Genomic DNA, 44441 nt, shown 5'->3' with positions numbered 1-44441 from the left:
GTTATATCCAATTGCAATTCTGACAGGAGTTAGCTGATCAATAACTAAAGAGTGATAAATTGCACTATCCAAGATAGATAAACTATCCTTTTCATCATACCTAGGAGCAATCTTTCCCGTTATTCTCTCAAATGATTTAGCAGCATAAAAAGTAGAAAATGCAGGTGCATCTAATGTTTTACTTCTATAAGAAAAATATATATCATCAATCGTCGTTAATAGATCTATAGAATCCTTCAACTGTTCAGGCAAAAGCTCTTTTTTTACTTCAAATATTGCCACAACATCTTTTACATGGTATCTTTTTTTATTGGTGTGCCTAATTACTTCACCTTCACCATGTACAACCATGCAATCAATTTGTCGCGATTGCCCACCATGTCCATCATGAATAAAACCATTCACAACAGATAGATTTAATTCTGAAGGTATTACTTTTTTTAATATATCCTTTGTCAATCCTTCATACATTTCCCCTATAGTCGGAGCATGGATAATATCGGAATTATTCAATATATCACGTTCTGCTATCATGAAACACCTAAGCATTTCTGAAACATTATTAATTTCCATTTATCCAACCTTCATATTATATCTATGTTACTTAAGTTAACAGCTCTAATTTTATAGAACGTTAGCTACCTATTGAACTTTTCTTTCTTTGTGGCATTTTTAATAAAAACCTACTAAGTGCACAATAAATATTAGAACAAAGTACATACAAAAAATAGTACGACTCACTTGTGAGTTTTGATGGTCATCTTGGTGGTCTTGACATAAGAGACTTTTTAATTATCTTTTATATTAGCCAGTTACTGGCAAAGGCGATCCCAGTCAGAGGAGCCAAATTTGAAAAGCCTGCTTTTAAAGCAGGCTTTTTGCTTTTGTGGGTTACAACACAAACTCGTAATGAGAACCATCGGGCAGTTCTACATCCAGCCGTAGCTTCCCTCCGGCGGCCTCAACGTAGCGTTTCAAAGAAGAAAGCTTAATATCGCGTCCTGCCTTTTCCATGACGGCGACAGTAGGTTGTTTAATACCCAACGCCCTGGCCATATCTACCTGCGTTTTTTGCACTTTTTCACGTAACTCGGCCAGATGGATATTGAGCAAAATATCCGTTGCCATTGCCTGTGCGCTGGCAACAACCTCAGGTTTTTCATCTGCAATAAGCTGCTCCAGGGTTCTGCCCATCGCGTTAATTCCTCTCTTTTAATGTGTTCAGCCAGCGAGTGTATTCCCGATCCGCAACGAAGAGCATCTCATCGTAAAATCGCCTTTCATTACCGACCTTATTGCCCGCACACAGTACAATACCCGTACGGTTCGGATCGAAAGCGAAAAATGCCCTCAGCGGATCACCCTTACTCTGGATACGCAACTCTTTCATGTTGCTGTGGCGGGAGCCCTTCAGCGTATCGGCATACGGTCTGGACAGACCCGGTCCCTTCTCCCGCAAAACAAGTAGCGCAGCCAGTACACTGGCTCTCTCGCTATCGTTTAATGAGGTGAACCAGTCGTCAAACCTGTCCGGAGTTTTAATCGCCCACACGGGACCTCCTTGTGCAATATAGATCAAAAACTATATAGATGCAAAACAATAGTGCCGATTATGCAGACAGATTGGCTGGTATGCAGGTTAAGGATGCAAAATATGGAAGCCGTCTTCAGAAATAAAGGAGAAACAGGGTGAAGGGGGAATACAAGCCCGGAAAGCGCAACCGGGCAGACGCGTAGTTAAATCTGATAATCAATCGCCACTTCTTCCGGTTCCATCACCTGGCGTTTGATCTCATCCACGGACAGACCTGCATTGCACAGCTCGATAAATCGCCACACGTAGTTGCGCTGAAGCTGCCCGCGCTTTAGCCCAAGCCAGACGGTATTCGCGTCGAAAAGATGACGCGTATCCAGGCGCACCAGATTTCCGGCTTCATATTCTCCGCCAGACTGCTCGGCCACCAGGCCAATCCCCAGCCCTAACTCGACGTAGGTTTTGATCACGTCGGAATCCTGCGCGCTCAGCACCACGTCCGGTGTGAGACCTTTACGCTTGAACGCTTCATCAATGCGCGAGCGTCCGGTAATGCCCTGCCGGTAGGTAATCAGCGGCCATTTGACGATCTCTTCCAGCGTCAAGGGCGAAACCTGATTCAGGGGGTGATCGGCGGGTAACAGCAGGCTGTGATGCCAGCGGAACCACGGGAACGCCACCAGCAGCGGGTCGTTGCTCAGCCGTTCACTGGCGATACCAATATCTGCCCCACCGTTATGCAGCAGCACTTCGATTTCCTGCGGCGTGCCCTGGATCAGTTCCAGACGTACGTCCGGGAAGATCTCACGAAATGCTTTGATAACGGTCGGAAGACTGTAGCGCGCCTGCGTATGGGTGGTGGCGATTGTCAGCACACCTGACGCGTCGTTGGTAAAGAGATCTGCCAGCCGACGAACGTTGCTGGCCTCGTTGAGAATGCGCTCAGCGATGGTCAGCAATGCCTTGCCTGGCTCCGTCATGCCCAGCAGGCGCTTGCCGCGACGGATAAAAATCTCAATGCCTAACTCCTCCTCAAGCTCGCGGATATGTCGGCTGACGCCTGACTGGGAGGTGTAAAGCATGTTGGCGACCTCGGTCAGGTTGTAATCCCGCCTGGCCGCCTCACGAATAATTTTAAGTTGCTGGAAATTCACGATTCACTCCGGCGCATCTGACATAAGGCTATTGTTAGAGTCAGCCGGGCTGGAGAACAAATAATAAAAACCAGCATCTTATGCTTATTTGGAATATCAGCTGACCAGTTGCAGCTCGCGATTTTCCAGCGACGGCTTACTGACCAGAGACATCAGGATCTCTTTCACCGCCTGCGCCTGCGGTGACAGGGAGCCGCGCGCGGACATATTCAACGACAGCGGTAAGCTCATGGATGGCGTGGTGATGCGGGCCATCCAGCCATTCGCCGCGCTGCACAGTGAACGTGCGGCAGACTCGGGCAGTACCGTTACCCCCATGCCGCTGGCAATGGCGGCAGTCAGCGTGGAGATGGAATCAATCTCACCGATAATCTTCGCCGTCAGACGGCGCAGCGAGAACGCTTCGTCAACGCGAACGCGCACGGCGCTGTAGTCGCGCGGCAGGAACAGGTTCATCTCTGCCACGGCGGTTAAATCAATGCTCTGGCCGGGGCAATCACGGGTCCCGACCAGATAAAGATCTTCCTTAAGCAGCGGCTGGCTGGTGATCCCGGCAACCGGTGAGCGATCGTACAGCACCGCCATATCCAGCTGACCGTTGAGCAGTTTGTCATTGAGCACGGAACCACTGTTCTCATGCAGATAAACCAGCACTTCCGGTAGCTCCGCGCGCACCGCCTGAAGCAGCGGCATGGTTACCGACGATGCGGCCGTTCCCGGCGCCAGGCCAATGGAGACATTCCCGCTCAGGGTCTGACCTACGTTGTGCACGGCCAGTTGCGCCTGTTCGCACTGACGCAGGATCGTACGGGCATGGGTATATAAAATTTTTCCCGCTTCGGTAGGCGTTACGCCGCGCTTGGTGCGGATCAACAGTTGCTGGTCCATTTCGCCTTCCAGAGTCGCGACCTGCTGGCTCAGCGCAGGCTGCGCGATATGCAGCACTTCAGCCGCCTGGGTCAGGCTGCCGATATCGACGATTTTTACGAAGTATTTCAGTCGTCTTAAGTTCATGTTGCCCCCTGTTCGAAAATAGCGTGCCGGTAACGGCTGTGTTGTTAAACAGGTTTTGCAATATGGATGCCAGGTTTTGGCAGCGAATAAATATCTTTGCTAAGCGGCTGAAAATAAGGAAAGCCAATCGCTGGTGCCTGTTTTCAGACAGTGACAACGGATTCCGATCTGCCCCATTCGGGGTATATCTGCACAATAATGGTGCATTCCGTTGGCAAAAACGTCAGTTTGCTGTTTTTGTCAGCAAACAGTCTAAAGTCGGCGATCCATCCTTTGACAAGGCGTACGCAGGTCGATAATATGCGCCCCGTTCACACGATTCCTCTGTAGTTCAGTCGGTAGAACGGCGGACTGTTAATCCGTATGTCACTGGTTCGAGTCCAGTCAGAGGAGCCAAATTTGAAAAGCCTGCTTTTAAAGCAGGCTTTTTGCTTTTCTGCGTTTGGTAAGTTTGTCGGGTGACGCTCCGCTTATCCGACCTACGGTCCTGTAGGCCCGGAAAGCGCAACGCCACCGGGCATTGCAAGCCTCACCGGCATCCCCGACCGCCGTTCCAGCTCAGCGCCCGCCCCTTCACTTATCAGCTGCGTCCTTTGCGCGGCCGAAATGGGCAGCGGCACTTTTCGGGTTGATTCAAATTCCGCGCGATTGCGTGAAAGCGGCTCGTGAACCTCTACCCAGCGGCTACCATCCGGCTCGGTGGTCACTTTTACGGGCTGATCGATAAGCTGTACCCGCGTCCCCACCGAAACGTTATCGAACAGGTATTTGATATCGTTATTACGCAGGCGAATGCAGCCCTGGCTGACGCGCAGGCCAATGCCGAAATTTGAGTTGGTACCGTGGATCGCGTACAGCCTGCCGATATAAAGGGCATACAGCCCCATCGGGTTATCCGGCCCGGCGGGAACGAACGCGGGCAACGTTTTCCCCTCCTTCGCGTAAGCACGTCGCGTATTTGGCGTGGGTGACCAGGTTGGGCCTTCCTGTTTGCGCTCAACGGCGGTTACCCAGTTACGCGGCGTTTCGCGCCCGGCCTGACCAATGCCAATAGGCAGCACCTCAACCGTGTTGCTGCCGGGTGGATAATAGTAAAGACGCATTTCCGCGACGTTCACCACAATCCCTTCACGCACGGTTGGCGGCAGAATAAGCTGCTGCGGCACCACCAGCGCTGTACCGGCACGTGGTAAAAACGGATCTACCCCCGGGTTAGCTTCCAGCATATTGCTTAACCCTTGCCCGTGCTGCGCTGCAAACGCTTCGAGCGGCAGGGTATTGCCTTCAGGTACGGTGACAGTTATCGGCGCTCCCACCAGGCGGCTCCCCTCGGGAGGGAGTGGGTAGGTTACAGCAGATGCAGCGGGAACCAGTATACAAAGCGTAAAAACGAACGCGGCAAATCGAATCATAGTGTTCTGTACTCGGTCAAAGAGAAAGCCTGCCGGTGGGCAGGCTTAGCCTACTCATTCAGTTATCCTTTCGTCGTGCGCCATCTCCGGGTAAGGACTTTTTCCGCTTCCACAATCATGAACATTGCGAACCCGATCAGGAAGGTAATGATCCAGTAGCGGAACGGCAGCGCTTCGGTACCGAACAACATCTGCATAAATGGCGCATAGACGATCAGAAGCTGAAGGGCCAGAAGTACGCCGCTCACGATCCATATGCCCTTGTTAGCCAGCAGACCTTTACTCAGGGAGAAGCCATCGGTGACGCGGCAGTTGAGCATGTAAAACCACTGGGCAGTGACCAGCGTTTGCAGCAACACGGTGCGGATGAACTCCGCCGAGTAACCGCGCGGTTGCAGCCAGGCCTCCAGCACAAAGGCGCTGATGGCAATCATCAGGCCGACAAACACCACGCGCCAGATGGCGTAACCGTCCATCACGTGCAGGTTAGACTTACGCGGCGGCCGGTTCATGATGTCCTTCTCACCCGCTTCAAACGCCAGACCAAACGACAGCGTTGCCGAGGTTGCCATGTTCATCCACAGGATCAGTACCGGTGTTAACGGGATCAGGTTCCCCGCCAGCAGGGCAATAATGATCAGCAGGGCCTGGGCGATATTGCTCGGGATAACGAACAGAATGGTCTTTTTCAGGTTGTCGTAGACCCGACGCCCTTCATGGACCGCCCGGGCAATGGTGGCAAAGTTATCATCCGTTAACACCATATCGGCGGCTTCTTTGGTGACTTCAGTACCTTTGATCCCCATCGCGATGCCGACATCCGCCCGCTTCAGCGCAGGCGCATCGTTCACGCCGTCCCCGGTCATCCCGACCACTTCCTGCTTACTTTGCAGCGCCTGCACCAGACGGAATTTATCTTCCGGGCTGGTTCGGGCAAAGATATCGTATTTTTGCGCCGCCTCGCTCAGCTGGTGGTCGTCCATCGCCTCCAGTTCGCGCCCGGTAATGGCGCTCGCCGCGTTGCCAATACCCAGCATCTGACCAATGCTCATCGCCGTTTGTGGATGATCCCCGGTAATCATTTTCACGCGAATGCCCGCCTGCAAGCAGTCGGCAATGGCCGATATGGCTTCCGGGCGCGGGGGATCCATCATGCCCGCAATGCCGAGCAGTATGACCCCCTCTTGCAGATCCGCATGCGTCAGCTCGCGCTGCCCGCTGGCGGCCGGTTTCCAGGCCGCAGCCACCATGCGCAATCCTTCGCGCGCATACTCTTCAATCTTCTCTTCCCAATAGTGCAGGTTGAACGGCTCCAGCCCGTTTTGAGTCTGCTGGTGCTGGCAAAGACGGAAAAGGACGTCCGGCGCACCGGTGATTAACATCACCTCTTCGTCGCCCAGGCGATAAAGGGTGGACATGTATTTATATTGCGAATCGAATGGGATTTTACTGCGCAATTCGGCGTCAATTGCCGGAAGCGGGATTTTTGCCGCCAGCACCTTCAGCGCGCCTTCGGTAGGCCCGCCGGTGATTTTCCACAGCCCCTGCTCATCTTTGATCAGCTGGCTGTCATTACAGAGATCGACGGTGCGCAGATAGCGCTCCAGCACAGACCCCTGGGTCACGGTTACCGGTGTTGGATCGTCAACAGGGTGAATATTGCCCACCGGCTCGTAGCTGTCTCCCTCCACGCGGTAGGTGGTGTCCGCGGTAATCACCGCTTTTACCGTCATCTCATTCATGGTCAGGGTGCCGGTTTTATCCGAGCAGATCACCGTCATCGCCCCCAGCGTTTCCACGGTAGGCAGCTTGCGAATAATCGCCTTGCGACGCGCCATCGCCTGCACGCCCAGCGAGAGGATGATAGAGATAATGGCCGGTAAACCTTCCGGCACCGCCGCCACCGCAAGGCTAATCAGCGACAGCACCAACTCTGAAACGGGCATATCACGGAAGATAAGACTGAAAACGAACAGCGCCAGCATCATCACCAGAATGGTGATAAAAATGGTCTTGCCGAGCTTGTCCATTTGCACCATCAACGGGGTACGGTGTTTTTCAATGTCTGACATCATCTGGTTGATATGGCCGAGTTCGGTCTCCCCCCCGGTCGCCACCACCAGCCCTTTTCCCCCGCCGGAGCTGACGGTGGTGCCAGAATAAAGCAGGTTGTAACGGTCGCCTAACGGCAACTCCCCGTGGAGCGCATCGCTGCTTTTCTCCACTACCGTGGATTCGCCGGTAAGAATAGCTTCTTCCACCCGCAGGTTGTGCGCCTCTATTACGCGAAGGTCGGCAGGAATGCGATCCCCGGCGCGTATCACCACGATATCTCCCGGCACCAGCGCTGTCGTCGGGATAGTTTCATGGTTGCCCTGCCGGATGACCACAGCCTCGCTGGAGAGCATATTACGAATGCTTTGCAGCGATTTCTCCGCATTGCTCTCCTGAATATGTCCAATCAGGGCGTTGATGATGGCCACCCCAAGAATGACAAACATATCCACCCAGTGTCCCATTATCAGCTTCAGCAGCGCCGCCGCCAGTAGGACGTAAATAAGGACATCGTTGAAATGGGCCAGAAAGCGCAGCCAGCCAGGTTTACCCGGTTTTTGCGGTAAGGCATTTTCACCGTATTTTTCCAGTCTGGCGGTGGCTTCTGCACTGGTAAGTCCGTCCAGGCTGGATTGGATATTTGTCAGGGTTTCATCAACGGTCTGTTGATAATACGGATGGTGAGGCTTTTCTGTTATCATCGTTCCTTCCTCGGGTTCTTTTCAGAAATCACCTTGCTTTCATGTCATTAACGAATAACGAAAACAGGAACATGTGCATAACGAACGATACTCGCCGCCTCTGACCCTAATAAATGGGTTTGAATATTGGGATTGCGCGACCCCACAATAATCGCGCCGACGTTAAGTTCATCCGCCAGTTTGATTACCTCATCACGTATATTCCCGCTGCGAACATGTAGATGGACATTTGCTTCCGGCAGGCTGATTTTTTTTACCAGCGCGGCCAGTTTTTCTTTAGCATTATTAATCATATATTCATCCATCTTTCTCGCGTCTGCAATAAAACCGCGGGTCAGTTCCGCCGAGAACTTTGGCATAACGTACAGCAGATGGACATTACCCGATGCGCTTTGCGCCAGGAATTGGGCATGCTGTAGCGCTTTATCAGACAACGCTGTTTCGTATACATCTACCGGCACCAGAATCGTTTTATACATATCAAGCGTCCTTTTTATAACCAACACAACAGTGAGTGAATCAGGAGAGATCGCATCAAACCTATGGGTACAGGCGTGAATGCCTTTTACGGAAAAAAGGAATGGATGCTATTAAACGTAGCACAGGAATATCAGGATGTTATTCAAAGGGGATACGCTATCGTATCGCTTGTTTCGCCTGAGTATGTCACGCCACTAATAATGGTTATTTAACATTTATTTATTCACCGACTATGCTCATAGTCAGACATGCAACACGTTCATTCTCATTATCCCGCGCCACCTTCAACCTCATGGAGGAATGCATGTACGGTTTAAGCCTGATTCGCCTTGGTTTGTTTATTGCGCTTGCCATTATCGCCAGCACAGCAATCGGTTTATTTACCTATGTGGTCGTCTCGGCCCTGGCGGAATAGTGCCACCCCAGCATTGATGACGAAATAAATAAAACAATTATTATCAGGGGAATACTGTGAAGCGCTACCTCTCTCTTCTGCCTGCTGTTTTATTGCTGCTGACGGCGTGCGACCCCAAACCCGACCGCGCCGCGCCCCTGCCGAAAATGGTAAAAGTCGCAGAGGTGGTTAAGGCTGGCAACGCGCAGCAGCGCGTATTTCCCGCACGTATCGAATCCGGCGACGCCACCGATCTCGCGTTCAAACGTGCCGGGCAGATTGAGACCCTGGACATTCGCCAGGGTGCCGTTGTCAAACAGGGGCAACGGCTCGCCAGTCTTAACGATCGCGAAGCCCGGCAGCGTCTGAACGACAGGCAAACGGCGGCGACCCTGGCTCAGCGGCAATTCGACCGCTTCCAGACCCTGGCAGGACGCCAGGCCGTGTCGAAGGCCGAGATGGATGTCCAGCGCGCAAACCGCGATTCTGCAAACGCCGCGCTACAGATTGCTCGCGAGGAATTAAGCCAGATGACGCTCGTCGCCCCCTTTAGCGGGACAGCGGCCAGCGTACATGTGCGAAATCATCAGGTCGTCTCAGCCGGCCAGCCCGTCGTCACCCTGACCCGTACCGACCTGCTGGACGTGGTGTTCAGCCTTCCAGAGAACCTGTTTAACACCTTCGATATCCGCAATGCGCAGTACAAACCGGTAGTGAGGATCAACGCCCTGCCCGGTCGCGAGTTTACCGCTGTGTACAAAGAGCACTCAGGCAGTAGCGACAGCAACACATTGACCTGGCAGGTGATTTTAACCATGCCCCGCCCGGATGATTTTCCCGTCGTGGGCGGCGTCAGCGGAACGGTCACCATCAATTTAACCAACCTACCGGCGGGCGTGGGCAGTGAGGCGCTGGTGGTGCCGGTTGAAGCGGTCTTTAACCCGGATAACCGCCCGCGCAATGAGCCACACGTCTGGGTGGTGACGGGCGAAGGCGATACATTGCACCTGGAAGATCGTAAGGTCAGCGTCGGGCAAGTCAGCGCTGAGGGGGTCGTCATCGTCGGTGGGCTTAAGGCGGGTGAACGCGTGGTGGCCGCAGGCGTTGGGGAGTTACATCCCAACCAGCCGGTACGTATCTGGACGCGTGAACGGGGACTGTAATGGATATCTCTCGTCAGTTTATCAGCAACCCGGTTCGCGTCTGGCTGACTATTCTGCTGCTGGGCGTAGGTGGCATTATTGCCCTGTTGAACATCGGCAGACTGGAAGATCCGGCGTTTACCATCAAAACGGCGGTGGTAATCACTCATTATCCGGGCGCGTCGGCGCAGCAGGTTGAGGAAGAGGTCACCCTGCCACTGGAAAACGCGCTTCAGCAGTTACCTTACCTGGATAACGTCAGCTCCATCTCCTCCAGCGGCCTGTCGCAGATCACGGTCAATATAGCCTCGCGCTACCACTCAAATGCGCTGCCGCAAATCTGGGATGAACTGCGTCGCCGGGTGGGAGATGCCGCCCGACAGTTTCCACCGGGGGTAGTGACCCCGTTTGTGAATGACGATTTTGGCGATGTGTTCGGCTTTTTCTTTGCCATTTCCGGCGATGAATTCAGCAATCCGGAACTGGTCCGGTATGCCGAGCAGCTGCGCCGGGAGTTGGTCCTCGTGCCGGGCGTGGGCAAAGTGGCCATCGGCGGAGCCCTCACCCAGCAGATTAACGTGGACATTTCTCTGAGCAAAATGGCCGCGCGCGGGATTACGCTTAACCAGCTTTCTGCCCAGCTCAGCAGGCTGAACGTGGTTTCCAGCGCGGGAGAGATCCCCTCCGGTACTGAGTCAATTCGTCTGCATCCTACCGGTGAATTCGAAAGTATTGACGAGCTGGCCGATCTCATAGTGACCCCGCCCGGCGTTGGGGCGGCTACCCGTTTACGGGATATTGCCACCCTGTCACGTGGGCTGGATGCGTCCCCTGCCAGCATCTACCATGCCAACGGCAGAAAAGCCGTCACCATGGGCGTCTCCTTTATACCCGGCGTTAACGTGATCGACGTGGGACATGCCCTGGAGGCGAAGCTTGAGCAGATGTCAGCCGAGAAACCGGCAGGTATCCATATCGACCTGTTTTACGATCAGGCGGCGGAGGTCGGGCATTCCGTCAACGGATTTATCATTAATTTCCTGATGGCGCTGGCGATTGTCGTCGGTGTGTTGCTGATCTTTATGGGCTTACGCAGCGGGCTCATTATCGCCTTTTCCCTCGCGCTCAACGTGCTGGGCACGCTGCTGATCATGTATCTCTGGGGCATAGAACTACAGCGTATTTCACTGGGGGCGCTGATCATCGCCCTCAGTATGCTGGTCGATAACGCCATTGTGGTTGTCGAAGGGGTACTGATAGCCCGGCAGCAGGGCTCGCCTCTGCTTAACGCCATTAACGCTATTATTCGCCGCTCTGCGCTGCCGCTGCTGGGTGCGACGGTCATCGCCATCCTGGCTTTTGCGCCCGTCGGGCTGTCACAGGACTCCACCGGCGAATACTGTAAGTCGCTGTTTCAGGTGTTGCTGATTTCGCTGATGCTGAGCTGGTTCTCAGCCCTCACCATTACGCCGGTGCTGATTAAATGGTGGCTGTTTAAACATGACGCAGCACCGCCAGACGCCGACGAAACGGATCCCTACGACAAACGCATCTATCGGATCTACCGGGGTTTGCTCAATGCACTGTTACGGCGTAAAGCGCTAACGCTGATGGTGATGGCCGCACTGCTGGCTGCCGCCATCTGGGGCTTTGGCTCGGTGCGGCAGAACTTCTTCCCCTCATCCAGTACGCCAATTTTCTTTGTCGACCTCTGGCTCCCTTACGGGACCGACATTAACTGGACCGAGAAGATGACCGGTGATATCGAGAAAACCATTAACGGCCAGCCTGGCGTGGAAACTACGGTCTCGACGATTGGTCAGGGAAGTATGCGATTTATTTTGACCTACAGCGGACAGCGGCAGTACAGCAACTATGCACAAATCATGGTGAGAATGGACGACCAGCGTAACATCCCCGCCCTGACCCGCCACGTTGATGAGTACATTGCACGGAACTACCCGCAGGTTAACGCCAGCACGAAACGGGTGATGTTTGGCCCCTCCGGTGACAGCGCCATTGAAATACGTATTAAGGGCCCCGATCCGGACAGGCTGCGTCTGATCGCCAGCCAGGTAGACAGTATTCTTACGCGCGATCCGGCGACGGACAGCGTCAGGAACGACTGGCAAAACCGCAGCAAAGTGATCCGCCCGCAGTACGTCACCGCGCTGGGACGTGAGCTTGGCGTGGATAAGCAAGACGTCGATAACGCCCTGGAGATGAATTTCTCCGGCAGCCGGGCGGGACTGTACAGAGAAGGAAGCGACCTGTTACCCGTGGTGGTGCGCCCGCCGGAAAGTGAGCGGCTGGACGCCAATCACCTGAATAACGTCCTGGTCTGGAGCCAGACCCGGCAGCAGTATATTCCGCTGAGCAACGTCGTCAGCGGCTTCGCGCTGGAGTGGGAAGATCCGCTGATCCTGCGTCGCGACCGCTCGCGCGTGCTGACCGTGCAGACCGACCCTGACCCGCTAAGCCAGCAAACGTCCGGCGATATTCTCGCCCGCGTGAAGCCGCAAATAGATGCCCTGCCTCTGCCTCACGGCTACAGCATTGAATGGGGCGGGGACGCGGAGAACTCCAGCGAAGCGCAGCAGGGGCTATTTACCACGCTGCCGCTCGGGTATCTGGTGATGTTTGTGATCACGGTGCTGATGTTCAGTTCGGTGAAAAACGCCGTCGCTATCTGGCTGACCGTGCCGCTGGCGCTGATCGGCGTTACGCCCGGTTTTTTACTTACCGGGATCCCCTTTGGCTTTATGGCACTGATTGGCCTGCTGAGCCTGAGCGGGATGCTGATCCGCAACGGCATTGTGCTGGTGGAAGAGATAGAGCAGCAGAAAGCGCAGCAGGATCAGCACAGTGCGATCGTTTACGCCGCCACGTCGCGCCTGCGTCCCATCCTGCTCACCGCCTTTACGACCGTGCTTGGCCTCGCCCCCCTGCTGCTGGATGTGTTCTTCCAGAGCATGGCCGTTGTGATTATGTTTGGGCTTGGGTTTGCTACAATCCTGACGCTGCTGGTACTCCCCGTAATTTACGCGTGTTTTCATCGTAAGGACGAAGCTGAACAACAATGAATGCGACAGGGCTGAACATCATCAAGACGCTGGGCTGTATGACGGCGGTCACCTTCTTCACCATCTACAACACCTGGGACCATTACGATTATGACTATCACTGGATCCTCGGTTTTTTAACCTTCATTTCGACCATCGCCACGCCGTTGTTTTTTGTGGTTGCAGGGTATCTGGATGGGCAATCCCGACACGGCACGCGCTGGCAGCTGGATAAGATCAAAAGCCTGGTGATCGTCTTTCTGTTCTGGGTAACCATTTACTACCTGTGGGAGCCCTATCAGCGCGGATATCTGATCCAGCCCTGGTTCGTGTTCGCATTTGTCGTGATTTACACTTTTCATCCGGCGGTGGAGTGGCTCAGCCAGCGGCGAACGCTGTTTTGCGGGGTGATTGTCACCCTGCTGCTTTTCTCATACGGGTACGATTTGCTGTCAGCCCTCTATCCTGATGTCCACGTGCTTTCATTGTCGCCGCAGTATCGCCTGTGGACGTGGCTGCTGTTTTATCTGACGGGGCAGCTCTTTTGCGATCCGCAGATTGCGGCGTGGATCGGCCGCAAAAATGTGGTCAGGGCAGCGGTGATTGCCATACCGTTTATTTATCTCTTCACGTGGTTTTACGAACGGCATTTCTTTTTTGCGCTATTTAAAGCGGACAGAAACGCCTTTATCCTCACCGGATCGCAAATCTACATCCTGATTATTGCCCTGGTGATTGCGGCCAACGGCGTACGTTTTCGCCGCAATGCGGAGTTTAAAGAGTCCGTGCTGGCCGCCATTAGCAAAACGATGACCGGGGTCTATATCATGCACTACTCGGTGTTTCACCTGCTGACGGCGCTCATTCCGGTAACGTCCCTGAGCACCAAACTTGCTCTGATTGTGCTCACCTTTGTTACGTCGGTCCTGTTTTCGCTGCTGATTCTGTCCAACGCAGTGGCCAAAAAAGTGATCACACTTTAAAAGCCCAGGCGCAGCCAGGCAAACAGCACGTTGCCGTTGTTGTAGGTTCCGGGAATATAGGTGAACTGGACGGTGACGCGCTTATATCCGGCAGAAAAAAGCGGGAAGATAAACGGCAGCGGGACATAGTTGGCAAAGTCGTCGCGCGCGGTGATCCCCGCGGCGGCCCCCAGCCCCAGACGGAAATCTTTTGCGTTATCCAGATACCAGCCCTTTTCCCAGCCGTAGCCCATCGCGGGCTGCCACTCGTTATGTGAATCTTTAAACATCATGGCAAAGAGTGCGCTCCAGTTGCCCTCGTCGTTGTAGCGAGAAACGCCCAGTCCGCCGCCCCACGGCATTTCGTTGTAGTTATCCGTTTTCTCTTTGTCATACATAAAGCGGGCATGCCAGCTCAGAAACGGCAGGTAGAGATCGTAACGATCCGGCTGCTCCCAGGTCTGGGAAATATCGTCTGTTACCGCATCCCACCAGCGGTGGATGCGCTGTTCGCCGTAGACTTTTGGCTCCGCATGCAGCGGCGAAGCCACCAAAAACAGGACTACCCAGAGTGCAGGAAAGAGGCGTTGCATCGTTATTCCCTCAGCTTACGTCACACAGCGATCATTATTACTGTAAACCATTCAGCCCTAACCGGAGCCAAACAGGCTGATTTATATTGGGACCCGATAAGATGAAATTTATTGATTCTGCGCTTTCAGGAAAGATAAAAACGTTTTCTCAGGCCGTCTGTCGCGGTAGTCTCATACGTTCCGTCAATATGACGGCTGCAACGTGAGTGACCTTTTCTTATACCAATAATTAAAAATCAGTACAGACAGGACAACTATGGACTCCACCCTCATCTCCGCTCGCCGCAACGAGGAGACACCTTCGCTTAACCGCGCCCGCCGCGCCGCTTTAGGTAGCTTCGCAGGCGCTGTCGTCGACTGGTATGACTTTCTGCTCTACGGTATTACCGCTGCGCTGGTCTTTAACCGTGAATTCTTTCCTCAGATCAGCCCCGCCATGGGCACGCTTGCTGCGTTTGCCACCTTCGGCGTCGGTTTTCTGTTTCGTCCGCTGGGCGGGATAATTTTCGGCCACTTCGGTGACCGCCTTGGCCGTAAGCGCATGCTGATGCTCACCGTCTGGATGATGGGCATTGCCACCGCGCTGATCGGTGTTTTGCCCTCCTTTGCATCGATTGGCTGGTGGGCCCCGGTGTTGCTGGTGACGCTTCGCGCCATTCAGGGCTTTGCCGTCGGCGGCGAATGGGGCGGCGCGGCACTGCTGTCCGTGGAAAGCGCGCCGAAGAATAAGAAAGCGTTCTACAGCAGCGGCGTGCAGGTAGGTTATGGCGTGGGTCTGCTGCTCTCCACGGGCCTGGTGTCGCTCATAAGCCAGCTCACGACAGACGAGCAGTTTCTGAGCTGGGGCTGGCGTATTCCGTTTATCTTCAGCATTGTGCTGGTCGTGGTGGCCCTGTGGATCCGTAACGGCATGGAAGAGTCGGCTGAGTTTGAGCAACAGAAGCGCGAAAAACCGGTCGCAAAAAAACGGCTGCCGGTGATGGAAGCGCTGGTGCAGCACCCTGGCGCTTTTCTGAAAATTATCGCCCTGCGCCTGTGCGAACTGCTGACGATGTATATCGTCACCGCCTTCGCCCTCAACTACTCCACGCAAAACCTCGGCCTGCCGCGGGAATTGTTCCTGAATATTGGCCTGGTGGTGGGCGGGATCAGCTGCCTGACCATCCCCTGCTTCGCCTGGCTGGCGGATCGCTTTGGTCGTCGACGGGTGTATATCACCGGGGCGCTTATCGGCACACTCAGCGCCTGGCCGTTCTTTATGGCGCTGGAGGCCCAGTCGGTCTTCTGGATTGTCTTCTTTGCGATCATGCTTGCGAACATCGCTCACGATATGGTGGTCTGCGTGCAGCAGCCGATGTTTACCGAGCTGTTTGGCGCAAGCTACCGCTACAGCGGCGCGGGCGTGGGATATCAGGTGGCGAGCGTGGTCGGCGGCGGGTTTACGCCGTTTATCGCCGCCGCGCTGGTGACGTTCTCCGGCGGGAACTGGCACAGCGTGGCGATTTATCTGCTGGCAGGTTGCCTGCTTTCTGCCGCCACCGCCCTGTTGATGAAGGAAACCGCGCACAGCTGATCTCCTCACTTTTGTTTCACAGGCGTGTGACATACTATCGGGTATAGCCGCACACCTGTGGAACAAGGAGACAGACATGAATAATAAGGGCTCCAGCCTGACCCCGGCTCAGGCGCTGGAAAAACTCGACGCGCTGTATGAACAGTCCGTCAATGCACTGCGCAGCGCCATCAGTGACTATATCGAAACAGGGAAACTTCCCGATGAAAAGGCCAGAACCCAGGGCCTTTTTGTTTATCCATCGCTCTCTGTCACCTGGGACGGCAGCGCCAGCAGCAATCCGAAAACCCGCGCCTATGCGCGTTTCACCCACTCCGGCTGTTACAGCACGACCATCACGCGACCTGCGCTGTTCCGCCCCTATCTGGAAGAGCAGCTTACCCTGCTGTATCAGGATTACGGCGCGCATATCAGCGTTGAACCGTCCCTGCACGAGATCCCTTACCCGTACGTGATAGACGGCTCAGCGCTGACGCTGGATCGCTCCATGAGCGCGGGCCTGACCCGCCATTTCCCGACCACTGAGCTGTCGCAGATTGGCGATGAGACGGCGGACGGGATCTATCACCCGGCAGAGTTTTCACCGCTGTCGCACTTTGATGCCCGCCGTGTCGATTTTTCGCTGGCACGCCTGCGCCACTACACCGGCACCCCAGCCGAACATTTCCAGCCGTTCGTACTGTTTACCAACTACACCCGCTATGTAGACGAATTTGTCCGCTGGGGCTGTAGCCAGATCCTTGACCCGGACAGCCCTTACATCGCTCTCTCCTGCGCGGGCGGGATCTGGATCACCGCCGAAACCGAAGCACCGGAAGAGGCCATCTCCGACCTGGCGTGGAAAAAGCACCAGATGCCCGCCTGGCACCTGGTCACCGCCGACGGTCAGGGCATTACGTTGATTAACATCGGCGTTGGCCCGTCGAATGCGAAAACCATCTGCGACCATCTGGCGGTTCTGCGCCCGGACGTCTGGCTGATGATCGGCCACTGCGGCGGCCTGCGTGAAAGCCAGCTGATTGGTGATTATGTCCTCGCCCACGCTTATCTGCGTGACGACCATGTTCTTGACGCGGTTCTGCCGCCGGACATTCCTATCCCGAGTATCGCTGAAGTGCAGCGCGCCCTGTACGACGCCACCAAAGAGGTGAGCGGCATGCCGGGTGAAGAGGTGAAGCAGCGCCTGCGTACCGGTACGGTCGTCACCACCGACGATCGTAACTGGGAGCTTCGCTATTCCGCCTCCGCCCTGCGTTTCAATCTCAGCCGTGCGGTCGCGATCGATATGGAAAGCGCCACCATTGCTGCGCAGGGCTACCGCTTCCGCGTCCCGTACGGCACGCTGCTGTGCGTGTCCGATAAACCGCTGCACGGCGAGATCAAACTGCCGGGTCAGGCGAACCGTTTCTACGAAGGGGCGATCTCAGAGCACCTTCAGATTGGAATTCGCGCCATCGATTTACTGCGTGCAGAGGGCGACAAACTGCATTCCCGTAAGCTGCGCACCTTCAATGAGCCACCGTTTAGGTGATACTAAGGACACAATATGCACACCACATCACCGCTTACGGCCCTGCGCCAGTGGCTACAGGACAATCAGCTCGACGGGATGATTGTGCCGCGCGCCGATGCCTGGCAGAGCGAATCTTGCGCACCGTATGATGCAAAGCTGGCCTGGCTGACGGGCTTTGACGGCTCGGCGGGGCTTGCGCTGGTACTGAAAGACAGAGCGCTGCTGTTTGTTGACGGACGCTATCAGATTCAGGCCCGCGTACAGGTCAATCTCGACGAGGTGGAGATCCACCATCTGCACAACGAGCCGCTGGCCGAGTGGCTGGCGAAAAACGTTGCGGCCGGCACGCGCATCGGCTTTGATGCGCTGCTGATGACCAATGCAGAGTTTACGCGGCTCTCGGCCACGCCGTGCGAATTGGTACCGCTCGCGCGCTCTCCGTTCGATACCCTCTGGGTTGACCGCCCTGCCTCCCCCGCAGGGCTTATCCGCGAGATGCCTGTAGACATCAGCGGCGAAAGCAGCGCCGCCAAACGCCAGCGCGCCGCCGCCGTGCTGGCAGAGCACCGCGCGGATTATCTGGCCGTTACCCTGCCGGACAATATCGCCTGGCTGCTGAACGTGCGGGGCTCAGATATCCCCTTTTGCCCGGTGCCTCTGTCGTTTGCCCTGCTGAGCCGCGAGGGTGCGGTGGAATGGTTTGTGGATGATAGCAAGCTGAATGCGCTGCCGGATGCCGTGCGGAACGCCTTCACGATTGCGCCTCAGGAGGCCTTTATCCCGCGCTGTAGGCAGCTTGCGCAGGGTAAGCGGGTCATGATCGATCCCGATTCCGCACCGGTGGCGTTACGCTTTGCGGTTGAACCTCAGGGGGAAATTATCTGGCAGACCGACCCGATCACCCTGATGAAAGCTACGAAAAACCCGGTGGAGCTGGCGGGGTATCGTGAATGCCATCACCAGGACGGTGCGGCATGGGTGAATTTCCTGGCCTGGCTGAGCCGGGAAGTTACTCAGCGAGCCGCGTCGGGAATGCCGCTGACCGAGCTTGACGTGCAGGCGAAACAGCTTGCGTTCCGCCTGCAACAGCCTGGCTTTGTCGAGCCGAGTTTCGCCACCATTTCCGCTTCCGCGAGTAACGCGGCGATGTGCCATTACCACTCAAGCGAGGCCAGCAACAAGCCCATCGGCCACGACCACTTTTACCTGAATGATTCCGGGGGGCAGTACCGCAACGGCACCACGGACGCGACGCGTACCCTGGCCTGGGGAAAGGTCGATCCACAGCAGCGTTTGCACTACACCGCAGTGCTTAAAGGCTTCCTGTCGCTAATTACCCTTCAGTTCCCGTCCGGCACTCAGGGGCACCAGCTGGATGCCTTTGCGCGCCGTCCGCTGTGGGAGTTGGGACTGGATTACGACCACGGCACCGGGCATGGCGTAGGGCATCAGCTTCTGATCCACGAGAACCCGCACCGTTTTGCGCAAAAGGTCAACCCGTGGCCGCTGGTGGCGGGCAATATTATGACCATTGAGCCGGGTTACTACCTGGGCGATAGCCACGGTATTCGCATTGAAAACCAGGTGGAGATTGTCGAAAGCCGTCCGGGATTTTGTAAGTTTGCCTCGCTGACGCTGATCCCAATCGATTTAAGCCAGGTGGAGCTGCATCTGTTGAGCGAGTCAGAAAAACAGTGGCTGGATGAGTACCACCAGCAGGTACGAGAGGCGCTTTCACCCCGGGTGGACAGCGATGCGCGGCCGTGGCTGGTGGAGGCAACGGCGCCAATACGTGTGAACCGGTAGTGCGGCTTTTGCCGGGTGGTGGCTTCGCCTTACCCGGCCTACGATTCGATGTTTTTGTAGGTCGGGTAAGCGGAGCGCCACCCGACAATTTTACTGAACGCAGAAAAGCAAAAAGCCTGCTATAAAAGCAGGCTTTTCAAATTTGGCTCCTCTGACTGGACTCGAACCAGTGACATACGGATTAACAGTCCGCCGTTCTACCGACTGAACTACAGAGGAATCGTGTGAACGGGGCGCATATTATCGATGCGCCCTGAGGATGTCAAAGGGTGAATGCAGATTTTCAATCGTTTGCCGATTTATTCTACACTTCGCACATTTGTCAGGCACTTGCCGTTTCCGAAACCTCCTGCTCCGGTTTTTTTCGCGGATATTTCCACAGCCAGCGTCCGCTCACCATGCGCCAGTAGAACAGCGCGCCGCGCACGGCCCAGTCAAGGAACATCCCCAGCCAGACGCCGACAACGCCCATACCTAACATTACCCCCAGCGTGTAGCCCGCCACGACGCGGCAGCCCCACATGCCGAGCATGGAGACCCACATCGCAAACCGGGCATCGCGCGCGCCTTTCAGCCCGGCAGGAAGTACCCAGGACGCGGCCCAAATTGGCATAAACGCCGCGTTGAGCCAAATCAGCACCTTCACGACCTCTTTCACGTCATTTTCGTGCGTATAGAACGAGGCCATTAGCCCGGCTAAAGGCGCAGTTCCCCACGCAATCGCCGTCAGTCCAATGGTTGAAAGCCAGAAGACATGCCGAAGCTGCCGTTCCGCCTGCCCTATCTGCCCCTTTCCGAGGCGTCTACCGGTGATGATCGTCGACGCCGATCCCAGTGCGTTTCCGGGCAGGTTAATGAGCGAGGCGATGGAGAAAGCAATAAAGTTGCCGGCGATGACGTCTGTTCCCATCCCGGCAACAAACATCTGCGTCAGCAGTTTCCCACCGTTAAACAACACGGATTCGATGCTGGCCGGAATACCGATCCCCATCACTTCCCAGATAATGGCGAAGTTAAGCGGACGGAAATAGCTTTTAAGCGTCAGGCGCAGCGATGGCGTAATTCCCGCCATCAGCACGCCGATTATCGCCGCCGCACCAATATAACGGGAAATGGTCAGCCCTAATCCCGCGCCGACAAAGCCCAGCCCCTCCCAGGAAAAGACACCGTAAATCAAAACACTGCTGATAATGATGTTCAGGATGTTCATGCCGCCATTTATTAGCAGCGGAATTTTGGTATTCCCTGCGCCACGAAGCGCACCGCTACCAATCAGCGCGATGGCAGCCGCCGGATAGCTCAGCACCGTCATTTCCAGATAGGTGAGCGCCAGATCCTTCACTTCACCTGTCGCTTCACCCGCGACGATGTCGATAATTTCTTTGCCGTAATAATGGATAACCGCCGCCAGGATGATCGAAAAGAGGGTCATGATCATCAGCGACTGTCTGGCCGCCTCCCGGGCGCGTTTTGGATCAAGTTTCCCAAGACTAAACGCCACCACTACCGTTGTACCGAGATCGATAGCGGCAAAGAAGGACATCACAACCATGTTGAAACTGTCCGCCAGCCCTACCCCGGCCATGGCTTCTTTACCGAGCCAGCTCACCAGGAAGGTGCTTAACACCCCCATCAACAGGACGCAGGTATTCTCCAGGAAAATAGGCACAGCAAGGGGGGTGATTTCACGCCAGAACAGAACTCGATAACTCTTACGTTTTGCATACCAGGGCGTGCGCATAATCGCCTGGCGCAGGGGTGCGGTGACGTTCAAAATGGGCCTTAACGAGAAAGTTGAAACTCCATTTCAAATGATGGGGCAGAAATGCGTATCCTGCAAAGTATTTTCCATAAAATTATGTTTGGATTTACAACAAAATGACGACAGAATCATCAAACAATCACTTTTGCCTGAGATCAGGTTTGACAAAAGTTTTTTCGCCGCTAAGATAAGCCTCCACAACGATTCCTCTGTAGTTCAGTCGGTAGAACGGCGGACTGTTAATCCGTATGTCACTGGTTCGAGTCCAGTCAGAGGAGCCAAATTAAAAAAGCCTGCTTTTAAGCAGGCTTTTTGCTTTTCTGCGTTCAGTAAAATTGTCGGGTGGCGCTGCGCTTACCCGACCTAGGGTCCTGTAGGCCCGGTAAGCGCAGCGCCACCGGGCAACAGAGTGTGCGATTACTCGCCTTTAGCGTCGACGTTTTTGATTTCGCCCATCACTTTCAGCTTTTTGGAAATGTCGCGACGCTCTTTGGACAGCTCAGCGTTTTTGATGATGTAGTCATCAACGCGATCTTCATAATCGCTCTTCATGCTGGCGATGATGCCCTGAATGGCTTCAACGCTCATACCTGGCTTGATGTAGTCGCTCAGGTTGTCCAGCAGCAGGACACGTTTCTGGTTGTCACGGATCTTCTTCTCTACGTCCTGGATTTCGCGCTGTAGCTTGTTTTTGCGGCGGAACAGGCGGACGAACTCCAGAACATCCTGGAACGAAGGCTTGGTAGTTTCCATTTTTACACCCCTGATAATGTGAGATTCGGATTCGTTAAAGCAACCGTTTTAACAGACAGCGGCTGCGAATGACAATGAGTATATCGTTTAAAACCATCATAACCCTAATTGTTGCTGAATCGAAGCAGCAGGCATCACATACGCTTTTTATTTGCGCAGTGCCCGGCAAATCAGCTGCGATAACAACTCCAGCTGTCGCGCCAGCTCCATACTCAGCCAGACATAGCCGTGGATGGGCGTTTCAGACACATTGTCGCCCTGACGCTCATTCATCAGCTGTTTGAGCTCGATGACGATGTCATTCAGCCGCTCGCTGTTCGCCCGTATCGGCTGTGGGTTACCTTCGTAAAGTGCATGAGCGATGGTTAGCAGGGTCTGTTGCGTCATCTGCTGCGTCTCTTTCAGCGTATGCGCGTTGAGCATCAGAAGATGGCTGGGGCGTGAGGCCCAGTGGGCATTGATTTGCAGTTCAAGCATACAGACCAGATTACGGCTGACCGTTTGAATGGCTTCAAAAATGGCTTTCTGGATATGCGTCTCTTTGCTTGCCGGGGTAATTAACCCGCGCATTTTGACCACATCATTAAGGATTTTTTGCAGGTGCTTTTCCAGCCGCGGACGCTCAATCAGATTCGGCGAAAACCCGGCCTGGTAAACCCGGTTAAATGCCGTGACGTAGTTTGCCATCTGAATGCGCCAGTGCAGGAAGGCGCGCTGCGGCCAGATGCCGGTAAACAGCATGGCGAGCAACGAGCCGAGGATCACGTCCCCGCTTCGCCACAATGCGGTGGTCATATCGCCCGCCGGTGCGCCGACCACAACGGCGAGCGTAATGCCAATCAGCAGCGCCTGATACGGTTTCTTGCCGAGGGCCAGCCATCCGCAAAGAAACATCGCCACCGCGCACCACAGCAACATGAACGGAAATGAAATTAGCTCCAGCTTCAGGGCGATAAGCCCAAGCGCCGAGCCTAAAACGGTACCGCCTATGCGTTCCAAAGCGCGAGGGACCACGTTCCCCCAGAATGAGATCGGCCCCATCACCACCACCAGCGTGATCAGCGGCCACGTCCCTTCCGGGATATCCAGCAAACGAACCAGTACGAAGGTCAGCACAAACGCCAGCGCAATGCGGCAACCGTGCACCACGCGATAATGTTTGTATAACCGAATTTCAAAAGGGGTTAATGACTTGTCGGGGCGCACACCCGTCTCCAGCTCTACGGCAAACCACAATTGTACTGTGTTTTCAGCCGGATGGATCGCGCCCGGCTGAAAAACCCTGCGTTTCGCAGGATTATCCCACTTTGTGCTCTACCGGTACAAACATCTCAATATCCCAGTAGCCGTCAGCATTGCCATCGTTCAGATAGCGTTCGAAGCAGGGTTTTGGCGCAATCTGAAATTTGCTGTCTTCCAGCAGGGAGTTGAAGAACTGATACCACGGGGTGGCGAAATCATAATTTTCGACGCGCGCGGCGGCAATAGCATACTCTCCGGCAGCGATTTCGGTCAGCATTACCCCTTCGCTGTTATCAGGGATAGTGAAATCGTCCACTACCGTTACGGCGGTAACGCAGCGAAGCTTTTCTGCCGGCACGTCATCCGGATTGTCATAATAAACGGCCACCCACTCCTGCGGCTGAATATGACGTCCATCTACCCACATAACCAGCTGTTCAAATCCCTGCTTGACCGTCTTTTCCCACGGCCCCACGAGATGAAAGCCAGCGATCGTACGTTTCTGTTGCTGCCTGATGCTGTAGTCCATGCTGCCTCCGTTTATTACTGTATATATATACACTATAAAGCAGAATCGAGATTATCGGCAAACCAGGAGTGTTTATTATGTGAGCAGACTCGCAACACTGCCAGTCTGCCCGAAAAGGTTAGAGTTTATGATGCAGATAATCGCCGAGGCGGGAGAAAAGGCCACCCTTTTCAACGCGCTCCAGCGTAACCAATGGCCAGTGCGCTACCACCTTGTCACGATCGTACAGCTGGATCTCCCCTACCCGCTGATGCGCGGCGATCGGCGCTTCCAGCTCTTTTTTATCCATTACATATTTCGCCTTGATGTTCGGCACTTCTGTTTTGGGTAATGCCAGCCAGAAATCCTGATCCGTGCCCAGCGCGATCTGCTCTTTATCGCCATACCAGATGCGTTCGGTTCCCACTTTTTTGCCGTTATGCAGGATCTGCACCGTATCGAAATTTTGCTGTCCCCAGTGGAGCAGCTTGCGCGCCTGATCTTCACGTCCTTTCGGGCTGTCTGCCCCCATCACCACCGCAATCAGTCGACGCTGACCATCCACCGCGGAGGCGATCAGGTTAAAGCCCGCGCCCGAGGTGTGTCCCGTTTTCAGACCATCCACGTTCATGGTCTTATCCCACAGCAGGCCGTTGCGGTTCTGCTGAGTGATGCCGTTCCAGGTCAGACTCTTCTCGCTGTACATGTGGTAGAACTCAGGCTCGCCGTGGATGATGGCCCGGGAAAGTACGGCGAGATCGTAAGCGGAGCTGTGCTGACCGGGTGCATCCAGCCCGTGTACGGTTTCGAAGTGGGTATCGCGCAGGTTCAGCTTTTCAACGTAGTCATTCATCATCCTGACGAACTGCGGCTGACCGCCCGCCACGTGATCCGCCAGCGCCACGCAGGCGTCATTGCCGGAATCAACAATCAGGCCGCGGCTGAGATCGCGCACAGAAACCCGATCGCCCTGCTTCAGAAACATCAGAGACGAACCGTCAAAGACCGGATTGCCTTTTGCCCAGGCGTCACGTCCGACCGTCACAATGTCATCGGGGCTGATGCGGTGGCTATCAATGGCACGATCGACAACGTACCCCGTCATCAGTTTGGTCAGGCTCGCCGGATTACGCTGCTGATGTTCGTTGCCCGCCGTTAAGATTTGACCCGTGGTGTAATCCATCAATACCCAGGATCCTGCCTGGATGGCAGGCGGCTGAGGTGAAAAATCCAGCGGCTCGGCAGCCAGCGCGGATGAAATACTCGAAGCGAGTAAAGAAACAGCAATAAACAGACGGCGTTTCAACGGTATATCCTCAGGTCAGTAAAAATCGATGACCTTTTTACGGGAGTTCTGATGTCGTTACCTGCCTTAATTGCAAAAAAATGTGACAGCACGCAGATTTTTTCGGAACAAATCTCGCAAATTTCTTGCCTGAAGGTGCTTTTTATTCGGACTGCTCACCCCAATCGTTTACCATAGAGACGTCAATTTTTAACAGGATGAGATTACTGGTGTCTGACTCTGCCGCGCGCCCGACTTTTTTGTTCCACGATTACGAAACCTTTGGTACCCATCCGGCGCTGGACCGACCGGCGCAGTTTGCGGCTATCCGAACCGATGACGAATTTAACGTCATCGGCGAACCCGAGGTGTTTTACTGTAAACCCGCCGATGACTATCTGCCGCAGCCGGGCGCGGTGATGGTGACGGGCATCACGCCTCAGGAAGCGCGGGATAAAGGCGTTAGCGAAGCAGAATTTGCCCGTCGCATCCACGACCTGTTCACGGTGCCTGATACCTGCGTGGTGGGTTACAACAACATCCGTTTTGACGATGAAGTGACGCGCAATATCTTCTACCGCAACTTCTACGATCCGTATGCCTGGAGCTGGCAGAACCGCAATTCGCGCTGGGATTTGCTGGATATTATGCGCGCCTGCTATGCGCTGCGCCCGGAGGGAATTAACTGGCCGGAGAACGACGACGGCTTGCCGAGCTTCAGGCTCGAGCACCTGACGCGGGCCAACGGCATTGAGCACAGCAACGCCCACGACGCGATGGCAGACGTCTACGCGACCATCGCTATGGCGAAGCTCGTAAAAACCGCGCAGCCGCGCCTGTTTGAGTATCTGCTGAGCCATCGCAGCAAGCAAAAGCTGATGACGCTGATTGACGTGCCGCAGATGAAACCGCTGGTGCATATTTCAGGGATGTTCGGTGCGTGGCGCGGGAACACAAGCTGGGTGGCGCCGCTTGCCTGGCATCCGGACAACCGTAACGCCGTCATCATGGTGGATCTTGCCGGGGATATCTCCCCGCTGCTTGAGCTCGACAGCGACACCTTACGTGAACGGCTTTATACGCCGAAAGAGGCGCTGGGTGACCTGCCAGCCGTACCGGTAAAACTGGTGCACATCAATAAATGCCCGGTGCTTGCGCAGGCCAACACGCTGCGTCCGGAAGACGCCGACCGGCTGGGGATTAATCGTCAGCACTGCCTCGATAACCTGAAAGTGCTGCGCGACAACCCGCAGGTGCGCGAGAAAGTCGTCGCCATTTTTGCCGAAGCAGAGCCGTTCGTGCCGTCTGATAATGTGGATGCGCAGCTTTATAACGGCTTCTTCAGCGATGCCGATCGCGCGGCGATGAACATCGTGCTGCAAACCGACCCGCGTAACCTGCCTGCGCTGGATATCACCTTCGCAGATAAGCGTATTGAGAAGCTGATGTTTAACTACCGTGCGCGCAACTATCCCGGCTCGCTGGATGAAGCAGAGCAGGAGCGCTGGTTACAGCATCGGCGCAACGTGTTTACACCGGAGTTTCTTAATAGCTATGCCCAGGAGCTGGAGATGCTTTACGGCCAGTATGAAGGGGATGCTGAGAAACAGGCGCTGCTGAAAGCGCTGTTCCAGTACGCGCAAGAGATTGTCTGAGTAGCGGGTACAAAAAAGCCGGAGGCGATGTCTCCGGCTTTTTTTGCCGGGTGGCGCTAACGCTTACCCGGCCTACAAAACTGTAGGTCGGGTTGAGCATAGCCGCCACACGACACAGTCTTACGCGACGTCTTCGTACTGAGGAACCGGGTTGCGGAAGCTCTTCGTTACGCAAGCCAGGTAAATCAGACCGATTGCACCCCAGATCAGACCCAGAACCATTGAGCTCTCTTCCAGGTTGATCCACAGGGCGCCCACCGTCAGGGCACCACACACTGGCAGCACCAGATAGTTGATGTGGTCCTTCAGCGTCTTGTTGCGCTTCTCACGGATCCAGAACTGCGAAATCACGGAGAGGTTAACGAAGGTGAACGCCACCAGCGCACCAAAGTTAATCAGCGCAGTGGCCGTTACCAGGTCGAACTTGATTGCCAGCAGGGCAATCGCGCCCACCAGCAGCACGTTCCACGCCGGGGTACGCCATTTCGGATGCACGTAACCAAAGAAGCGAGTTGGGAACACACCGTCACGGCCCATCACGTACATCAGACGAGAAACGCCCGCGTGCGCTGCCATACCGGATGCCAGTACGGTGACGCTGGAGAAGATCAGCACGCCCCACTGGAAGGTTTTACCCGCCACGTACAGCATGATTTCAGGCTGCGATGCATCCGGATCTTTAAAGCGAGAGATATCCGGGAAGTACAGCTGTAAGAAATAAGACGCACCGATGAAGATCAGGCCGCCAATCAGCGCGGTCAGGAAAATCGCTTTCGGGATCACGCGCTCAGCGTCTTTGGTCTCTTCAGACAGAGAAGAGATACCGTCGAAGCCCAGGAACGAGAAGCACAGGATAGTCGCCCCGGTGATCATCGGCACAACGTGCGCACCTTCAGACCAGAACGGACGGGTGCTGGTCAGCGTACCTGCGCCTTCACCGTGGGAAACGCCGTAGATGATCAGCCCAACGATAACCGCAACAATCCCCATCTGAAGGATCACGATCAGGGTGTTGAAGTTAGCCACGGTCTTGATGCTGCGCAGGTTAGAGATGGTCATAAAGGCCACCAGCGCCACAACGAAGATCCACGACGGTACGGAAGGTACCAGCGCTTCGAAGTAAATTTTTGCCAGCAGAATGTTGATCATCGGCATGAACAGGTAGTCCAGCAGTGATGACCAGCCCACCATAAAGCCAACAGCCGGGCTAATGGATTTCTGAGCATAGGTGTACGCAGAGCCTGCGGACGGGAAACGGCGAACCAGTTTACCGTAGCTCAGCGCTGTAAAGAGAATGGCGACCAGTGCAAAGGCGTACGCCGTTGCAACGTGACCGTCAGTAAGGCCTGATACGATACCGAATGTATCGAACAGCGTCATCGGTTGCATATAGGCAAGGCCCATCATAACAACCGGAATCAACGTAAGCGTTTTACGTAATTCCACGCGAGAGGTGTTTGGAGTTGCGTTATGCGACATAGTTATTCTCCTTTACGGTGATAACCGCCACGTAAGCGAAAAATTGCCCCATTTCTTTCTTCCTCAGCGACAACAACTGTCGGATTTTAGTAAATATCTATCCGGTACGAAGCCCGGCCTCTTGGTTTTTAGTTTCGTTTCGTACATGCAAAAAAAAATAACCGACGCCTTTTATATCGTCGATTATTCATTTGTTTGCAGCGGCGGCATTTTGCCCTATTCCAGATACAAAAGGCAATACATTGAGAAACCTGCCCATAAATTAATTTTACTAACTGGTTGATTTCCCATCATCTGCCTGAGTGTAAACTGTCGCGATAGCACTATTTGCTAAAATTTCGTCTCGCCACCAGGCGCTGGCAAGCCCGGCGGTCTGTTCATTCCAGCCCACCCATACCGATTCGTTACTGCTCTGCGCTAAAACCTGTTTTTCCACCAGCGCGCCGCTTTCAATAAAGCGCTGTGCTAAATAACGGGGAAGGTAGCCGCACCCCAGGCCGCTTATTTGCAGTTCCAGCTTGGTTTTAAAATCAAAAACGGTGATGGCCTCCTGCTCATCCAGAAGCTGCGATGAAATGCCGCACTCGGGGCGGGAGCTGTCTCCCACCACAATGGCGCGATGGTTTTTAATGACGCGTCTTGAAACAGGCTCCGGTTCATTCGCCAGCGGGTGGTGAGGCGCAACGGCAAAGATCTGCTCCAGAACGCCCAGCCGGGCGAAACCAAATTCACTCAGTTGAGGAGGCTCATGCAGCGCTCCAACGATGATATCCGCCCTGCCCTGCGTTAAGGCATCCCACGAGCCGCCCAGCACGCCGTTGATAAAAACCAGCCGCGTGACGCTATGGCGCTGATAGAACGCCTCAATAAGCGGGGTAAGCAGCGAAAAAGGGAAAGTATCATCAACCCCAATCACCAGCTCATTTTCCCAGCCCTGATGAAGTTTGACGGCCTGTTTTTCCAGCTCGCGAACCGTATGCAGCACGTCACGCCCTTTTTCCAGCAGCATCTGCCCAGTACGGGTGAAACGCGCGCGATGGCCAGTGCGGTCAAGAATTTGAATATTAAGATCGCTCTCGAGCTTTTGCACGGTGTAGCTCAGAGCCGAAGGGGTTTTATAGAGCTTCGCCGAGGCGGCAGCAAAGCTCCCCTCTTTTTCCAGCGCATCCAGAATAACAAGAACATCCAGCAACGGTTTCATCTTCGCCCCCTTGCGGTGTGCGATGGCCTCCGCCGGCGCAATTATTCCATGGGCATAACCAGCGGATCGGGATACTGATATTCAAATCCCAGTTCATGGCAAATACGATTGCCATCAATAATTTTGCCTTTGCGCTCCCCCTGCGCCTCACTGAACACCGGCGGCGCCAGACCCAGCTGGCGCGCCATCAGCGGATAAAAGGTGCTGCGTGGCGGATGCGAAGGCGCACATATATTATAGATGTGCCCCCCTTTCGGAGCCTGTAAAAGCAGCTCTATCGCACCGATAACATCTTCTAGGTGTACAAGGTTAACGCCGTGCTGACCATCCGGCGCGGATTTACCGGCAAAGAAGCGTCCCGGATGACGCCCCGGCCCCACCAGCCCGGCGAGGCGTAAAATATCCACCTGCGTGCCAGGCAGATTGTGCAGCCAGTCTTCCAGCTCTTTCAGTACCCGTCCGCTGGCGGTTACCGGACGGCGCTCGGTGTTTTCTTTCGCCGTACCGTCGATATCGCCATAGACGGAGGTCGAGCTGGTGAAAATGATACGCGGAATATGGTGCGCCAGGGCGCTGTCGACAATCTCCTGCACCGCCTGCAGGTAAAACGTCTCGCCCGGCCCGCTGCGCCGCGCCGGTAAGGTAATGACCAGTGCGTCCACATTCATCAGTTCATCCAGCTCGTCGGTATCGCAGATAAGCTCGGGTTCGAGACGCAGCTCGACACCATCAATGCCGCACATGCGCGCCGCCTCAACCCCGTCCCGCGTGGTCTTACTCCCTGTCACCTGCCAGCCTTTTGCGGCTAATGACATCGCCAGTGGCATTCCTAACCACCCTAATCCGACAATCGCGACCTTTTTCATGACATTCTCCGCTTAACGACGCCTGTTATAAGGCTACGCCAGCCTTATGGAACGCACAATTCATACCATCAATATGAAATGAATTAATGATCAAAAAAAGCCCTTGCTTTATGGCGTACAACTGGTTTAGGTTAAAAGACATCAAATGCATAAGCATTCAACGAGAATTTATATGACACGCGTTCCTTTTAAAAACCACCATCATCACCATCATCCTGACTAGTCTTTCAGGCGATGTGTGCTGGAAGACGTTTGGATCTTCCAGTGGTGCATGAACGCATGAAAAAGCCCCCGGAAGATCTTCTTCCGGGGGCTTTTTTTTGGACCGCATTCAGACAGGTTAAAACAGGTTAACGAGGAACACAGAATGTTAGATAACTCACGTTTACGCATAGCTATTCAAAAATCAGGCCGTTTAAGCGATGATTCACGCGAACTGCTGGCCCGCTGCGGGATTAAAATCAACCTGCACACCCAGCGCCTGATCGCCCTGGCTGAAAATATGCCGATCGACATTCTGCGCGTACGTGATGACGATATTCCGGGCCTGGTCATGGATGGCGTCGTTGACCTCGGCATCATCGGCGAAAACGTACTGGAGGAAGAGTTATTAACCCGCCGCGCGCAGGGCGAAGATCCGCGCTACTTTACCCTGCGTCGTCTGGACTTTGGCGGCTGCCGCCTGTCGCTGGCCACGCCGGTTGATGAAGCCTGGGATGGCCCGGCCGCGCTGAACGGCAAACGTATCGCCACCTCTTACCCTCACCTGCTGAAGCGTTACCTCGATCAAAAAGGCGTGCAGTTTAAATCTTGTCTGCTGAACGGCTCTGTTGAAGTGGCGCCGCGTGCGGGCCTGGCCGATGCCATCTGTGACCTCGTCTCCACCGGCGCCACGCTGGAAGCCAACGGCCTGCGCGAAGTGGAGGTGATCTACCGCTCCAAAGCGTGCCTTATCCAGCGCGACGGCGAGATGGCGGAGGCTAAACAGCAGCTCATCGACAAGCTGCTGACCCGCATTCAGGGCGTGATTCAGGCGCGTGAATCCAAATACATCATGATGCATACGCCAACCGAGCGCCTGGACGAAGTGATTGCCCTGCTGCCAGGTGCTGAGCGCCCAACCATTCTGCCGCTGGCGGGCGACCAGCAGCGCGTGGCGATGCACATGGTGAGCAGCGAAACCCTGTTCTGGGAAACGATGGAAAAACTGAAGGCGCTGGGCGCGAGCTCCATTCTGGTGCTGCCAATTGAGAAGATGATGGAGTAACGACCATGAGCTTTAACACAATCATCGACTGGAATACCTGTAGCGACGCGCAACAGCGTGAGCTGCTGATGCGCCCGGCAATTTCCGCCTCGGAGAGCATCACCCGCACCGTGGCGGAGATCCTCGATAACGTCAAAGCCCGCGGAGACGACGCGCTGCGTGAGTACAGCGCGAAGTTTGATAAAACTGAGGTCGACGCGTTACAGGTCACCGCACAGGAGATCGCCGGGGCGGAAAGCCGCCTTGGGGATGAGATCAAACAGGCGATGGCCGTCGCGGTGAAAAATATTGATACCTTCCACACCGCGCAGAAATTGCAGGCGGTGGATGTGGAAACCCTGCCCGGCGTGCGCTGCCAGCAGGTGACGCGCCCGGTGGCGTCCGTTGGCCTCTATATTCCTGGCGGCTCTGCCCCGCTGTTTTCGACCGTCCTGATGCTGGCCACTCCGGCACGTATTGCCGGTTGTCAGAAGGTGGTGCTCTGCTCTCCGCCACCGATCGCCGATGAGATCCTGTATGCGGCGAAGCTGTGCGGCGTGCAGGCGATCTATAAAGTGGGCGGTGCGCAGGCGATTTCCGCCCTGGCGTTCGGGACGGAGTCTGTTCCCAAAGTCGACAAAATCTTTGGCCCTGGCAACGCATACGTTACCGAAGCGAAGCGCCAGGTCAGTCAGCGTCTGGACGGCGCGGCGATTGATATGCCTGCCGGTCCGTCTGAAGTGCTGGTGATTGCCGACAGCGGCGCTACACCGGATTTCGTGGCCTCTGACCTGCTCTCGCAGGCCGAGCACGGCCCTGACTCGCAGGTGATTTTACTGACGCCAGATGCCGACATGGCAAAACGCGTGGGCGAGGCCGTTGAGCGTCAGCTGGCCGACCTGCCGCGTGCGGAAACGGCGCGTCAGGCGCTATCGGCCAGCCGACTGATTGTGGCTCGCGATATCGACCAGTGCATCGCCATCTCCAATCAGTACGGGCCGGAGCACCTGATCATTCAGACCCGCAACGCGCGCGATCTGGTCGACAGCATAACCAGCGCAGGCTCGGTGTTCCTCGGGGACTGGTCACCGGAATCCGCCGGGGATTACGCCTCCGGCACCAACCACGTGCTGCCCACGTATGGCTATACCTCAACCTGCTCCAGCCTGGGGCTGGCGGATTTCCAGAAGCGCATGACCGTGCAGGAACTCTCCCGCGAGGGATTTGCCTCGCTGGCGTCGACCATTGAAACCCTGGCCGCCGCCGAGCGCCTGACTGCCCACAAAAATGCCGTGACGCTGCGCGTTGCCGCCCTGAAGGAGCAAGCATGAACATCGAAGAATTAGCCCGCGAAAATGTCCGTCGCCTGACGCCCTATCAGTCTGCGCGTCGTCTCGGCGGGAACGGCGACGTCTGGCTGAATGCCAACGAATACCCCACGGCGGTGGCCTTTGAGCTCTCGCAGCAGACGCTGAACCGCTACCCGGAGTGTCAGCCGAAAGCGGTGATCGAGAACTATGCGCAGTATGCAGGCGTGAAGCCTGAGCAGGTGCTGGTCAGCCGTGGGGCTGATGAAGGGATTGAGCTGCTGATCCGCGCCTTCTGCGAACCGGGTAAAGACGCGGTGATGTACTGCCAGCCCACCTACGGGATGTACAGCGTCAGCGCCGAAACCTTTGGCGTGGTCTGCCGCAACGTGCAGGCGCTCGACAACTGGCAACTGGATTTGCAGGGCATCGCCGATAACCTCGACGGGGTGAAGGTGGTGTTTGTCTGTAGCCCGAACAACCCCACCGGGCAGATTATCAATCCCCAGGATATCCGTTACCTGCTGGAAATGACGCGCGGCAAAGCGCTGGTTGTGGCCGACGAAGCCTACATTGAGTTCTGCCCGCAGGCGACACTGGCAGGCTGGCTTGAAGAGTATCCACATCTCGTCGTGCTGCGTACCCTGTCGAAAGCCTTCGCTCTCGCCGGTCTTCGCTGCGGTTTTACGCTGGCAAATAAAGCGGTTATCGACCTGCTGCTGAAAGTGATCGCCCCGTATCCGCTCTCAACGCCGGTTGCCGATATTGCGGCACAGGCGCTGGCCCCGCAGGGCATCAGCGCGATGCGCGAGCGTGTGGCGCAGATCCTGGAGGAGCGTCAGTATCTAGTCGATGCCCTGAAAACGATTCCGTGCGTGGAACAGGTGTTCGACTCGGAGACCAACTACATCCTGGTGCGCTTCACCGCCTCAAGCGCGATATTTAAATCGTTGTGGGATCAGGGCATTATCTTACGAGACCAGAATAAACAACCTACCCTGAGCGGCTGCCTGCGTATTACCGTCGGCACCCGCGCGGAGAGCCAGCGCGTGATTGACGCCCTGAAAGCGGAGAAAGTATGAGTCAGAAGTATCTCTTTATCGATCGTGACGGCACCATCATCTCGGAGCCACCCAGCGATTTTCAGGTCGATCGTTTCGACAAGCTGGCCTTTGAGCCCGACGTGATCCCGGTGCTGCTGAAGCTTCAGAAAGCAGGCTATAAGCTGGTGATGATCACCAACCAGGACGGTCTGGGCACAGACAGCTTCCCGCAGGCGGACTTTGACGGCCCGCACAACCTGATGATGCAGGTGCTGACCTCGCAGGGCATCGCCTTCGATGAGGTGCTGATCTGCCCGCACATGCCTGCCGACGAGTGCGACTGCCGCAAGCCAAAAGTGAAGCTTGTTGAGCGTTATCTGGCGGAAGAGGCGCTGGATAAAGCGAACAGCTATGTGATTGGCGATCGCGTCACGGACATCACGCTGGCGGAAAACATGGGTATTGCAGGCCTGCGCTATAACCGCGACACGCTAAACTGGGCGATGATTAGCGAGCAGCTCACCAGACGCGACCGCTATTCTCACGTAGAACGCAACACCAAAGAGACGCAGATCGACGTGAAGGTCTGGCTCGATCGCGAAGGCGGCAGCAAGATCCACACCGGCGTCGGTTTCTTCGACCATATGCTGGATCAAATCGCCACTCACGGCGGCTTCCGCATGGAAATCGCCGTTAAGGGCGACCTGTATATCGACGATCACCACACCGTGGAAGATACCGGCCTGGCGCTGGGCGAAGCCCTGAAGCTGGCGCTCGGCGACAAGCGCGGCATCAACCGCTTCGGCTTTGTTCTGCCGATGGACGAGTGCCTGGCGCGCTGCGCGATGGATATCTCCGGACGTCCGCACCTGGAATATAAAGCCGACTTTACTTACCAGCGCGTGGGCGATCTCAGCACCGAGATGGTGGAACACTTCTTCCGCTCGCTTTCTTACACCATGGGCCTGACGCTGCACCTGAAAACCAAAGGCAAAAACGATCACCACCGCGTCGAGAGCCTGTTCAAAGCCTTTGGCCGTACCCTGCGCCAGGCGATCCGCGTGGAAGGTGACGCCCTGCCCTCGTCGAAAGGAGTGCTGTAATGAACGTGGTGATTCTGGATACCGGATGCGCCAATCTGAACTCCGTACAGTCGGCGATTATGCGCCACGGCTACGAGCCGGTGGTGAGCCGCGACCCTGACGTGGTGCTGCGTGCGGATAAACTCTTTCTGCCGGGCGTTGGCACCGCCCAGGCGGCGATGGATCAGATCCACGAGCGCGAGCTGGTGGATCTCATCAAAGCCTGTACTCAACCGGTGCTGGGCATTTGCCTCGGCATGCAGCTGCTTGGCCGCCGCAGCGAAGAGAGCAACGGCGTCGATCTGCTGGGCATTATTGAAGAAGACGTGCCGAAAATGACCGACCACGGCCTGCCGCTGCCGCACATGGGCTGGAACCGCGTTTATCCGAAGGCGGGCAACAGGCTGTTCCAGGGTATTGAAGACGGCGCGTACTTCTATTTCGTCCACAGCTACGCCATGCCCGTGAATGCCTACACCATCGCCCAGTGCAATTACGGCGAGGCGTTCACCGCCGCCGTGCAGAAAGATAACTTTTACGGCGTGCAGTTTCACCCGGAACGCTCCGGCGCCGCCGGTGCGCAACTGCTGAAAAATTTCCTGGAGATGTGATGATAATTCCCGCTTTAGATTTAATTGACGGCACGGTTGTTCGTCTCCACCAGGGCGATTACGGGCAGCAGCGCGACTACGGCAACGACCCGCTGCCGCGGTTACAGGCTTACGCCGCCGAGGGCGCTGAGGTGTTGCACCTGGTCGATCTGACCGGCGCGAAAGATCCGGCCAAACGCCAGATCCCGCTGCTTAAAACACTGGTGGCTGGCGTGGACGTCCCGGTGCAGGTGGGCGGCGGCGTGCGTACGGAAGCCGATGTTGCCGCCTTACTGGACGCGGGCGTGGCGCGCGTGGTAGTCGGTTCGACCGCTGTGAAAGATCCTAAGAGTGTCAAGGGCTGGTTCCGCCGCTTCGGTGCGGATGCACTGGTGCTGGCGCTGGATGTGCGCATTGACGCGCAGGGTAACAAGCAGGTCGCGGTCAGCGGCTGGCAGGAAAACTCCGGCGTGACGCTGGAAGAGCTGGTTGAGATGTATCTCCCCGTAGGGCTAAAGCATGTGCTGTGCACGGATATTTCACGCGATGGCACGCTCGCAGGCTCTAACGTCTCGCTGTATGAAGAGGTTTGCGCGCGTTATCCGCAGGTGGCGTTCCAGTCCTCTGGCGGTATCGGCGACCTGGCGGATATCGCCGCTCTGCGCGGAACCGGTGTACGCGGCGTGATCGTGGGTCGCGCGCTACTGGAAGGCAAATTTACGGTGAAGGAGGCGATTCAATGCTGGCAAAACGGATAATTCCCTGCCTGGACGTGCGTGATGGTCAGGTTGTAAAAGGCGTGCAGTTCCGCAACCACGAGATCATTGGCGACATCGTTCCCCTGGCTAAGCGCTATGCTGAAGAAGGCGCAGACGAACTGGTATTTTACGAGATCACCGCCTCCAGCGATGGCCGTGTGGTGGACAAAAGCTGGGTGGCGCGCGTGGCAGAGGTGATTGATATACCCTTCTGCGTGGCGGGCGGGATTAAATCTGCTGACGATGCGGCGAAAATTCTCTCTTTCGGAGCGGATAAAATTTCCATTAACTCCCCTGCCCTGGCCGACCCGGAGCTGATTACGCGTCTGGCGGATCGCTTTGGCGTGCAGTGCATTGTCGTGGGGATCGACACCTGGTTTGATGCCGCAACGGGAAAATATCATGTCAACCAGTACACCGGAGATGAAAGCCGCACGCGCGTCACCCAATGGGAGACGCTGGACTGGGTGCAGGAAGTGCAAAAACGCGGTGCGGGTGAAATCGTTCTGAACATGATGAACCAGGACGGCGTTCGTAACGGTTACGACCTCGAGCAGCTGAAAAAAGTGCGCGCGGTGTGCCAGGTTCCGCTGATTGCCTCCGGCGGCGCGGGCACCATGGAACACTTCCTTGAAGCCTTCCGCGATGCGAACGTAGACGGCGCGCTGGCCGCTTCCGTGTTCCACAAACAGATTATCAATATTGGTGAGTTAAAAACGTACCTGGCCGACCAGGGCGTGGAGATCAGGGTATGTTAACAGAGCAACAACAGGCGCAGCTGGACTGGGAAAAAACTGACGGATTACTGCCGGTGGTTGTACAGCATGCCGTTTCAGGCGAAGTGCTGATGCTGGGATACATGAACCAGGAGGCACTGGCAAAAACGCTCGACAGCGGCAAGGTGACATTTTTCTCGCGCACCAAACAGCGCCTGTGGACGAAAGGGGAAACTTCGGGTCACTTCCTGAATGTGATCAGCATTACGCCAGACTGCGACAACGACACCCTGCTGGTGCTGGTCAACCCGATTGGGCCGACCTGCCACAAAGGCACCAGCAGCTGCTTCGGCGAGGCGAGCCATCAGTGGCTGTTCCTCTATCAGCTGGAACAATTGCTGGCAGAGCGTAAATCAGCGGATCCCGAGAGCTCATACACGGCGAAGCTGTACGCCAGCGGCACCAAACGGATTGCGCAGAAAGTGGGTGAAGAAGGCGTTGAAACGGCGCTGGCGGCCACCGTGCATGATCGGGAGGAGCTGACGAACGAAGCGTCGGATTTGATGTATCACTTGCTGGTGCTGCTTCAGGATCAGGAGCTGGATTTAACGACGGTGATTGAGAATCTGCGGAAACGGCATAAATAAAAAAAGGCCGGGGAGACCCGGTCTTTTTTTGTGTATAAATCAGGCTCTTGGTTTGTAGTTTCTTAGCGCGTTACGGCCAAGGACGACAGCAGAACCGATGATCCCGCCGAGCAGTACGGCAAGGATGAGGGTGATGGCCTTTTTCGGGCTATCGCGGCGAATAGGCAGATTAGGTTTCATAACGTAACGATAGACGTGTACAGTGTCTGGGTTAACGTTGAGGTTTTGAATATCAAATAAATTCTTTTTGGTCTGATAGTAAGCCCCAGGAAAGACCAGCGGGCGGGACGCTTCGTTATCAACCATAGATTTCAGCGCAACCGTGCCGAGCAAGAACATGGTTTCCTGAGTAACATCCTGAGTCTGTTGAAGCTGCGGTGTGCTAATTTTCGCGGCTTCCGCGTTCTTAAGCGCCTCAGAAATTTGTTTGATACGCAAATCTTTTTGCTCCTGCGCGACTTTCTCCTGATTCTGGAGGGAGTCGTTGAGGGTTGTGATTTGTTGTTTCAGGTTGTCCCTGAGATCAAGCGTCAATTCTTTAGCGGTCTGTTCGTCAACCTGCTGAATGTACTGAGCGAGTTGTTTTTGTGCCGCTTCAGCCGATTCGCCCTGATAGGTCACCGTTAAGGGTAATCCCTGCCCTTTAACAGTCGGTTCAATCGTCAGTTTCTCAGGCTCTTCTTGATTATCAAGCGCTTGTGCTAATGCTGAGAAAGATGAATTGAAACGTCCAATGGCACGAGTTTGAATGTCCAACATCGCAGGAGCTGCGCCGCCATAGAGGATATTCAAAGCATTGGAATAGGTGGCGATCTGTGCCGCATCAGGCTGGGCTATGATAGCAGATGACGTCCATTTCTCTTTGGCTACAGTAATATAAATAACAGCGAGAACGATAAAAGCAGCAATAAATGCCCCTATTACCCACTTACCACGCCACAGCTGTAGCACTAAATCCAGTAAATCAATTTGCTCCGGGTCATTGTTGCGTGTGACCAGGTTATCGTTATTGTGCGTCATACAATCCCTAACAGATGAAAAAGGGCAAACATAATCTTGTTTCCATAGTGTATCCGTTGCTGCGGAATTTTCTATAAGAATCCGATGAGTTATATCGGAAAGATGGGTTATGTAAGTGAAGTACGACGCGCTATCATAGTCGGATTCTGATGTCCTGGGACATCAACAAGAACACTGTAAATGAGGGAAGCTATGAAATTTCTGGTTACGGGCGCGGCGGGCTTTATCGGTTCTCATGTCAGCAAGCGCCTGCTTGATGCAGGGCATGAAGTTGTTGGGATTGATAATCTGAATGATTACTATGACCCTAGCCTCAAGCTCGCTCGCCTCGATCTGCTCAAATCCGAGAGTTTCACCTTCCACAAGCTGGACTTAGCGGACCGCGAGGGCATGGCTGCGCTCTTCGCCAATGAAAGATTTGACCGCGTGATCCATCTTGCCGCCCAGGCGGGCGTGCGTTACTCGCTGGAAAACCCGCATGCCTACGCGGATGCGAACCTGGTAGGTCACCTGAACGTGCTGGAAGGCTGTCGCCACAATAAGGTTCAGCATCTTCTGTATGCTTCATCCAGCTCTGTATACGGCCTCAACCGTAAGATGCCGTTTTCTACTGACGACTCCGTAGACCATCCGGTTTCCCTGTATGCGGCAACCAAAAAAGCCAATGAGCTGATGTCGCATACCTATTCGCATCTGTACAATCTGCCGACCACTGGCCTGCGCTTCTTTACCGTCTATGGCCCCTGGGGCCGCCCGGACATGGCGCTGTTCAAATTCACCAAAGCCATGATTGAAGGCAACAGCATCGACGTCTACAACTACGGCAAGATGAAGCGCGACTTCACCTATATTGATGATATTGCGGAGGCGATTATTCGCCTACAGGACGTCATTCCTCAGGCCGACGCAGACTGGACAGTCGAAACCGGTTCGCCAGCAACCAGCTCTGCCCCGTATCGCGTGTATAACATCGGTAACAGTTCACCTGTCGAACTGATGGATTACATCACTGCCCTTGAAGAGGCGCTGGGCAAAGAAGCGGTGAAAAATATGATGCCGATCCAGCCGGGGGACGTGCTGGAGACCAGTGCGGACACCAAAGCGCTGTATGACGTTATTGGGTTTAAACCACAAACCTCAGTCAAAGAAGGCGTGAAAAACTTCGTCGACTGGTACCGCAACTTCTATAACGTTTAAAAACAAAAACCCGGCAGATTGCCGGGTTTTTTTATATCACGATTTTAATCAGTCGCTGCCGAACAAATCGCGGGTATAGACTTTATCTTTCACGTCCGCCAGCTCTTCCGCCATACGGTTGGAGATAATTACATCCGCTTCTTTCTTAAATGCATCCAGATCGCGGATCACACGTGAATGGAAGAACTCGTCTTCCTGCATGGCCGGTTCATAAATAATGACCTGTACGCCCTTCGCCTTAATACGCTTCATGATCCCCTGAATGGAAGAAGCGCGGAAGTTATCGGAACCGCTCTTCATGATCAGGCGATACACGCCCACCACTTTCGGCTGACGCGCGAGAATAGAATCTGAGATGAAGTCTTTACGCGTGCGGTTGGCATCCACAATGGCGGAAATCAGGTTGTTCGGCACCGCCTGATAGTTAGCCAGCAGTTGCTTGGTGTCTTTTGGCAGACAGTAGCCGCCGTAACCAAATGACGGGTTGTTGTAGTGGTTACCGATACGCGGGTCGAGGCACACGCCCTCGATGATCTGACGGGTATTCAGACCTAAACTCTCGGCATAGCTGTCCAGCTCGTTGAAGTAAGCCACGCGCATGGCCAGATAGGTGTTAGCGAAAAGCTTAATCGCTTCTGCCTCGGTGGAATCGGTGAACAGCACCGGCACGTCTTTTTTAATGGCGCCTTCCTGGAGCAAGGCAGCAAAACGCTCTGCACGCTCGGAACGCTCGCCAATCACGATACGGGATGGGTGCAGGTTATCGTATAACGCCCTGCCCTCGCGTAGAAACTCCGGCGAGAAGAAGACATTATCAATACCCAACTCTTCTTTGATAGATTTGGTGAAGCCTACTGGAATCGTCGACTTGATGATCATCACCGCATTAGGGTTGATTGACGTAACGTCTTTGATCACCGCTTCAACGGTTGAGGTATTGAAGTAGTTAGTTTTGGGATCGTAGTCGGTCGGCGTGGCAATGATGACAAAATCCGCATCGCGGTAAGCGTCTTCTTTGTCCGTGGTTGCGCGGAAGTTCAGCGGTTTGGTCGCCAGGTACTCTTCAATCTCTTTATCGACGATCGGGGACTTCTTCTGGTTAAGCATGTCCACTTTTGCCTGCACGATATCCAATGCAACCACTTCATGGTTTTGTGCGATCAGGATACCGTTTGAGAGACCAACATAGCCTGTTCCGGAGATAGTTATTTTCATTCGTTTAACTTCTTCAAGTTTGAGTTTCTGGAGGCGTAAGCACACCCCCGCAATAAACAACTGTTGAGGTTTTTACCTCTTAAGTTGAGGGACTGTCAAGACGAATGCCTTGCTTCAGAAAGGGATAAACGTAGTGATTTATGCGGCAATAAAAGGAGTGGGCTGGGGAAAGTAAGTCAACATGGGCCTGAAAGCGATAAAAAAAGCCCGGTGAGACTCACCGGGCCATGCTATCAGACTGAGTTAAATCAGATTAATCCAGCCATTCGGTGTGGAACACACCTTCTTTATCCGTACGCTTATAGGTATGCGCACCGAAGTAGTCACGCTGTGCCTGAATCAGGTTCGCTGGCAGAACGGCAGCACGATAGCTGTCGTAGTACGCCACCGCAGCGGAGAAGGTAGGAACCGGGATACCATTCTGCACCGCGTACGCAACCACATCACGCAGCGCCTGCTGATATTCGTCTGCAATTTGCTTAAAGTACGGTGCCAACAGAAGGTTTGCGATACCTGCATTTTCTGCATAGGCATCGGTGATTTTTTGCAGGAACTGTGCACGAATGATACAGCCAGCACGGAAGATCTTCGCAATCTCACCGTAGTTCAGGTCCCAGTTGTTCTCGTCAGATGCCGCGCGAAGCTGGGAGAAGCCCTGCGCATAAGAAACGATTTTACCCAGGTAGAGAGCACGGCGGACTTTCTCAACGAACTCCGCTTTATCACCGGCTGGTTTGGCCTGAGGACCAGACAGCACTTTAGACGCTGCAACACGCTGCTCTTTCAGAGAAGATATATAACGTGCAAATACGGATTCGGTGATCAGGGATAATGGCTCACCCAGATCCAGAGAGCTCTGGCTGGTCCATTTACCGGTACCTTTGTTCGCAGCTTCATCCAGAATCACATCAACCAGGTATTTACCTTCTTCATCTTTCTTGGTGAAGATATCTTTGGTGATGTCGATCAGGTAGCTGTTCAGCTCGCCTTTGTTCCACTCGGTGAAGGTCTCTGCGAGCTCCTCGTTGGAGAGGTTCAGGCCGCCTTTCAGAAGAGAGTAGGCTTCAGCAATCAGCTGCATATCGCCGTATTCAATGCCGTTGTGAACCATCTTCACATAGTGGCCAGCACCATCAGGACCGATATAGGTCACGCACGGCTCGCCGTCTTCAGCCACGGCTGCAATTTTAGTCAGGATAGGAGCGACCAGTTCGTACGCTTCTTTCTGGCCGCCAGGCATGATAGATGGACCTTTCAGTGCACCTTCTTCACCACCGGAAACGCCGGTACCAATGAAGTTGAAGCCTTCCGCGGACAATTCACGGTTACGACGAATGGTATCGTGGAAGAAGGTGTTGCCGCCATCAATAATGATGTCGCCTTTATCCAGATAAGGTTTAAGTGAATCGATAGCAGCGTCGGTACCTGCGCCCGCTTTCACCATTAACAGGATACGACGAGGTGTTTCCAGAGACTCAACGAACTCTTTAACCGTATAGAAAGGAACCAGTTTCTTGCCTGGATTCTCAGCGATGACTTCTTCGGTCTTATCACGGGAGCGGTTGAAAACGGAGACGGTATAACCACGGCTTTCGATGTTGAGCGCCAGGTTGCGCCCCATCACTGCCATACCGACAACGCCGATCTGTTGCTTGGACATTACATACTCCTGTCAGGTGTGGTCGCCGCGACTGTGTGCGGCTTGAAATGTATAGTAGATATTAACCTAAAGTGTTCTTATTATGATAGTTACAAATTTATCATTTTTTGCTTAATAAATGAAAAATCAAGCCTCAAGTAATTAGTCAATTTTTGCACCAAAAATGAATCCAACGGTACGAGCAAAGATATTATTTACGGAATATAGCGCGCCAAGCATAAAAGCAAAAACAATAAGCACTTTGTAATACAGACAAATTTTCAATTTCCCTGTATATATTCCATTGCCGCTGACTTTTTTTAAACTTATTACGGGATATAGAGTTTGGTAGGATTCGATAGCGAGTTAATATTTCATTTAGCAGATGTGCTTTTTTGCCAGACTTCAATAATTTTAACCAAAGCGCATAATCTTGGCCCGTTCTAATTAATGGCATGGAAAAATCTGAAAAAGCGTTCTTTTTGATCATTACAGTCGAACATCCTAGTGTCGCCTTTTTTTTAAGCATATCCGAATAATTAACGCTGAAATTATCACCTTGCAAGTCCACTACTTTGCCTAAAGGATTTCCTTGTGCATCAACAAGTTCATACGCAGTAAACGTAAAATCTAATTCATTAACAATCATAAAGTTTAGCTGCTTTTCAAGTTTTGATGAAAACCACAAATCATCACTGTCAATGAAAGTTATAAAATCCCCAGAAACATTCGAAAGTGAATTATTTCTAGTAACTGCGGCACCGGAATTCGTCGAATTCTTGAATACTCTAACCCTTGAATCTTTTTCGCAAATAGAGCTTAGAATATTTATCGTATCATCACTTGAGCAGTCATCTGTTACAAGCCATTCCCAATTCTCATGGGTTTGTTTCGAAATAGAATTGTAAGTTTCTACTATAGTCGAACCCGAATTAAAAGTTGGAGTAATGATACTTATTTTAATATCGTCAATGTTCATTTAAGCACATAATCCTTGTCTAATAACGTTTTCAGCTTATTCTCCATACAGTCGTTAATATCAGCTGAAAGATCCTCAATTTCGAGTGTATAATTTACTATCTCTTTTACGTCGCTATAATATACGATACGATTTTTCAAATTTTGTGCTGTGATTTCCATCAATGATGAAAATCTACCCGCTTGTATAAAAATTGGTAAATTTTGGAGTAGAGCTAAAGCATATCTTGTAGGATATGTTAAATCCTCTCTCAGCTTTGACATAGGGCCATATGCAACTAATACCCCGTCAAAACCTGCGCAAAAATTAGATAGCTTACCTTCAATTATTTCTTCGAAACTAAACGGCTCAAAAGTTTTCACATTGGGATGTGCGATATTAGAATCACGACTATTTTGTATGTAGACTTCAACTCCTGAGTTAGCCAACTGCAAAACGTCGGAAGATATGTTGTTTATAGATGATTCCCCATTTAACGTACCAAGAAATATAATTTTTTTAAGTGAGTTAATTTTTCGAGAATCTTTTCTATTATAATAGGCTGACTTTGGAAAAGAGCAAATGAATCTATTTATGATTTTTTCTTTTACTGACAATTGCTTTGATAAAAAAAGATCCATTATTTTTGAATGTGATAACACTTTATCGAACGAATTAAAATAAAGCGTGTCGAACCATAAAAGAAACTTAGGTGTTTTTTTCGTGGCATAATCTCTAATAGGGTACGTAGCAACATCTAAGATAAATTCTGGCGCTATAGTTTTTTTATTATATATCTTTTTTATATTAAAAAATTCTTTTCGAATAGATGTACCCCAAAAAAAGATAAATTGATCTGGGTTCTTTCCTTCCAAAA

At 54.0% G+C, this 44441-nt stretch carries 39 protein-coding genes, 3 tRNA genes, 1 pseudogene and 1 other annotated feature; of the genes and pseudogenes, 19 read left to right on the top strand and 24 right to left on the bottom strand.

Annotated elements, in window-relative coordinates; genetic code table 11:
• The 5 genes from IM282_RS21145 to nac all read right to left on the bottom strand — a co-directional run.
• Positions 1–573: DUF6602 domain-containing protein (locus IM282_RS21145; protein ID WP_370553897.1), on the bottom strand; the 573-nt coding region annotated here is incomplete at its 3' end.
• 318 nt (positions 574–891) lie between these two features.
• Positions 892–1194 (bottom strand): helix-turn-helix domain-containing protein, encoded by a 303-nt coding sequence (locus tag IM282_RS21140; RefSeq protein WP_017383313.1) that lies wholly within the window; start codon positions 1192–1194, stop codon positions 892–894.
• A gap of 4 nt (positions 1195–1198) precedes the next feature.
• Positions 1199–1552, bottom strand: coding sequence for a type II toxin-antitoxin system RelE/ParE family toxin (locus IM282_RS21135; protein ID WP_192970803.1), 354 nt, complete (start codon positions 1550–1552; stop codon positions 1199–1201).
• Between the two features lie 185 nt (positions 1553–1737).
• A complete protein-coding gene (cbl, locus tag IM282_RS21130) occupies positions 1738–2688 on the bottom strand; it encodes an HTH-type transcriptional regulator Cbl (RefSeq protein WP_003859532.1) in 951 nt (316 codons plus the stop codon).
• Positions 2689–2784: 96 nt separating this feature from the next.
• Complete coding sequence (gene nac, locus IM282_RS21125) at positions 2785–3702, bottom strand: nitrogen assimilation transcriptional regulator NAC (protein ID WP_022648585.1); 918 nt, start codon at positions 3700–3702, stop codon at positions 2785–2787.
• A gap of 320 nt (positions 3703–4022) precedes the next feature.
• On the opposite strand from nac, the gene IM282_RS21120 reads away from it, so the two are divergent.
• Positions 4023–4098 (top strand) — tRNA-Asn (locus IM282_RS21120).
• Positions 4099–4181: 83 nt separating this feature from the next.
• On the opposite strand, the gene ldtA is transcribed toward IM282_RS21120, so the two are convergent.
• The 3 genes from ldtA to IM282_RS21105 form a co-directional block, all read right to left on the bottom strand.
• Entirely contained in the window at positions 4182–5114 is a 933-nt protein-coding gene (gene ldtA / locus IM282_RS21115; protein ID WP_032671311.1) for a L,D-transpeptidase, read from the bottom strand.
• Between the two features lie 62 nt (positions 5115–5176).
• Positions 5177–7870: a cation-transporting P-type ATPase gene (locus IM282_RS21110; RefSeq protein WP_023300513.1), complete on the bottom strand. Its 2694-nt coding sequence runs from the start codon at positions 7868–7870 to the stop codon at positions 5177–5179.
• Between the two features lie 47 nt (positions 7871–7917).
• Complete coding sequence (locus tag IM282_RS21105) at positions 7918–8349, bottom strand: universal stress protein (protein ID WP_023300514.1); 432 nt, start codon at positions 8347–8349, stop codon at positions 7918–7920.
• 472 nt (positions 8350–8821) lie between these two features.
• Here IM282_RS21105 and IM282_RS21100 point away from each other — a divergent pair, with 472 nt between their 5' ends.
• From IM282_RS21100 to IM282_RS21090, 3 genes are read left to right on the top strand one after another with little or no spacing between them, the layout of a single operon-like run.
• Positions 8822–9907, top strand: a complete 1086-nt coding sequence (locus IM282_RS21100; protein WP_022648590.1) for an efflux RND transporter periplasmic adaptor subunit — start codon at positions 8822–8824, stop codon at positions 9905–9907.
• The gene (locus IM282_RS21095; RefSeq protein ID WP_155025687.1) at positions 9907–12969 is read left to right on the top strand and encodes an efflux RND transporter permease subunit; all 3063 of its coding nucleotides are present in this window, start codon (positions 9907–9909) and stop codon (positions 12967–12969) included. Before IM282_RS21100 ends, IM282_RS21095 begins: the two co-directional genes overlap by 1 nt.
• Before the next feature lie 38 nt (positions 12970–13007).
• Positions 13008–13931, top strand: a complete 924-nt coding sequence (locus tag IM282_RS21090; protein WP_160863192.1) for an acyltransferase — start codon at positions 13008–13010, stop codon at positions 13929–13931.
• Here the strand turns inward: IM282_RS21090 and pagP are convergent.
• Entirely contained in the window at positions 13928–14503 is a 576-nt protein-coding gene (gene pagP / locus IM282_RS21085; protein ID WP_023300518.1) for a lipid IV(A) palmitoyltransferase PagP, read from the bottom strand. The two genes, IM282_RS21090 and pagP, sit on opposite strands and share 4 nt — an antisense overlap.
• A gap of 256 nt (positions 14504–14759) precedes the next feature.
• Here pagP and shiA point away from each other — a divergent pair, with 256 nt between their 5' ends.
• The 3 genes from shiA (at position 14760) to IM282_RS21070 (ending at position 19395) form a co-directional block, all read left to right on the top strand.
• Positions 14760–16076, top strand: coding sequence for a shikimate transporter (gene shiA / locus IM282_RS21080; protein ID WP_023306549.1), 1317 nt, complete (start codon positions 14760–14762; stop codon positions 16074–16076).
• Between the two features lie 76 nt (positions 16077–16152).
• Positions 16153–17607: an AMP nucleosidase gene (locus IM282_RS21075; RefSeq protein WP_022648595.1), complete on the top strand. Its 1455-nt coding sequence runs from the start codon at positions 16153–16155 to the stop codon at positions 17605–17607.
• Between the two features lie 15 nt (positions 17608–17622).
• Positions 17623–19395 carry an aminopeptidase P family protein gene (locus IM282_RS21070; RefSeq protein WP_192970802.1) on the top strand — a complete coding sequence of 591 codons (1773 nt, stop codon included), beginning with the start codon at positions 17623–17625 and terminating at the stop codon, positions 19393–19395.
• Positions 19396–19538: 143 nt separating this feature from the next.
• Here the strand turns inward: IM282_RS21070 and IM282_RS21065 are convergent.
• Both IM282_RS21065 and emmdR read right to left on the bottom strand, forming a co-directional pair.
• Positions 19539–19614 (bottom strand) — tRNA-Asn (locus tag IM282_RS21065).
• Positions 19615–19717: 103 nt separating this feature from the next.
• Positions 19718–21201, bottom strand: a pseudogene (gene emmdR, locus IM282_RS21060) (multidrug efflux MATE transporter EmmdR).
• 161 nt (positions 21202–21362) lie between these two features.
• Here emmdR and IM282_RS21055 point away from each other — a divergent pair.
• Positions 21363–21438 (top strand) — tRNA-Asn (locus IM282_RS21055).
• Between the two features lie 136 nt (positions 21439–21574).
• Here IM282_RS21055 and IM282_RS21050 read toward each other — a convergent pair.
• The 4 genes from IM282_RS21050 to dacD all read right to left on the bottom strand — a co-directional run bounded on the left by IM282_RS21050 (position 21575) and on the right by dacD (position 24972).
• Complete coding sequence (locus tag IM282_RS21050) at positions 21575–21910, bottom strand: DUF496 family protein (protein WP_000450410.1); 336 nt, start codon at positions 21908–21910, stop codon at positions 21575–21577.
• 147 nt (positions 21911–22057) lie between these two features.
• On the bottom strand, positions 22058–23116 hold the full coding sequence (locus tag IM282_RS21045; protein WP_192970801.1) for an FUSC family protein: 1059 nt from the start codon (positions 23114–23116) through the stop codon (positions 22058–22060).
• Positions 23117–23207: 91 nt separating this feature from the next.
• Positions 23208–23681: a DNA gyrase inhibitor SbmC gene (gene sbmC / locus IM282_RS21040; RefSeq protein WP_192970800.1), complete on the bottom strand. Its 474-nt coding sequence runs from the start codon at positions 23679–23681 to the stop codon at positions 23208–23210.
• Between the two features lie 118 nt (positions 23682–23799).
• On the bottom strand, positions 23800–24972 hold the full coding sequence (dacD, locus tag IM282_RS21035; protein ID WP_139153368.1) for a serine-type D-Ala-D-Ala carboxypeptidase DacD: 1173 nt from the start codon (positions 24970–24972) through the stop codon (positions 23800–23802).
• A 191-nt stretch (positions 24973–25163) separates the two neighbouring features.
• Here dacD and sbcB point away from each other — a divergent pair, with 191 nt between their 5' ends.
• Entirely contained in the window at positions 25164–26600 is a 1437-nt protein-coding gene (gene sbcB / locus IM282_RS21030) for an exodeoxyribonuclease I (protein ID WP_022648601.1), read from the top strand.
• Positions 26601–26720: 120 nt separating this feature from the next.
• Here sbcB and IM282_RS21025 read toward each other — a convergent pair whose 3' ends face one another.
• The 4 genes from IM282_RS21025 to IM282_RS21010 form a co-directional block, all read right to left on the bottom strand.
• Positions 26721–28079: an APC family permease gene (locus IM282_RS21025; RefSeq protein WP_022648602.1), complete on the bottom strand. Its 1359-nt coding sequence runs from the start codon at positions 28077–28079 to the stop codon at positions 26721–26723.
• Entirely contained in the window at positions 28069–28131 is a 63-nt protein-coding gene (gene yoeI, locus IM282_RS21020) for a membrane protein YoeI (RefSeq protein ID WP_099458931.1), read from the bottom strand. The genes IM282_RS21025 and yoeI overlap by 11 nt, the downstream gene beginning before the upstream one ends.
• A gap of 219 nt (positions 28132–28350) precedes the next feature.
• Entirely contained in the window at positions 28351–29280 is a 930-nt protein-coding gene (locus IM282_RS21015) for a LysR substrate-binding domain-containing protein (RefSeq protein ID WP_022648603.1), read from the bottom strand.
• Between the two features lie 41 nt (positions 29281–29321).
• On the bottom strand, positions 29322–30146 hold the full coding sequence (locus IM282_RS21010; protein WP_006811206.1) for an SDR family oxidoreductase: 825 nt from the start codon (positions 30144–30146) through the stop codon (positions 29322–29324).
• A gap of 172 nt (positions 30147–30318) precedes the next feature.
• On the opposite strand from IM282_RS21010, the gene hisL reads away from it, so the two are divergent.
• The 9 genes from hisL (at position 30319) to hisIE (ending at position 37535) form a co-directional block, all read left to right on the top strand.
• The gene (gene hisL / locus IM282_RS21005; RefSeq protein ID WP_099516347.1) at positions 30319–30369 is read left to right on the top strand and encodes a his operon leader peptide; all 51 of its coding nucleotides are present in this window, start codon (positions 30319–30321) and stop codon (positions 30367–30369) included.
• Positions 30345–30468: a sequence feature (His leader region), on the top strand. (Overlaps the previous gene by 25 nt.)
• Positions 30469–30513: 45 nt before the next feature.
• Positions 30514–31413, top strand: a complete 900-nt coding sequence (hisG, locus tag IM282_RS21000; RefSeq protein WP_192970799.1) for an ATP phosphoribosyltransferase — start codon at positions 30514–30516, stop codon at positions 31411–31413.
• 5 nt (positions 31414–31418) lie between these two features.
• Entirely contained in the window at positions 31419–32723 is a 1305-nt protein-coding gene (gene hisD, locus IM282_RS20995; protein WP_023300525.1) for a histidinol dehydrogenase, read from the top strand.
• Complete coding sequence (gene hisC, locus IM282_RS20990; protein WP_192970798.1) at positions 32720–33781, top strand: histidinol-phosphate transaminase; 1062 nt, start codon at positions 32720–32722, stop codon at positions 33779–33781. Before hisD ends, hisC begins: the two co-directional genes overlap by 4 nt.
• Positions 33778–34845, top strand: coding sequence for a bifunctional histidinol-phosphatase/imidazoleglycerol-phosphate dehydratase HisB (gene hisB / locus IM282_RS20985; RefSeq protein ID WP_022648606.1), 1068 nt, complete (start codon positions 33778–33780; stop codon positions 34843–34845). Before hisC ends, hisB begins: the two co-directional genes overlap by 4 nt.
• Positions 34845–35435: an imidazole glycerol phosphate synthase subunit HisH gene (gene hisH, locus IM282_RS20980; RefSeq protein ID WP_015572396.1), complete on the top strand. Its 591-nt coding sequence runs from the start codon at positions 34845–34847 to the stop codon at positions 35433–35435. Before hisB ends, hisH begins: the two co-directional genes overlap by 1 nt.
• Positions 35435–36172 (top strand): 1-(5-phosphoribosyl)-5-[(5-phosphoribosylamino)methylideneamino]imidazole-4-carboxamide isomerase, encoded by a 738-nt coding sequence (gene hisA / locus IM282_RS20975; RefSeq protein WP_192970797.1) that lies wholly within the window; start codon positions 35435–35437, stop codon positions 36170–36172. The genes hisH and hisA overlap by 1 nt, the downstream gene beginning before the upstream one ends.
• Entirely contained in the window at positions 36154–36930 is a 777-nt protein-coding gene (hisF, locus tag IM282_RS20970; protein WP_192970796.1) for an imidazole glycerol phosphate synthase subunit HisF, read from the top strand. The genes hisA and hisF overlap by 19 nt, the downstream gene beginning before the upstream one ends.
• Complete coding sequence (gene hisIE / locus IM282_RS20965) at positions 36924–37535, top strand: bifunctional phosphoribosyl-AMP cyclohydrolase/phosphoribosyl-ATP diphosphatase HisIE (protein WP_192970795.1); 612 nt, start codon at positions 36924–36926, stop codon at positions 37533–37535. Before hisF ends, hisIE begins: the two co-directional genes overlap by 7 nt.
• A gap of 39 nt (positions 37536–37574) precedes the next feature.
• Here the strand turns inward: hisIE and wzzB are convergent, their stop codons facing one another.
• Entirely contained in the window at positions 37575–38555 is a 981-nt protein-coding gene (gene wzzB, locus IM282_RS20960) for an LPS O-antigen chain length determinant protein WzzB (RefSeq protein WP_165715609.1), read from the bottom strand.
• A 192-nt stretch (positions 38556–38747) separates the two neighbouring features.
• Between wzzB and IM282_RS20955 the strand changes: the two genes are divergently transcribed.
• Positions 38748–39752: an NAD-dependent epimerase gene (locus IM282_RS20955; RefSeq protein WP_192970794.1), complete on the top strand. Its 1005-nt coding sequence runs from the start codon at positions 38748–38750 to the stop codon at positions 39750–39752.
• A 48-nt stretch (positions 39753–39800) separates the two neighbouring features.
• Here the strand turns inward: IM282_RS20955 and ugd are convergent, their stop codons facing one another.
• The 4 genes from ugd to IM282_RS20935 form a co-directional block, all read right to left on the bottom strand.
• Positions 39801–40967, bottom strand: coding sequence for a UDP-glucose 6-dehydrogenase (gene ugd / locus IM282_RS20950; RefSeq protein WP_038416357.1), 1167 nt, complete (start codon positions 40965–40967; stop codon positions 39801–39803).
• Positions 40968–41220: 253 nt separating this feature from the next.
• Entirely contained in the window at positions 41221–42627 is a 1407-nt protein-coding gene (gndA, locus tag IM282_RS20945) for an NADP-dependent phosphogluconate dehydrogenase (protein ID WP_006811221.1), read from the bottom strand.
• Positions 42628–42817: 190 nt separating this feature from the next.
• Positions 42818–43585, bottom strand: a complete 768-nt coding sequence (locus IM282_RS20940; protein ID WP_165715612.1) for a glycosyltransferase family 2 protein — start codon at positions 43583–43585, stop codon at positions 42818–42820.
• On the bottom strand, positions 43582–44441 hold an 860-nt coding region (locus IM282_RS20935; RefSeq protein WP_226839923.1), incomplete at its 5' end, for a hypothetical protein. The genes IM282_RS20940 and IM282_RS20935, both read right to left, overlap by 4 nt.

The organism is Enterobacter cloacae complex sp. P29RS (genome assembly GCF_014893445.1).
GTDB classification, from domain to species: domain Bacteria; phylum Pseudomonadota; class Gammaproteobacteria; order Enterobacterales; family Enterobacteriaceae; genus Enterobacter; species Enterobacter intestinihominis.
The sequence above is the reverse complement of the archived record's forward strand: the minus strand, read 5'-3'. Positions and strand labels throughout refer to the sequence as shown.

Coding starts and splice junctions, on each gene's coding strand:
- IM282_RS21140 (WP_017383313.1), bottom strand. CDS start 1,194: ATGGGCAGAACCCTGGAGCAGCTTATTGCAGATGAAAAACCTGAGGTT.
- nac (WP_022648585.1), bottom strand. CDS start 3,702: ATGAACTTAAGACGACTGAAATACTTCGTAAAAATCGTCGATATCGGC.
- ldtA (WP_032671311.1), bottom strand. CDS start 5,114: ATGATTCGATTTGCCGCGTTCGTTTTTACGCTTTGTATACTGGTTCCC.
- IM282_RS21110 (WP_023300513.1), bottom strand. CDS start 7,870: ATGATAACAGAAAAGCCTCACCATCCGTATTATCAACAGACCGTTGAT.
- IM282_RS21105 (WP_023300514.1), bottom strand. CDS start 8,349: ATGTATAAAACGATTCTGGTGCCGGTAGATGTATACGAAACAGCGTTG.
- IM282_RS21095 (WP_155025687.1), top strand. CDS start 9,907: ATGGATATCTCTCGTCAGTTTATCAGCAACCCGGTTCGCGTCTGGCTG.
- IM282_RS21090 (WP_160863192.1), top strand. CDS start 13,008: ATGACGGCGGTCACCTTCTTCACCATCTACAACACCTGGGACCATTAC.
- pagP (WP_023300518.1), bottom strand. CDS start 14,503: ATGCAACGCCTCTTTCCTGCACTCTGGGTAGTCCTGTTTTTGGTGGCT.
- shiA (WP_023306549.1), top strand. CDS start 14,760: ATGGACTCCACCCTCATCTCCGCTCGCCGCAACGAGGAGACACCTTCG.
- IM282_RS21075 (WP_022648595.1), top strand. CDS start 16,153: ATGAATAATAAGGGCTCCAGCCTGACCCCGGCTCAGGCGCTGGAAAAA.
- IM282_RS21070 (WP_192970802.1), top strand. CDS start 17,623: ATGCACACCACATCACCGCTTACGGCCCTGCGCCAGTGGCTACAGGAC.
- IM282_RS21050 (WP_000450410.1), bottom strand. CDS start 21,910: ATGGAAACTACCAAGCCTTCGTTCCAGGATGTTCTGGAGTTCGTCCGC.
- sbmC (WP_192970800.1), bottom strand. CDS start 23,681: ATGGACTACAGCATCAGGCAGCAACAGAAACGTACGATCGCTGGCTTT.
- sbcB (WP_022648601.1), top strand. CDS start 25,164: ATGAGATTACTGGTGTCTGACTCTGCCGCGCGCCCGACTTTTTTGTTC.
- IM282_RS21025 (WP_022648602.1), bottom strand. CDS start 28,079: ATGTCGCATAACGCAACTCCAAACACCTCTCGCGTGGAATTACGTAAA.
- IM282_RS21015 (WP_022648603.1), bottom strand. CDS start 29,280: ATGAAACCGTTGCTGGATGTTCTTGTTATTCTGGATGCGCTGGAAAAA.
- IM282_RS21010 (WP_006811206.1), bottom strand. CDS start 30,146: ATGAAAAAGGTCGCGATTGTCGGATTAGGGTGGTTAGGAATGCCACTG.
- hisG (WP_192970799.1), top strand. CDS start 30,514: ATGTTAGATAACTCACGTTTACGCATAGCTATTCAAAAATCAGGCCGT.
- hisD (WP_023300525.1), top strand. CDS start 31,419: ATGAGCTTTAACACAATCATCGACTGGAATACCTGTAGCGACGCGCAA.
- hisC (WP_192970798.1), top strand. CDS start 32,720: ATGAACATCGAAGAATTAGCCCGCGAAAATGTCCGTCGCCTGACGCCC.
- hisB (WP_022648606.1), top strand. CDS start 33,778: ATGAGTCAGAAGTATCTCTTTATCGATCGTGACGGCACCATCATCTCG.
- hisH (WP_015572396.1), top strand. CDS start 34,845: ATGAACGTGGTGATTCTGGATACCGGATGCGCCAATCTGAACTCCGTA.
- hisA (WP_192970797.1), top strand. CDS start 35,435: ATGATAATTCCCGCTTTAGATTTAATTGACGGCACGGTTGTTCGTCTC.
- hisF (WP_192970796.1), top strand. CDS start 36,154: ATGCTGGCAAAACGGATAATTCCCTGCCTGGACGTGCGTGATGGTCAG.
- hisIE (WP_192970795.1), top strand. CDS start 36,924: ATGTTAACAGAGCAACAACAGGCGCAGCTGGACTGGGAAAAAACTGAC.
- wzzB (WP_165715609.1), bottom strand. CDS start 38,555: ATGACGCACAATAACGATAACCTGGTCACACGCAACAATGACCCGGAG.
- IM282_RS20955 (WP_192970794.1), top strand. CDS start 38,748: ATGAAATTTCTGGTTACGGGCGCGGCGGGCTTTATCGGTTCTCATGTC.
- ugd (WP_038416357.1), bottom strand. CDS start 40,967: ATGAAAATAACTATCTCCGGAACAGGCTATGTTGGTCTCTCAAACGGT.
- gndA (WP_006811221.1), bottom strand. CDS start 42,627: ATGTCCAAGCAACAGATCGGCGTTGTCGGTATGGCAGTGATGGGGCGC.
- IM282_RS20940 (WP_165715612.1), bottom strand. CDS start 43,585: ATGAACATTGACGATATTAAAATAAGTATCATTACTCCAACTTTTAAT.